Origin of the sequence: Paenibacillus cineris (assembly GCF_018333335.1) — a bacterium.
GTDB lineage: Bacteria > Bacillota > Bacilli > Paenibacillales > Paenibacillaceae > Paenibacillus_AQ > Paenibacillus_AQ favisporus.
The window spans coordinates 1,034,562-1,092,232 of the sequence record NZ_BORU01000001.1 but is presented as its reverse complement, the minus strand read 5'-3'; the positions used below and the strand labels follow the sequence as shown (position 1 = coordinate 1,092,232).

Below are 57,671 nucleotides of genomic sequence, written 5' to 3'. Positions count from 1 at the left end.
TGTTTGACACAACCAACGGCTCGCTGAACCTGTTCCTCTCCAGCCTAGGACTGAAGCATCTTGGCGAAACGAGCTGGCTTGGCACGGAAGGGCTTGTCAACTATGCGCTGGCCTCTACCGGACTGTGGCGCTTTATGGGCTACAACATGGTCATTTACATCGCTTCCCTTCAGGCCATTCCGAAGGATATTTACGAAGCGGCGAAAATCGACGGTGCCGGCTCTTTGCAGACACTGTGGAAAATTACGCTGCCGAACATGAAGCCGGTTATTCAGCTGAACCTGTTCCTGACCGTGACGGGCGCGCTCGAAGTGTTCGACCTTCCGTTTGTGCTGACCAAAGGCGGACCTGCGGGAGCGAGCCAGACCTACGTGCAGCGCGTCGTGGAAACGGCCTTCGCCTACAACAACTATGGATTGGCCTCGGCGATGAGCGTCATCTTATTGTTCTTTGTGGTCATCGTACTGGCCGTTCAGCAGCTTGTGCTCAGCAGAGGAGGAAATAAATAATGCATTCGTCCAAATTCCGGATCCAGGATCTGATTAAATACTTGACCCTGCTCATCGGAGTATTCGTCGTCCTGTTCCCTCCCTATGTCGTCATCATCAACGCATTCAAATCGAGGGATGAATTTAACAGCAGCAGCTCAATGTCGCTGCCCCATAACTTTTTGAATTTCGAAAATTTCAAGGTCGTGTTCGAGCGCGGCGGCCTGCTCAGCGGGTTCGGCAACATTCTGATCATTATCGTCGTCTCGCTCGCGCTGAACATTTTGTTCGGCACGATGGTCGCTTATGTCCTGGGCCGGTTCGATTTCAAACTGAAACCGATCGTGTTCGGGGCTTATCTTGTCGCTACCATCATCCCGAGCATCACGACACAGGTTGCCACATTCGGCATTATCAAAAGCCTCGGGCTGTACAACACGATGGGTGCCCCGATCGTCCTGTACATCGGAGCCGACGTGATCCAGATCATTCTATACCTGCAGTTCATCCGCAACATCCCTTATGACCTGGACGAAAACGCAATGGTGGAAGGCGCATCCCTGTTCAAAATTTACCGTTCGATCATTTTCCCGCTGCTGACGCCGGCTACGGCGACGCTCATTATTCTGAAAACGATCAGCATTTATAACGATATGTACATTCCATATTTATACATGCCAAAGCAGAGCCTCGGCGTCGTCACCACTGTATTGATGCGGTTCCAGGGCGTCAACACGGCCGATTGGAACCTCATCTGCGCCGCGATTCTGGTCATCCTTTTGCCTACGGTCATATTGTACTTTTTCCTGCAGCGTTATATCTTTGAAGGAGTAACCAGCGGAGCGGTTAAATAAGACAAGCATCAGGGAGTGGACTATCGGTTATGAGTACTGCAATCGGCCGCATCATACGCAGGGGATGGCTCTTTCTGGCCAATCTGTCATTGGAGAAAAAGCTGATTCTCGTATTTGTCTTTCTGTTATCGCTGCCCATCACTTATGTCAGCTACCTGTCGGCAAGGTCCACGTTCAGTTCCGTGCTGCAGAACGCCACCAACAACGCGGGACAGATGGCCGACAACGCCTCCGATACGATCGACCGGTACGTGGACGACCTGAAGCGCTACACGGCGCTTCCCCTGTATAACAAGGATGTGCAGTACTATCTCGGACAGGAACACACCGACTGGTACAAGAACGAGAGTATGGGCATGTTTCTCAGCTATCTGAGCCATACCAAAAAAGACGTCGTGGCTGTCTACCTCGTTGACCGGTACGATCATATTTTTTATGACAAGAACGGGAACATCAACGATTTGTCGGCCGAAAATCAACTTCCCGGCTGGAAGAAGCTCTTAGGCGAGGCGGGCGGAGCCCGTCCGATCCTGGAAGGCCGCCACCCGATCACGGTCAACGGCAGCAGTACGATGGATGTCATCAGCGTGCTGCGGACCATTAACTCGGCCAGCTCGCTCCAATATCTCGGCATCATCGTCCTGGATATCGATATCCGTTTGTTTCAGGGCATCGTCGAGCCAATGGATCGGGTGACCCAGGGCAGCTCGCTCATTATGGATGAGCAAGGACAGTTGGTGTACGCCAGCGGTGATGCGAATTCGGTTCAGGATCGGCTGACCGCGCTGATGACGGCGGCCAAGGGTCAGAAGGATGGCCATTTTGAATCGACGATACACGGAACCCGTTATCTGACCGTCTACTACACGTCGGATCAGACCGGATGGACGACGTCCGTCACGATTCCGCTGTCCAAAATTTTGTACAAGGTCCAGCAGAACAGCCGGGCGCTGATGGTTACGACCTTAATCCTGCTGGCGATCGCCCTGTTCGTCGCAACCTTCTTCTCTCACGCCTTGACCAAACCGCTGAAATCCATGGTTCGGCTGATGCGCAAAGTTCAGCACGGCAACCTCGACGTCTGGATTTCGCCTAAATACAATGATGAGATCGGCATGCTGGGCAGCCATTTCAACCGGATGATTCTGCGGGTCAAAGACCTGCTCACCGAAATCAAGCTGACGGAAAAACGCAAGCAGACCGCCGACATGAGGGCGCTGCAGAGCCAGATCAACCCTCATTTTATTTACAATACGCTCGAGTCCATCCGCATGCTGGCCGAGAGCAACGACGATCCGCGCGTCGCCAAGCTGACCTACCTGCTGGGAAACCAGATGAGGTATTCCATCGTCCGCAGCGGGGACCCGGTGACCATCCGGCAGGAGCTGGAGCATGTCCGCAACTATTTCGATCTGCTTGCCATCCGTTTCCCGGATAAATTCCGGCTCATCATGGATGTGCCTGAGCCCTACCTCGGCCTGTCGGTGCTCAAGCTGGTGTTCCAGCCGATTGTGGAAAATTCGGTCTTTCATGGGCTGGAGCGCAAGCCCGGACTCGGCACCATCACCATCACCGCTTCGCGCGAACAGGACCACGTCGTCTTCGTGATCGGCGATGATGGAGTCGGCATGGATGCCGATACCGTCCAGCAGCTGAACCGCAGCCTGAAGCACGGCGACGCGGGCGGTGCATTCGGCATCGGGCTGCATAATGTGGCCGAGCGGGTACGTCTGCATTACGGCGGCACCTGCGGTCTTGAAGTGGAGAGCGAGCCCGGGCACGGAACCCGGGTCATTGTGCGCATTAAGGAAGAACTCCCCGACGAAGACCAAGAGTAAACATCATTACAGCAAAGGCGGGAGAGAAATATGCTTCGAATTGTGATTGTGGACGATGAAGTTCTGATTCGCGAAGGCCTGTCGCGCATGATCGAAAAGGAAAGCGGCCTCTTCCGTGTGATCGGGCAGTTTCCGGACGGCAAGGATGTACTGGACAGCCTTCCCGGCCTGGAGGTCGATGTGGTTATTACCGATATCCGGATGCCGATTGTGGACGGTCTAGATCTGATCAAGCAGCTGAAGGCTGCCCGCCCGCACGTCCGTTCCATCCTGATGAGCGGTTTCACTGAATTTAACTATGCCAGGGAAGCGATCCGCGCTTCCGCGGTCGACTATCTGCTCAAGCCGATCAACAAAGAGCAGCTGTTTGAGCTGTTGTACCAATTGGACGAGGAACATCAGTCTTCGCTCGAGAAAGAAGCCTTGAGCCGCAAGCGGCTGCTTCATTCCTGCTTTCTGAGCGAGTCTCCCCTCCCCTATCTATCCGAGGATACCGGGCTGCCCCTGTCCTGTTATGCCACGTTCGTTCAGAAAGGCGGGTCGCTGGAAGCCGCAGCCGGGCGGATCCAGCAGCACCCGGAGCTCGTCTGTGACTGGGTCTCGGTCCAGGAGCGCATGCTCGCCTGGGTCTTTTATTTTCCGGAAGCTCCGGGGCAAGAACAATTGGACCGGATCGCCCGTCTGCTGGGCGGCGCGGAGGAACCAAGCAAAGAGGAAACGGCGGTTCATATCGGATTCAGCCGCATCCACAACGGCACTGCCGAACTCAGAGCCTCCTATGAAGAAGCCATGCGAGCCTGCGACCTGGGCTTATACTCAGATTCGGCCCTATATTATGCCGCCGGTTATGCCGGGGAAGCTTTCGGAGACATCGTCGAAGCGGAGGATGCCGTCCGCGGCATGAACTTTGCCGAGCAGCTGCAGCTCCTCCATATTCCAGCCGTGCTGGAATGCGTCCGTCAGTGCTTTGAGCGGCTGAAAGAGCAGCGTGCAGGTACCGGGACGATCGTCCGTGTCTGCAGTCTGCTGGAGGATATGGCATGCCGGGAAGTGCAGGAGTACCGGGAGATTCGGAGCAAAGAAGCCCGCGCCCGGCTGGAGACGCAGCTGCGAGCCTGCATGAGCTTCTCCGGCATGGAAGAATGCTTTGTGGAGGTGTTCAGGTCGGCGCTGGAGAAAGTGTACGGACTGCGCAGCGAGATGGGCGGTAAAGCCGTAGAGATCGTCAAGCGCTGGATCGCCGAGCATTACAGCGAGCATGCCGAGCTGAACACACTGGCGGCCATGGTGTATCTGACACCGAGCTACCTCAGCAAGCTGTTCAAACAGGAAACCGGTCTGACGCTGACCGAGTACATCACCGACGTACGACTTAAAAACGCCAAACGCCTTCTGCGGACCGAGACAAACATGAAGGTGCACCAAATCGGAGCGGAGGTTGGATATGCGGATCCCGCTTACTTCAATAAGCTGTTTAAGAAAGTGGTCGGCGTCACGCCAAATGAATATAAAAAGTGGAAATAGCCGCCAATAAACAAGTGCCCTGAATGATCAGGACGCTTGTTTGTTTTATCCGCCGTTTTTTTTCGTTCCCCATGTCACAAATCAGACCCTTACCTTGTTATATGTGCAGAACGTCATAAAGCTGAAGAATGATCATTGGATTTACCCCACCATTTTTTCAAGGGAGTGTTGTTCCATGGCGGTCAAAGCATTATTGGATCAAGCAAAGGAAGGTTTTGTTGTCAAAGCGCCTCAAGAGGTGCAGTCGCAAGTTTTTCGGCACATTCAGGAGCAGCAGGAGTCCGGCGTCGTTTTCGGTCTCACGGAAGAGGACAAAGCACCGGATTTTACGCTAACGGGTCCGCTCGGTGAACAGGTGAATTTGTATCGCGAGCTTGCGAAAGGTCCGGTCATTCTGACATTTTACCGCGGCAGCTGGTGTCCGTTCTGCAATATCCAGCTTCGGGCTTATCAACAAATGCTGCCGGATATTGTGAAACTTGGCGGCCAGCTGATCGCCGTTTCCCTGCAGAGCCCCGACAACTCGCTGTCGCATAAGGAGAAGGAAGAACTAACCTTCCAGGTGCTGAGCGATCCGAACGGACGTGTCGCAGAAAGCTACCGAATCCTGTATGAGCTGCCGGATTACCTGCAGGATGCCTACAACAATTTCGGCCTGGACCTCACCGAGTTCAACCAAACCGATCGCTGGATCCTGCCGCTTACGGCCACGTTTATTATAGATCAGGAAGGGAATATCCGCCGCGCTTATGTCAATCCGGACTTCATGAAGCGTATGGAGCCTCAGGAAATCATCGATCAGTTGATAAAAATCCAAACCACCCACGAACGATAGGCAGCATCGTGCAGCTGCGGATTTCAAGACAAAGCTGTCCCAGATGTCATGATGACAAATGGGGCGGCTTCTTCATATTGACCAGACCTAAATTTCGGCAGCCGGTGAGTTTTCACTGCCCTTTTTTTCTTGACGTAAATGTGGTTTTTTATTGAAAATGAAAGAACTGGCATGGAAACTCCGCATGCACGCCCTTGAAAAGGAGAGACACGAATGGAGGAGCTGTACGGGAAATATAAAGCACTACTGTTCACGCTGGCTTATCAGTTGACAGGGTCTGCGGCTGACGCGGAAGATGCGGTGCAAGACGTGTTCTTAAAGGCGTACGGCTTGCCCACCGAACGTTTAGAGGAGCCGAAAGCGTATTTATGCAAAATGGTCACTAATCACTGCCTCAATCTGCAAAAGACGGCGCGCAAAAAGCGGGAAATGTACGTCGGTCCGTGGCTCCCTGAGCCGATCCGGACGCCGGAAACGGATACGCTCGAGACGGCGGTCGTTCGCCGCGATCTGCTGTCTTACGCCATGCTCGTCATGCTTGAGCGGCTGACGCCGACAGAGCGGGTCGTTTTCGTGCTGCGCGAGGCGCTGGGCTTCGATTATCCGGAAATTGCCGAAATGCTCGGCAAACAAGAAGCAAATTGCCGCAAGCTGATGAGCCGGGCAAAGGGCAAGATGGGCATATCCGAAGAGGAGACGATTTCAGCCGAAGCCGCCGATATGGAATGGGTTGGCCGTTTCCTCACGTCGCTGAAGCAAGGAAACGTCGATCATGTGCTCTCCCTGCTGACTGAAGACGTCATGCTCGTCTCCGATGGAGGCGGAAAAGTAACTGCGGCCACCCGTCCAATACAGACACGCGATCAAGTCGCCCGATTCCTTGCCGCCGTGTTCGAGGGTATACAGCCCTATGATCAAGGAAATCTTCACTCCGAGATTGCCCCTCTGAATGGCGGGTCCGGCATCGTCATCCGTTCGGGGGACGATACCGTGAAAGCTGTCTTTATGCAGCTCCGGGGCGGCAAGCTGTCCAGAGTCTATATCGTACGAAACCCGGATAAGCTTACCAGGGTTTAGCCCTCGCTTCGCATGACCAGATCATGAAAGAGCGGCTAACGAAGACTTATCGCCTACATTAGCCGCTATGTTCAAATGGAAATCAGTCAAAATCGGTTGAAAAAGCGAGATCCTTTTGCTGTTCCAATTCCGCCAGCCGCTCGGTAAGAGCTTTATGAATCGTCGAATAAGCGTCGCTGCCCAGCACGATTCTTTTAGGCGCCGGATTCTGGTCTACACTGTTGATCATCGCAGCAGCCATTTTGGCAGGGTCCCCTAGCGAGGGTGCCTTGGCTTCTTCGATAATCCGCCGCGCATGGATGGCCGGGGAGGCCTCATAAGCATCTATCTTTGGTGCCAGCGCGGAGCTTTGATACCGGAAATTTGTCCTTGCACTGCCCGGCTCCACAATAGTGAAGCCTATATTAAAAGGGGCAACTTCAGCCATGACGGATTCGGCAAACCCCTCAATTCCCCATTTGCTCGCATGATACAAAGAACTGCCCGGGAAAGCGGCCTGGCCGCCTACGGTCGACAGCTGGAGGATCCGCCCATAGCCTTGTTTCCGCAAGTGTGGAAGAGCCGCACGCACCACCTGGATGGATCCGATCAGGTTCGTTTCAAGCTGATGGCGTATCTGCTCATCTGTCAACTCCTCTGCTGCGCCGAAAAGGCCGTATCCCGCGTTGTTGACCACAACGTCAATGCTGCCTAGATCATGAAAAGCGTTGTCCACAACCCGGTGTATGGCGAGTGTATCGGTGACATCCAGCTTGGAAACCCATAATAGGTCGCCGTATTTTGCTTGCAAATCATTCACAGCCTCCATATTGCGGACCGTTCCCGCAACCCGTTCCCCGCGTTTCAAAAGCTGCTCCGTCATTTGACGTCCAAAGCCGCTGCTAATGCCGGTGATCAGCCAAGTACGATCATTCATTTCGAATCCTCTCCCACTCTCTTAGTATACGCCATTAGCTTTAATAACTAACTGGTTAGTTATAAATTACACCTATCGAACGATATTGTCAAATGGAAATGACTCATAGACTGATCCCGATACTATAATGCCGTTTCTTCGACGGAAGTTATGACCCCGCCCTGTTGAACCATGCCCGTTCCGGTTAAATACTATTGTAGTCATTTTGATGGGACGACAGGAGGGAATGATTATGTACAAAGATCTTGAAGGCAACACAGCCATTATTACCGGAGCTTCTTCCGGCATCGGACGGGCAATGGCGCTGAGGTTCGGTCGGGAAAAGATGAATGTGGTCATTAACTATCGCAGCGGGGAGCAGGAAGTGAATTCGATCATCCAGGAGATTGAACAAAGCGGCGGTCAAGCGATAGGCGTGTACGGCGATGTCACTCGTGAAGAGGATGTCAAAAAGCTGGTAGCCGCCGCGCATGAGCATTTCGGCTCGCTGGACGTCATGGTCAACAACGCGGGCATCGAAAACGAAGTTCCCTCGGAGGATTTGACGCTGGAGGACTGGCGCAAGGTGCTGGACGTGAATTTGACCGGGGCTTTCCTCGGCTGCCGCGAGGCGATCGATTACATGCTGGAACACGGGATCAAGGGACGGATCATCAACGTTTCGAGCGTGCACGAGATGATTCCGTGGCCCCATTTCGTGCATTATGCCGCGAGCAAGGGCGGGATCAAGATGATGACGGAGACGCTGGCGCTGGAATTTGCGCCGAAGGGAATCCGCGTCAACAGCCTCGGTCCCGGTGCGATCGATACGCCGATCAATGCCGCCAAGTTTTCCGATCCCGCCGCCAAAGCAAGCGTTGAGGCGCTGATCCCGCTCGGGTATATCGGCAAGCCGGAGGAAATCGCGGCTGCAGCCGCCTGGCTGGCCTCCTCCGAATCCAGTTATGTTACGGGCATTACCCTGTTTGCGGATGGCGGGATGACCAAATACCCCGCTTTTCAAGGGGGACACGGTTAATTCCCGTACAACCCATTTCATGCACGGACAGGAGGAATGCGCACATGAACGAAACCTGGTGGAAAGAAGCCGCCGTGTACGAGATTTATCCCGTCAGCTTCATGGATACCAATGGAGATGGCAAAGGTGACCTTCGCGGAATCATTTCCAAGCTGGATTATTTAAAGGACCTCGGGATCGATGTCATTTGGATCTGCCCGATTTACGAGTCTCCCGGCAAAGACAACGGATATGACATCAGCGACTACTACGCGATCAATCCTGAATTCGGCACGATGGAGGATTTCGATGATTTGCTGCAAGAAGCCCATGCCAGAGGGATGAAAATCATGATGGACCTCGTGCTGAACCATACCTCCGACCAGCATCCCTGGTTTAAGGAATCGAAATCGTCGACCGACAACCCAAAGCGAAGCTTTTATATTTGGCGCAAAGGGGTCAACGGCCTGTACCCGAACAACTGGGAGTCCTATTTCAGCGGCTCGGTGTGGGAGATGGATCCGGAGACGGACGAATACTATATGCATCTGTATTCCAAGCATCAGCCGGATTTGAACTGGAGAAACGAAGAAATGGTACATGAATTGTACCAAATGATCCGGTGGTGGCTGGAAAAAGGCGTGGACGGCTTCCGCTTTGATGCCATCGCCCACATCGTAAAGGCGAAAGGACTGCCGGATGCCGACAATCCCCAGCATCTCCCTGTCGTGAGGGCGTACCAGCTATTTTCCAACCTGGAAAAAGTCCATTTTATGCTCAAAAAGCTGAACGAGGAAGTGCTGATGGACTACGATATCATGACCGTCGGCGAAACCTCGGGACTCGGCCCGGAGCAGGCTTTGGAGTATGTGGGAGACCAGCGCCATGAGCTGAACATGGTGTTTCAGTTCGAACATATGACGCTGGACTCCGCCTCAAACGGCACCGGTAAGTGGGAATCCCGAGCGTGGACGCTGCTGGAGCTCAAAAAAGTGATGAGCCGTTGGCAGACTACACTGCATAACCAGGGCTGGAATGCGAACTACCTCGGCAATCATGATCAGCCCAGAGCCGTCTCAAGGTTCGGCAATGACAAGCAGTACCGCGTCCAATCAGCAAAAATGCTGGCGACCTTCATGCTCACCCTGGAAGGGACGCCATACATTTACCAAGGCGAAGAAATCGGGATGACCAATGCAGCCTTTGACCAAATCGGCGACTACCGGGACGTGGAAACCTTGAATTACTATGAGCAGTCCCATCTTCAAGGCAAGCCGATCGACCAGACGATGCAGGCCATCCAGGCGAAGAGCCGGGATAACGCCCGCACCCCGATGCAGTGGGACGACGGACCTCAAGCCGGCTTTACGACCGGCGAACCTTGGATCAAGGTTAACCCCAATTATACGGATGTAAACGTGGCTTCGGCGATAAAGGACCCGGATTCCATTTATCATTACTACAAGCGGATGCTCTCCCTGCGTAAGACCCATAAAGCGTTGATCTACGGAGAGTACAAGCTGCTGCTTCCATTGGATCCGGATCTCTATGTTTACACCCGTACGCTGGAGCAAGATACCATCCTGGTCATCCTTAACTTTTTTGATGATACGCCGATCATGGAATGGCCGAAAACGCTGCGGGGCATGTCGCGAGACCTGCTGATCAGCAATTACGATCTGCCGCCTGACGCGGAAGGAGACCGCATTGAGCTGCGCCCCTATGAAGCCAGAGTATACCGGTTGTCCTGACCGGGGTTTGGGAACAAAAAAAGGCACCCGCTGCAAGCCTTACGGCTGCAAACGGTGCCATTTCCTTGCTTCAATGATCTTTTCTCCGTGTTCTTTATACCCGTTAATCGTTCAACAAGGCCAGGTCAAGCTGGCGCAGGCGCGCCGGATCGGCAATCATTTCGATTTCGGTGATTTTATCATTCTTTACCGTAAATACGAGTACGAACAGGATTTGATCAAGCGGACCTATCACGGCGCCTACGGAACCGTTCACGAGCGCAGGCTGGGCGCCTTGGGCACGGCCGGCGAATTGCTTGGCCGCAGCTTGCGAACCATGAACAACCGGCGCGTTTGCGGCCGGCGGAAATGCCGGATCGTTTCGTGTCACCACATCCGGATCCAGGATAGAGAGAAGTTTCTCAAAATCTCCGGCGCGCGATGCAGCAAGGAATGCATCTACCAGCTCCTGTTTGCGCCTGAGTTCTTCTGCTCTCGAAGCCGATTCATCCCCCTTCACCCGTTGACGTGCACGGCTGGCAAGCTTTCTGGCTGCCGCCTCGTTTCTCCCCAGGATGGAAGCGATATCCGCGAAAGACATGCCGAAAATATCGTGCAGCACGAACGCGATTCGTTCGGCGGGACTTAATGTTCCCAAGACCACAAGCATGGCATTCCCCACAGCGTCGGCCATCAGCGCTTCATACTCCGGGTCGCTTCCGTCACGGAAGTGGGTAACCGGCTCTGGTGCACGATCTATCGTCAGATCTTCATGCCGTGATTTACGGGCTCGGAGCATATCCAAACAGACCCGCGAGACGATCGTCGTCATCCATCCCCCGATATTTTCCACGCTGCTCATATCCGAACGGCTAAGACGTATCCATGACTCCTGTACGGCGTCATCCGCCTCATTCTGTGATCCCAGTATTCGGTAAGCCACAAACTGAAGGTGATTCCGATGCGATTCGAATTGTTCTGCAAGCCCGTTGTGATTGTTCACGCGCCCCAACCTTTCCTTTTCCTTATTACTCATATGTCGTAAGAAATCTATCGGATGTGACCGAAATCGTAAAATAAATCGCAAAAAAATATATTAACTTTAACGGTCACGTTTACCTGCCAGCGAACGACATGGGTAGTGAAGGGAATCCCGCTGCCAAATAAAAGGTCCGTCGGTATCCCGGTAAAAAACATGTACAGGAGATGAGTGTTGTGAGCACGAGTTTAATCCCTTTTATTGAAATGAACGGTCAAGCAAATGAGGCCATCGATTTTTACGTCAAAGCGCTGGAAGCCAAGATTGTCTATGCACAGCGGCTGGGCGATTTACCGGAAAATCCGGAATCCCCGCTGCCGCCGGAGAAAAAAGACTGGATATCCTTTGCGGTCTTGGTCATCGGCGAATCGCAGCTCCAACTGTCCGACCTTGTTACCGGCAGCAGCTACCAGAAGGGCTCGCCAGTGACCATCGTTGTGCAAACCGATGACAAAGATCAGGCCGCACGATACTTTGACGCCTTGAAACAGGGCGGTCAAGTGAACACGCCGCTTGAAGCCAGCTTCTTCAGTCCCGCTTACGGCAATGTGACGGATCCATTCGGCATTACATTCCGGATTCTTGCCAAAGGACAGCAGTAATCCATGGGCACAGCTCTCCCTTTTCACCAAGGTTAACCAGTTTCAGGAAGAGAGTACCGTATAACAAATCATAAAATAACGCATCGAATCCGCCTTCGATGCGTTATTCAGTCTATCAATATTGTATCCTGGAACTAAAAGCGGGCTCAATGCCCTCTTTTAGTTCGCAGGTTTTTGTTGTGATCGGTTTGCCCTGGATAGCATGAACTCCAGCGACCACTTAACAAAACAGGCTTTAGCTATATATAGCGGGAACGAATAAATAGATTTCCAATGGTCCATGTCATAAATATCAATCCAGACAAAGAAAGGCTCTGCAATGAAGGCAGCTCCTAGGGCCAGTATGACGTTGGCAACAAAGAATGACTTCCAACTTCTGAAATACTGATAGATCAACATATGAATGACAGGTAATACGGAGTAATCAATCGGGCTTAAGCGAGGAATCAGCCTGAAGACTTGATGAGGGTAAGACCATAATCCGAGCTCACTTCCAATATCATCCAGAAGAACAATAACGATGGTTATTGCAAAACCGTAAAGTAAAATATCCTTCAGTCTTGATTTATCAACCACTTTCCACCAAATGATCCACGGCACAATCAAAAGCACCAACAAAAACCACCATTGAATCGAGAACAGGTCATGGCGATAATAATACAGTCTTCTCATTTCAGTAAGTTTACGATCTACATCTTTGATTTCTTCAAAGGAAGGATATCGGTCTGACAAAAGTAATGCAGCTCCTTTTTTTGCACCATTCATCGTCCATGGATTGACCTTAAACTTCCCCAAAGTAATCCCGCTAATTCCATGTCTTCTTTAAGCCAATCGCGTTATATCTCCCAAAGAAGAATAATCTTTCGCCAATTGACAAAAAATTCGATTACACTGTATTCCATTGGAGCGTTGAAAAGTGGATAACTTTAGAGCCAAATATAGAAATCGTTATTATCATGCCTTTGTCACGACGTTCGGCACCATCCAGCTTCACCAGCGTAATCCCCTGGTCGTAGCGTTATGGTCCGTAGCTTTTCCTGGATTCGGCCACATCTTATTACACAAATTCATTTCCGGCTTTGCATTGTTTTTTTGGGAATTTTATATCAACCAAAAGACTCAGCTGAATACGGCCATTGTTTATTCTTTTAACGGAGATATCGCCCACGCAAAGGCTGTATTAAATGAAAAGTACATATATCTCTATATCCCCGTTTATTTATTTGCCATATGGGACAGTTACCGGACCACAGTCGATATCAATAAGATTCACCTGCTGGCGAAAAGGGAAAATGCCAAATACCCGAATTTTTCGATGAGCCCCTTCGAGGTCAATTATCTGGACAAGAAAAAGCCATGGATTGCGTTAGTCTGGGCAATGACAATTCCAAGTCTTGGACAACTATATATTCATCGAATCTTAGCTGCTGTTCTGACGCTTGTTATGACTATGATGATTGTCATTCAGTCCAATATGATCGAAGCGCTGCATTACGTTTTGCTGGGAGACTTCCCGAAATCTAGAGAAGTGATTGGAGTTCAGTGGTTCCTTTACTTCCCCTCGGTCTATTTCTTTACCATGTATGATTCTTACACGAATGCCGTAGAGCTGACAAAACTGTTTGATTGGGAACAAGCCGATTATTTGAAAGAAAACTATCAGCCGCAAAATTTTGTACTGCATAAGGGAGAAAAAGTCTAATGGGAATCCAATTTTTCTCTACATTTCAGCATTCACACTACGTTGAGCTGGCTATAAGCAAGCTTAAGGAAAACGATGTCGTCCAGATTTACGCTGTACCCCTGGATAATCGTTCGATGGATATGAAGTTGGTTGATACGATGCATGGTACGGACGGAACCTCGTTAATCGATATCGGGCTTATCCTAGCCATGATGGGCGGGACCATTGGGGTATCCAGAGGATTTGTTCTCCATTGGGGTCCGGTCTATTGGGGGCTAATTGGAGCGGCTGTGGGATTTGCTATTGGCTTTGTTTACGATTTGATCAAAAACCTTGTGAAACGAAAAAAGATCCGAACGGTCAAGACCACAGCCGGTGAAGTGATATTGATCGTCCAATGCAGAGCGGAGCAAGCCCCGTTTGTTGAGCAGACGCTGTGGGGGAACAGGGCACTCGGAGTTGCCAAAACACAAATGCAAACCGTTCCATCCGAGCACGTAACAACAGACTTATGATTTGTCCAAGCCCAGAAGGAAGTTGCGTGTATATTCGTAAGCGTCGGTCCATCCCATTTTGGCATAGAAGCGAAGTCCGTCCAGTCCTTTGAAGTAATAAGCGCCCTTTAATCTCTCATTGAAATCGGGGATGACGATACCCGCTTGCGCTTGATGGTTCTGATAAGCCTGTACGACGTTGTGCCCGTCCATGTGCCGGTCCAGAATGGCCAGATCCACAAGAAAGTCGCCGTAAGCGCAGTTGCAATCCAGAATTCCCGTAATCCGGCTGCCGTCAGATAAGATGTTCCACTGGTGAAAATCCCCATGTATAAAATAGCGGTACGGTTCGTTAAAGTGTGAATAAGCCGTTAACCGGCTGTAAATTTCATCGAATACCTCTTTCTCCAAACAGGAGGTATGGAATAAGGCGTACCAATTCTCCCAGAAGCTGCCCGTTTGGTCTTCCGCATAGACGGATTCCCAATAATCCTTCCAGGTTGGGAACGCACCGTCACCGCCCGCCCCGATCCAGCCGTATCCACGGGCTCCACCCAGGTCAATATGGTTCAAGCGCGTCAAAATCCGAATAAGCTCCGGAAGCCGGCGGCGCTGCTCCTCAGCCGAAAAATCCGCCAGATTGCGGCCTTCTATCTTTTCCAAAATGGAATATTCGAGATTCCCTATTTTCCCATGTCCGATGCACCGGGGGAAAGGTATGCCCTGGCTGAACAGCAGATTCGATACGTAGATTTCCGACTGGTACGCCCCCTCCAGGTCGCTGAATTTGATCACGTATCCTTGACCTTCATGGTTAAAGGAAAAAACGCGGCTTAAGTTCCCCCCTTGCATCGGCGTGATTTCTACCGCTCCATCACCCAGATGCTCGCCTATCGTTTCCTCGACCAAAGCGATGTCCACGATAGGTTTTTCGTATTCGGTCATGCCATCCGCCTCCCTTTCACTTCCATATCGTTCGATCGGTTTCCCGCGATTTCGGATTGAACCCATTATATCCCGGATTGTCTCATAGAAAAATGGGTCCGGGCAATAAAAATATGGTTTATCATGCGGCTCTTCAATGCTCCATAGAGCTCCGCCCGTACCCGTGAAAAAAATACATTTCTTTTGTGTTGACCATATACTGTTTATATAATATACTGTTTTCAAAAGTTACTGTTTATACAATAAACAATAAGGAGAGGGATTTTAAATGAGCATTTCAACCCCCGCAGCGGCCAAATTGGCCGGCCGCAAAGAATGGATCGCGCTTTGCATCCTTTGTCTCCCGCTGATGGTCGTCTCGATGGACGTGTCCGTCCTGTTCTTCGCGGCACCGGCCATTGCCGCGGATCTACTGCCGACCGCCACCCAGCAATTATGGATTTTTGACGTTTACGGCTTCATCCTCGCCGGGCTGCTGCTGACGATGGGCGCCGTCGGCGACCGGATTGGACGGCGGCGCCTGCTGATGATCGGTTCCGTCGGATTCGCCCTAAGCTCTTTGTTCGCAGCGTACGCCCAGTCGGCCGAAACGCTGATCCTGGCCCGCGGGATTCTGGGGATCGCCGGTTCGACCCTCATGCCGTCGACGCTGGCGCTCGTCCGCACGATGTTCCAGGACCCGGCACAGCGGACGAAGGCGATGGCCATCTGGAGCGCCGTCATGGCGGGCGGCGTCACCGTCGGGCCGATTATCGGCGGCCTGCTTCTCGACTCTTTCTCCTGGGGATCTGTGTTCCTCATCAATATCCCCGCCATGGTCCTGCTGCTCATCATCGCGCCGTTTTTGCTGCCGGAGTCCCGCAGCACGGCAAAAGTCAAAGTCGATGTATTCAGCTCAACTCTCGCGCTCGCCGCGATCCTTCCCGTGACTTACGGCGTGAAGACGCTGGCGGAAGACGGCTGGGCCATCCTTCCCGCTGCACTGCTTGCCGCAGGCTTGCTCATCGGCATTCTGTTCGTACGGCGCCAGTTGACCATCTCTAATCCGCTGCTCGATATCCGTGCGCTGATGGAGCGGCGGACCGGCGGTTCGATCCTCGTAAACTTTATCGCTACGTTTACGCTCATGGCCAGCTCGCTCATCAATACCCAGTTCCTCCAGTCTGTTCTTGGATACTCCCCGTTCGTCGCTTCCCTCTGGAGCGTGGCGCCTTCCGTTGTGGTCGGCGCAGCGGCACCGATTGCCGGTAAACTGTCGCAAATCTACGGAAGACCGCGCGTCATGGCCGGCGGCTTTCTCCTGTCGGCAGTCGGATTCGGCGTACTGACCCAGGTCCGCCTGGAAGGCTTCTCGCCGCTGACCGTGCTGCTCGTCGGCGCCGCCTTGGTCGCCGCGGGCATCGTATCCGTCATGACCCTCGTCACCGATTATGTCGTAGGCGTCGCTCCGGCCGACCGTGCAGGAGCCGTCGGCGGCCTCATTGAAACGTCCAACGAACTCGGAGGCGCATTCGGCATCGCGCTCCTCGGCTGCGTCCTTGCGGCCATCTACCGCCATGCGGTCACCCCGTTCCTGCCCTCAGGACTCGCGCCGGATGCGGCCCAGGCAGCAGGGCAGACCATTGCTGGCGCATCGGCCGCCGCCCTGCATTTACCGGCGGATGCTGCGGCGCAGGTCATGAAGGCTTCCCGTGAAGCGTTTATCACCGCCATGCACGCCACCTGCCTGATCTCCGCCGTCATCCTGCTCCTGGCCACCGCAGTCACGCTCGGAATGCTTCGCGAACAGAAGAAGGCCGTCCACACCGCTGCGTAAGATCAGCGCAAGTGAAATGAATAAAGGCTGCTTCCAAGGAATTATCCCTGGAAGCAGCCTTTTTTAGCGGCAGCTTTATTTGTGTATGCTGCCGCTGATTTTCCGGTTCAAATACTGTTCAATCCCGTCCAGCAACCGCTCCAGCCCGAATTCCAAATCATCGCCTACCGTATTTTCGGCCTCGTTCTCGCCCGAATAAACCCCGGACATGACGATCGGGTACAGGTTCGGATATTGTTCAGGCTTCACCAGCGTCTGAAGCGCCACCGAATAATTGATTCCGCTGAACTCCTCCTCGCTCGAACCCGCCTGAACGGCCCGGTCGATGTCGCGCTGGAGCATCCCGCAATGACGGGCATAGCCGCTCAGCAGAAGAACGATCGACATTTTCTCGAAATCGTCCAGAGGCATGTCCCGCAGCGGCCGGAGCGCCCAATCGACGATCCGTAAATTGTTAGGCGTGATCGGAATGCCGAGGATCGGAATATCCCCATACCATGGATGTTTCCGAAAAATAGCGACCGTTCCGAGTACATACTCGCGCATACTCTCCCGCCATTCATGCGGGGGACGCTCAGGAGTCAGCGGAATATCGCATGCCGCATCCTGCATGAGGATGAGCAGGTCGTCTTTGCTTGGAATATAACGATAAAGGGACATCGCCGTAAAACCGAGCGCCGACGCGATCCGGTTCATCGAAACGGCGGCGAGGCCGTCCTGGTCCGCGATTTCAATCGCCTTCGACACGATCTGGTCGATGCTCATCTCCCGCTTGGGCCCCCGCTGCGGAGGCTTCACCAGTCCCCAGCTCAGCGCTGCGCCGGCAGGAAGCATCTTCGCCGCTTCTTCCGGTGTCACTTCTTCATTACTCATCAGATCTACCCCCTAGTCGTCCTTAGCCATTATGCGCCCAAAAAAAATGTATATACCATAAACAGTATATCACATTTGACTGCATTTTAAAAAGTCACGGGAGTCATTCCCCCATACTTCTGTCCCCCGCCTTTTTCACTCACCGGGCCGATTCGTTCTTAGGCATCCCCTCCAGGAGGCTTCGGCGAAATTCGTTCGGAGTCATGCCGTATTCCTTTTTGAAGACGCGGTAAAACGAACGCAAGCTGTTGAAGCCGGAGTCAAACGCAATCTCGGTGACCGGTTCGGCGGTAGACAGCAGCAGCATGTGGGCGTAGGCCGCCCGCTGACCGTTGATATAATCGCGGAACGAGACGTGAAACTGCTCGGAGAAAATTCGCGAAATGAGGAACTTGCTGATCCCGAGTTCTTTGGAAAGCGTGTCCAAGTTGATCGCCTCCAGAAAATGAAGGTCGATATAAGCAAGGATCTTTTGGAAGAGATCCATATCTTTTGTGTAATCCACCCTTTTCAGGGACAGCAGCGGCAGCACATGCCCTAATAATACCGAAATGTACGCCTTGAGCAACCGGCTGTCGCCAGGTTCGCGATACAGCTTGTACAAGCTGGTCAGGGTGCCTGATACGACCGGATGTTTGTGGACGACCGGGTGGTCCGGAACATAATGAAGCAAATCTCCTGTGTAATCCCCCGGAAATGAAGCGTCAAAGAAGATCAGCAGGATTTGGCTGTGGTCAATGGTTTGATAGCCGTGCGGCTGATTAGGGAAAATGATCGCCATGTCCCCTTCGGAGAGGACGTACTCTTGTTGATCGATGTGGACACGAATGCCGCCGGACAGGACCATAGCAATTTCGACGTTTTTATGCAGATGCAGAGGATAGGTATTGTTGGTGGAAATGAATAAATGAAACTGCGGGTCCCTGTGCTGGTATTTGATTTTCATTGCGATCCCCCGTTTCGGTCTGATGTGAACCCTGGCAGCCAAGCTTGGTTTGTTATGAAAAAGATAATATGGATGTCTGTATCTGCACAAGCACCGGGTGCAACTTCTGGCATAAAAAAATTCGTTTTTGGCAGGTAAAAGCAGCCTAAAAGATTTAAAGTAAGAGCAGTAAGCGGCTCCATGGAGCGGAGGACACAGCATTCCGCCGGGCTTCCTGCTCCATATGCCGTTAAAGGGAGGAAGTGTGATCGAATGACAAATCGAACAGTAAGGGGTGCATTTATGTTACACGGCAAGCGGATGAAACAGAAGAACAAAGGAATGAAAAGCATGGCTGTTGTGCTGAGTATTATGGTAGCGTTTCCATTTGTGGGAATGCCGCATTCCGGTTCGGTTTCGGCCCAGTCGGCGGATGAGCAGAAGTTTGCGGGCGCATCGATTCCCGCTTTTCCGGGGGCGGAAGGCGGCGGGGCTTATACGAGCGGCGGCCGCGGGGGCGACGTTTATATCGTCACCACCCTGGAAGATTACGGCGCCAACGAAAAGGCGGTCCCGGGATCGCTTCGCTACGGGATTACGTCCACGCCGAAGGAAGGCCGCACGATTGTTTTTAACGTATCCGGTACGATCGAGCTGGAAAGCTCCCTGCTGTTCAAAAACATTAAAAACCTGACCATCGCCGGGCAAACCGCGCCAGGCAACGGCATTACCCTCGCAGGTTGGGACACCAACATCAGCAACTCGGAGAACATCATCCTCCGGTATCTCTCCTTACGGCCGGGGGCAACCAACGTGTTCAACGGCAGCGATTCGATGGATGCGCTCTGGGGCAGGGACAACAACTATTTTATTATTGACCACTGCTCCTTCAGCTGGAATACCGATGAAACGCTGTCGCTGTACAGGGGCGAAAATGGCACCGTCCAATGGTCCCTCATTTCGGAGAGCCTCACCCTGTCCGGGCATTCCAAAGGCAGACACGGCTACGGCGGCATCGCCGGCGGAGACAAAACGACGTTCCATCACAATCTGTATGCCAGCCATACTTCCCGGAATCCAAGGCTCGGCGGCGGGTATGCCGGCGCGGCGGATGCCGATCACGTGGCGGTCGTGCAGCTCTCCAACAATGTGATCTATAACTGGGGCTTTAACGGCACCTATGGCGGAGGGTTCACCTTTACGAATTATATGAACAATATCGAAATCGCTGGTCCAGGCACTCGGGATAATGTAACCGGCCGGGTCATCGATGCGGGCGAATCCAAAAAGCTTGGCGGCTTCTACATCGCCGGGAACCGGATCAACGGCAAGCTGACGGGATGGCTCGATGGATCGTCCCCATTGGTGAAAAGCTCCGGTGACGCCAGCGGAGACCAGCCGACGTCTTTTGCGTCCAAACCGTATCTCTCTGCGGACAGCACGGGTGTCAATCACGGGATGACCAATCCGGCGTTTGACGATTACGTGCAGCACGGCGTGGAAAAAGCGAACGAGCCGCTGCTGAAGGCCATTTTGCAGAAGGCGGGGGCGACCTACCCGCGGCGTGATGCCATCGACGCAAGAATCGTCGCGGAAGTGGAGCAGGGCCTCGGCAGATACATCAACACCGAAAACGAGGTTGGCGGGTATGTTTCCCCATTCGGCGTGATCGAGGAGCAGCGCGGCGCCGATTTTGATACGAATCGGAACGGAATCGACGACCAATGGGAAAAGAAAAACAACATCTGGGACATTCAAGATGCCTATAAGACGGTAACCGGCACGGGCTACACCTGGCTTGAGCTGTACCTCAACAGTCTGGCCGACATGGACCATGCAGCCGAAAATCCGGATGCCACGCTTGCGGCGCCGCTGAACAATGCGCAGTTTGCTCTGGGAGAGGACATTGAGGTCAACGTCAAAGCCTCCTCCAAATTCGGCAATAAAATCAACAATGTGGCCGTATACAACGGATCGCAGTACCTTGGTGACGCGGTGAAAAAAGGCGGCGCCTATGTGTACACCATCAAGGGACTTCAGGATGCTTCCTACAATATTTCCGCCAGAGTGACAGACACGGACGGAAATGCGACCCAAACGACCGCAGCCACGATCCATGTCAACGCGGCTCCGCGCTCGCTGGCTGATGCAGGCTGGGCATCGGCCGATATCGGCCGCCCGGATATTAAAGGAACCGGAAGTCTGACGGACGGCGTAATCACTGTTAAAGGCAACGGCAAGCTGGGAACGAGCGAAGGAAGCACCGAGCAATCGCCGGAAAACGATGCTGCGAAAGACGATTTTCATTTTGTATATAAGGAAATGACCGGAGACATGGAATTCACCGCGAAGCTGGAAGCCATCGGAGCCGTTGACAATCATGCCTTTACCGGACTGATGATCCGTGATGATTTGCAGGATAACAGCGCCACTGCAGCCCTTGGATTATCCTGGGTGAAGCTGTCCAAAGAAACAAGCTGGTCGGCTTATCTGACGGGTAGAGATCAGCAGGGCTCAGGCTTTGATCCTTTGACCGAAACATTGGACAGCGCATCCAGCGCGCAGGAAGCCGGTATTCAGCTGGTTCCCGACATTCCGTTCAAAATCGGCGGCGTCGAGCAGGGCTACTGGCTTAAGCTCGGCCGGAACGGCGACACCTTCTACGCCTACGGATCGACGGACGGCAAGGAATGGAAGCCGATCGGTCAGAGAACCATCGCGATGCAGGATTCGGTCTATGTCGGTTTTGCCGTGGACAGCAACGATGTGGCCAATGCGATCGAGCAATTAAACTTTGCCAAATTCTCGAATGTGAAACTCGAGGATCACTTTGCTCCCATAAGCAACTAAGCTTAAATCTGCGGGATGTGTGCATGTGGGCGTCCCTCTGAGATAACCCTTTTTCCGGAATGTAAAAATCGCCCGGCGGCCGTTTCCGCTCGGGCGATTCCTTTTTTTATCACAACTTAGGCTTCGATCGTTTTAATGACTTTCGCCGGGTTGCCTCCCACGATCGTGTTGTCCGGAACATCCTTGGTCACGACCGCTCCGGAAGCGATGACGACGTTGTTGCCGATCGTTACACCCGGGTTGATGACCGCCCTTCCGCCGACCCATACATTGTTGCCGATCGTTACGGGTTTGCCGTATTCCGGCCCCTTGATCCTTTCATACGGATCCACCGGGTGAGTCGCGGTATAGACGTGAACCCCGGGACCAAACAAGCAGTTGTCCCCGATCCTCACTTCGCACACATCCAGGATGGTACAGTCAAAGTTGGCGTAGAAGTGTTCACCGACGTGAATATTGTAGCCGTAGTCAAAGCGGATGTTAGGCTCCATCGCCAGGAAGTTCCCGGTTGAGCCCAGCAGCTCCTTCAGGATTTTCAGCCGCAATGCTTCATCCGTTTCGGTCGTCTGGTTATACATGCGGGTCATTTGCCGGGCATATGCCCGCTCCCGCGTCAATTCAGGGTCGGCAGCGACGTACAATTCGCCGTCCAGCATCTTTTGTTTTTCTGTTTTCATCTCAGGAGTGAAGCCCCCTCTCATCTTGATGTAAGGTTTGGTTCAGCTGCACGGGCTTGGCTGCTCTAGACAGAGAACCTGCGATCCCAATGCCGATCAGCACTGCGATCAGTGCGTGCAATAACCCGAAATGCTCTCCAAGGAACCCCAGCGCAGGCGGGCCCACCAGAAAAGCGATGTAGCCTGTGGTCGCCACGGCTCCGACTCTTGCGGCAGCGCCTTGAGGATCATCTCCCGCCGCCGATAGACCGACCGGAAAACCAAGGGAAGCTCCAAGTCCCCACAGGACAACGCCTATGGAGGCCACAACGTCATTCGGACCCCAGATCACCAGCGATAACCCCAAAATGGCCGCCACGGCGCATCCGGATAACACCGGCACCCGGCCATAACGGTCCAGAACCCATCCGCCCGTAAACCGTCCCAGCGTCATCGCCGCAACGAACAATCCGTAAATAAATGAACCTGTCAGCGAGCTCACCCCGTAGCCATCCACCATGGTGAGCGGCAGCCAGTCATTGGCGGAACCCTCGGCAAACGCCATGCCCAAAACGATGACTCCAATCAGCAAGGTGCGCCTCTCCGTCCACATCTTTAACTGCTGCTGAATCGCCGATCCTTTAGATGCTCCAGCACCCGCCGGTTCCTTCCCCGACTCCTCAGGCAGGTATCGCCAGCTATAGAGCACTGCTGCCGCCATAATTAAGGCAAGGATCGTGAAATGGACCATCACCTGAAGATGGATGGCGACCGCGGCGGCGCCGAGTGCTGCGCCCACAAGCGTCCCCACACTGAAAAAGCCGTGTAACGCCGGTAAGAGCGTCCGGTTCAACGCCTTTTCCGCGGCTGAACCCTCCACATTAAGCGCAACCTCCGCCGTACCATAGCCGCCGCCGAAAATAATCAGGCCGATAATAACTACGGGTACCGAAGCCAGCGACGTACCGATTCCCGCAACGACGAAGCCAACCACAATCAGCAAAGAGCTGATCAGGATGACAAATCGTGCGCCTTTCCGGGCTACGATCGAACCTGACGTAAGCAGACCGAACAAAGAACCGGCGGCAATCGCAAATATAATCATGCCCATCCCGGCGGTGGAGACTTGAAGCGTGTCCCGAACGTCAGGCGTGCGGGAGACCCATGACGCAAAGGATAGACCCGGCAGGGCAAACAGCAGAAACAGAATATTCCGGACCGTTCCCGGATGCGGTTTACTTTTCACAGATGTCATTGGGCTGACCCTCACCTCCGCTTCTCTACTAATTGCAGGGAATAAGCCAGGCTTTCCAACGTCATGGTCGTCAGCCCGTACATGTAGTCCTCATCCGGATGTTCCAGCAGCGCCAGCTGCGGCATATGCATCTCCGGGATATACTTCAGGCATTCCTGGCGGATCAGATGGATATCATCTGCCTGTACCAGACTTCCCGTCAGAGCGATCGTCTCCGGGTTCATGACCGCTATCAGGCTGGACACCGCATGCGCAGCCAGGGAATGGAAGGTCTCCCGGTCGTGCAGCTGCCGCAGCTGCTCCGCCTGCGAAATACCATACGGTAAAAAGGCGATCTCTCCGGCAAAGCGGGTATTCCCCCGATGAATATGTCCATCGACGATTAGCCCGGCACCCGGCAAGCTCCCTTCGAGAAACGTCGCAACCGCAATCGACTTCTCGCTGTCATATTCCTGCTTCCGGTAAAAGCCGTACACGGTCGAGTTCATGTCGTTCTCCAGAATGACCTCGATCCCGTGCTTGTCGCGAATGATCGCCTCCAGCGGGGCATGAATCAGTTCAGGTATATCGCTGACATTGATCACGCCCTGATAAACCGCACCCGGAACGCCGATCCCAACCGCCCGGATTTGCGGGTATTGGGAGATGAGCCCGTCGATCAGTTTCTCAATCGCTGCTACATCGATCCGGCCCGCTTCCTGCTGCCCCTCCTCTACCGCTTCACCGGCCAGGTTAGCAACCCTGTACGTGAGGGAGTGCACCTTCACGCCGGCCCGGATGATCACGCAGGCGATATAAGCATAGTTCACATTATATTGATACAGTCTGGCCGGACGGCCGCCGCTCGATTCCTCTCGATCCAGCTCGAGCAGTTCACCGGTCTCCAGCATTTCGTTCAGAATGCTGCCGCAGGTCGCCACGCTTAATCCGGTCATTTGTGCCACCATCGACTTGGTACCCTGCTTCATCGATTTGAGCGCTTGCCGCACGAGCTCCTGATTCATCTTTTTGACTCGCATCGTATTGTGCGTCACGGGATTCATTGCCGCTACCCTCCCCTTCCGGACTTATTAAAATACTTTTAATAAGTAATAACATAAATGATTTTGCTGTATCTGTCTACCCATTGATCCTGATCGGGTGCTAAAGCTGGATGACCTTTTACCAAGACACGGGACGCTGCAAGTAATTAACGCCATGCAAAAAAAGCCGACCGATTTTTAAAATCAGCCGGCAAATTTATTTTTAGTTCTTCGGACGCGGGGAATCGAATAAGTACGATACGAGGTTATCCACAAAAGGATCCTCCAGGGTCGAATGCCGGTTCAGAAGCCGATACCACATCGGTCCATAACACAAGTCCGCGATAAGCCCCAAGTCTGTATCCCTGGGCAATTCGCCACGCTGCTGTCCCCGCTCCAACAACCGAATCAAGGCTGCTCTGCGCGAAAAGATAAAGTTGTCACGAAAGGCTGCGGCAAATTCAGGGTTAAATTGGGCTTCCGCCATCAAACTGCATACGATTTCATCCTTTCCTTCTATCAGGGAACGGAAGGTCCGCTTTAAATATTCAAGCACATCGCTCTTGAGATGGCCTGAATCCGGCAGGCCGATCTCCGTATCCGCGTGCAGTTTCAGCGCCTCCATTACGATAAAAGGAACGCCAGGCCACCAACGGTATAACGTAGGCTTTCCTACACCAGCCTCTTTTGCGATTTTTTCCATCGTTAAGCTCGGGTACCTGCCCGATTTGAGAAGGTCAAGAGTCGCCTTCATCACGGCTTCATACGCTTTTTGGCTTCTTGGCCGACCTACAGCTGTTGTTTTGTCTTGCTCAGTATCCATGATAGCTCCCTCAAAATAATTTATTTACAGAACGTTACGTAATATATTATAATTCAAACCAGAACTTCAATCAAGCACAGTGAGGAGTCGATCCAATGGAACAATCTTTAAAAGGTCAACGTGTCATTATTATGGGTGGAACATCGGGAATGGGGCTGGCATCAGCCCGGTTGTTGGTCGAATTGGGTGCTGACGTCATCGTCACGGGGCGGGATCAGGCCAAGTTGGAGACCGCTCTTCAACTTCTGGGGTCTGGCGCTAAAGGAGAGCAGCTTAATGCAGCTTCTTACGAAGATCTGAAATCTTTTTATGAACGTCAAGGAAGCTTTGATCACCTGGTCATTGCGGTCTCGGGGGCTAAAGGTGGCGGAAACTTCCGTGAACTCTCGCTCGATGAATTGCGCAGCGGCTTCGATGCCAAGTTTTGGCCGCAAGTGACGTCTGCCCAGCTCAGCCTGAATACGTTGAGCGGCAGCGGCTCGATCACCTTCCTCACTGCGATTTCGGCCCGTTCCCATGCGCCAGGCAATGCCGGACTCGCTGCGATTAACGCCGCCCTGGAGTCTATGGTTCCCATATTGGCACAAGAGCTGGCACCTGTACGCGTTAACGCTATATCTCCTGGTGTCGTGGATACGCCTTGGTGGAATTGGCTGCCGAAAGATCAAAAAAACGCCGCGTATGAATTTTACAAAGAGCAGGCCCCGGTTAACAGAATAGGCCAGCCGGAGGATATTGCCAAAGCGGTCCGTTACTTAATCGATAACACGTTTGTGACCGGAACCGTGCTGGAGGTGGACGGCGGGCTGCGACTTCGGTAGCACCGATGCATCCGACAACGTCCTCATCATGGAATCATGAGTATTTCTTGTGACGCTGAACAGGCTGCCGTTATGAAGCGGCAGCCTGAGTGCTAACTTTCGATGCACAAACATAAATGATTTTTGATCATTTAAAAGAACTCGTCGATTAATGACATTCCATTCGTGATCCGCATCTGACTATCCTGCAAAAAGTCGCGGGTCCAATCGTCCGGTTCACGTAAATCCCAGCTCCGGTGCATACCGACGAATACAATGATTTCACGCAGTCTAAGGAAGAGCGGCAGAAGGTCTTTCCAGCCATCAGGCATAGTACGCCCATCCGCGGTATAGCCACGCACGAAATGTTTGATAAAAAGTTCATACTGCGCCTTCCGTTCGGATTTCGAATCTTCACCAAAAACATACAGCAAGTAATATAGCTGAACGGCGATGTCTTCGACATACCAGCTGTACTGGCATTCGTCGAAGTCGAAAAGTGTGATTCCTCCAGCTTCATCCACCATAAAATTCCCGACATTCATATCCCCGTGGATCAAACCAAATTGATCCTCTGCAGATGGCAGGACAGCCAGCTGTGCTTTAAGCTCATCCAGGGCCTGAAGAATCGGTTGATGCTCTGAGGGCAGCACATTTTTGGCCTGCAAGAGGTATTCATTAGACTTCCAAGTATGTCTTCTGAGCGTTGGATTATAACGCTTCGACAGTTCGTGCAGATGTCCGGTGATGCGTCCGCATTGTTCATAAAGCAATGCATTTCCTAAGCACTCCGGATATCCAATCTTGCGACCAACCGCGTGCCTGAATGACGTTACATAGAAATCAATCATATTTCCATGCACCTGTTCAATGTCTTTCCCGTCAACTGAAGATACCGGTTCTGAAACAGAAAGTCCATTCGCTGAAAGATAACGAATCCATTCGATCTCAGCCGCAAGTCCTTTCCATGTGCGAAGCGTGCTCGGGGTGAAACGGAGGATATATTTTGAATCGCCCTTCATGTAGGAATAAATAAAGTTCTGAAAGCCGCCGATGAAAGTCAGCTCCTTTGGGCTGACGCCAAACCGGGCGGCACCTTCTGCGGCATGCTCGTTCAGGAACATTAATTTTATTTGGGGGTCCATGAGATCTCCTTGTGAATATAAAGTTTCATAAGATATTAGGAAACACGCTGGAACTTTGCCTTAAAGGTTATTACGCCTCAAACTGTAAGGTGAATACGAGTGCCCACTCCGTTCGGCTTAACGACTCCGTTGAAAGATCCGATGTACGCATGGTATTGGAGCTTGTGGCTTGCATGCCAAACACATGCACGGCCTGATCGGCCGTAAACGAACGCGGCTCCGCATCCTGGATCAATCCTCGGGCCGTCAGCTTTTTGTCCCAAGGGATGTGAAATGTGGCTAAGTCTGTTCCCGAGCGATTAACAATGCCTACCTTAATGGTTGCGGACTCGTCCTTCTCCCCAATGGATACCATATCCGTGGATATGATCACTTCTATTTCGTTATTCTTCTGCTCATCCGGACTGTAAAACACATCCCCTATCCAGCCTATAGAATCTACTCTCTGACCGTCCTTCCAAATGTCTATGTCCAAATTAGCGATCGGCTTGCTTCCTTCATATTTCAGCTTAAATGCACCGGACATCGCCCCGAGGAACGGCTGAAACTTGGCTGCCTCCCCCTTGAACAAATCAACAGGCACCAGCTCTATTTTGGCAGGACTTGCTTCCCCTTCCGGTGCGGTTGTCTCTTTACTCTCTGCAGTACATCCCGTTAAGACGAAAAAGATGATCAATATGCATGCTTTTAAGCGCATGTTACCTCCCCAAAGATGTTCCCATAATTCCAAATTGTACCATATAGTGCGTTATAAAATGAGGTTATCCGCGCGGTTAGCGAAAAAAAGCAGCCGATCGTTGGGATCCGCTGCTTTGATTTGCTTCATAGTTTTGGGTGGGTTATCTTTTACACCGTTCCGAAGGTAATTTTCATACCCGCTGCATAGGTGGCCGCTGTTGATGAGGTAAAGAACTCCGACATTGCATTTTCACATTCATATTGTCGGATGGCCTCTTCTATTGACATTCCTCTCTTTAACAGGCTATCAATAAATGCTGAACGCTCCCCCGGGCTACTGAACTGCATAGCTTCATAAATATCGGTACCTATCTTCGCTGTGGGATCATAAATGTTTACTTTATCGCTCATCCGGCATTGGACATTACGTAATCCCAACCGATTGAAATATAAAGGCAGCTTGATTCCGATGTTTCCGTCCTTACCGGTGCGTTTCAAGTCTCGCTCAAACAACTCCTGCAACTGCCCTAATGGAATCACCGTGGACTGATCCATGCCATCCAAGTGGAAACCTGCACTATTTCCGATCCAGTGAGGCTCGAATGCAGCAACTTTTCCTTCGGGTTTGACAGAAGCTTTCATTCTTTTCAGCGTGCAAAGCGGGTCGTTCATATGCAGCAGCACCGCGTGGCATACGGCAAGATCAAATTCCTCATCAAAGCATACCGAGTTAAAATCCGCGGCAATGAACTCCGACCGGTATGGTAGATTTCGAAAGAGCTCTCTTGCGTGCTCTATCAGCTTAACACCGGCATCGACACCGACATATTCCGAACCGGCTGGCAGCAGAGGCAGCAATCGGAGCCCCAAGTGCCCAAACCCGCATCCAAAATCTACGATTCGAACGGGATCATCAATGTTCCATACGCGATGAATCAAAAAATCAATATAATCATCGTTATAATACAAGGCAGTAGACCTTTTTAAATACTCGATTTGACCATCCCAATAATATGGCTCCATGAAGGATCTCCCTTAACGTATTTGCGCCGCGGTCGCTAATATAACATACAATCTACCCAAAAAAAGAAATAGACTTATCTTCAATTTTTTTATAAACTATTATGTATCTATGGCTTTTTTAGTAAACCCATTAATGCATGGAACCGGCACACTTTGTGCCGGTTTTTTTATTACTTCTACACTGTTCCATCTGCACATCTATTTTCCGCCTATGCCTCATAACGTCCACGATTTTGACGCCGGTCCGTACAGATCATACATCGAAACCGGGATGCCAAGCTGCTTCATATAGGTAAACATTTGGCCGCGGTGGTGATAGATATGCGTCGTAATCTCGATCAACCATTTGATCTGAACAGAAGGCTGGTGCTTGGCAAAAAAAGGGGCGGTCGATTTGTGCAGCAGGTCTGCCTCATCCAAGTTGTTCATGTAGTCTTTTAACGCTGAGACTCCGCGATGCATAACCTCTGACAGGGCGGCTGCGTCCTTTACATGCATAACGGACATGACCAGACTTCTAACCTGCTCCATGGGTTGTTCCTGCAAAATGGCCAGTTCTTGCTCGGGGACCTGAACAAGATGGCGGGCAAGCTCGATTAAGCTCCGCATGTTCTCGCGAGGACGATATTCCCAGTGCTCCTCCTCAATCATGGAGAGCAGCGAGGCGATTGTCGTGAGCGCCAGCTCCATCTCTTCAAACAGCAAATCCTTGATGCGGGATACTTCCGGATTCATGTCTCTCATCCTTTCTTCGGGGCAAAGAATCATTACGAGCATGAATATAACACCTAAATAAGTCAGAACTTGGCTTATTTTATGTGATAATAAGGATAAAAAATATGTGGCGAGGGATGAGCGTGTATTGATCAAATCACAGCGCCTGATTCAATTAATGATGGTGATTAACGCCAAAAGGTCGTTTACGGTCAGGGAGCTTGCCGACGAGTTCGGCTTGTCTCCGCGGACGATTACCCGGGATTTGCAGGAACTGAGCGAGGTAGGGTTTCCGATCTATTCCGTGCAGGGGCGCGGCGGCGGTTACCGGCTGCTTCAAGAAAGGATGCTTCCGCCGATTGCCTTTTCAGAGAACGAAGCGGTCGCCGTATTTTTTGCCTGCCAATCCCTGCAGTACTTTGGTTCCGTTCCCTTTGACGAGAGTGCGGCTTCGGCGATTCACAAGTTTTATCACTACTTGCCTGCCGATGCGAAGGAGCAGATCGACCGGCTGCGAAATCGGGTCGTCATCTGGAATCCATATCGGACGATGTCCGCCGACTTCCTTCAGACCCTGCTGCAAGCGATCATGAACGACAGCGTCGTGACTATTGCGTATAAATCCGGCGATGGCATCACGCAAAGAGATATTCAGCCCATCGGTCTCTATGCGAGCGAGGGATACTGGTATTGTCCGGCCTATTGCTTCCTCCGCCAGACCTACCGGCTTTTCCGCGCAGACCGAATCAGCTTCGCGAGTGTGAACGACGGCTTTCCTGACCGGAAGGATCTGGGTGGCCGATCGGTATTTGATTGGATCACACCGGACTTGTCCCGCTTCGATCAGCAGTGCGACTTGTTGGTCGAATTAACAGAAGAAGGCGTACGTTCGCTTGAAACCAACGTCTGGTTCAGTGCTCACATAGAACTCCATGAAGATGGAAGAGGTACTTTACGCATGCGGATCCCCGTTCAGAAAATCGAATTTTTCACGGATTTGATTTGGCCCTTAGGGGGAGAAGCAAAAATCGTGGAGCCTATCGAGGCTGTAGCTTATATCCGGCGAAAAATAGAAACGATCACAAAATGCTATTTTGATCCCATGAGTTAAAAAGAAGGTATCCGTTCGCACTGACCGAATACCTTCTTTTCCTGATGAAGTCGGGACACTTCATTCATCTGTCGACGGTTGCACCCATGACGGCTGCTTTTACATAGGGTTGGCCCTGCAATGCTTTCAGGCTCTCAGCCATTCCCGTTACGACAACGCCAAACAGGCGCACGTCGCTTGTTTCCGGTTGTTCCTTATCCTTGCGTAAATAATCATAAATCCGCTTAAATTCCTGCTTATATTTTCGATTGTGATGCACTCCATATTCCAGGGCGTCAAGAAAGTTCTTTTCTGAAATATCATCACTATCTGGATGAATTCCAAAACCGTATACGCTGCTCGCCCAGTCAGGAAACGGATCAACAACGGATCCATCAGGCATTTTAGCGGCCGTATAGGGCTTCATATCCGAGTAAGTATCTACCCAATACCACACGGGATGGACACCTGGCGGAAGCATCGCCTTGATCTGCTCTACCGAATAATTTTTATCAAAAGAAATGCCCATTTCAACCCGCTTCCGTCCATCCATGTCCTTCAGCTGCGGAAGCTCGTTAAGGTAGTTCGCGTATTTTACGCTCGGAAGATAGAACAGCATCTCTCTTTCTCCGTTATAACGGTTATAGGGGCGTGAATAATGAAATCCTTTGGCCTCCATTTCTGGGTCCATAAGCGACAGGTCAGAATAGTCGCCGAAAAAGCGGGAAAAACTTCCCCATGAGCTAAAATCGTAGTTTTCCTCCCCCCAGATGACCGGGACTCCCTCTACAACCTTATATGTCCGATATTCAAGCGTACCATGGAGAAAGCCGTAGTTAATCTGGAAACCTAATATATACTGATTCGGACCACTGATCGCTTTAAGCATCTCAATGTCACGCATTGCATGTTTTTCGCTTCTGTACTGAAGCTGTAAATTCGTAAACCACCCTCCCGCAAGGATAAATATCGTAACTGCCAATGATATGATTGCGTTCCTAAGTATCGTTCTGCGGCGTGCCTTCTTGACGAGAGCCGACAGCTTCGCCCCATCCTCAAAGCTGGATTCGTTATCGTTCATCGTATAGTCCTCCATATTTTTTCTGAAATAGTTTGCGTGCCCGATATAGGTACGTCTTCACCTTCTCCTCACGAATGGCTATGAGTTCAGAGATTTCTTTATAGCTAAAACCCAGTTCGTATTTTAAAATAAGCAGCTGTTTATAGATCGGAGCCAGCTCTTCCATCACCTTTTCGATCTCTTCTCTCCGTTCCTTTCGCAGCAGGATTTCCTCTGGAATTTCACTGCCTTCCACATTCGCCTCTTCCATCGAAATCTCGATTCGTTTGCGTTTTCGGAGCAAATCGTAATATCGATTGAGTGCGACCCGGTACAGCCACGCCGAAAACTTATCAGGCCCAATGGAATCAATATACAAGAGACCTTTATATACCGCGTCCTGGACGATATCCTCGGCGTCAGCCCTGCTTGCCCCCAGGCGAATCAGGTACCGCTGAATCTGTTTCATTTTATCCTGCATCAGCCGCAGCATCTGCTCGTTATCCACTTTCAACCTCCCTCCAAGCAGTACAACGTTTGGATAGGTGCATATGTATACAAGTGCGGCAAAAAAGATATCTCGTCTCGTAGAATCGGACCTATCGGTGGATCGCAACAGCCATGAATTAAACAAAAAAAACAGCCGATCTTATCGATCAGCCGCCAGACTACTTATTTGTTTGTAAAATTGAACACCTTTGCCGCCCCGATCTCAGCCCGCAGTTCCTTGTCCTCTTCCGTGAACCTGTTGTTCGTATAACGCGCGAGGGTTTTTCTCCAAAAATGAATGGTCCTTGAATTCCTCTCTGTCGGGGTCGTGTAGATCAGCCATTTTCCCTGGAATTGGTTGAAGATTTGGGCTATGGCCTCCTCGGCAACACCCTGACCCCGGAAAGGCTGCAGTATAAAATATTCGTTCACCAAAAGGTTGCTGTCATCCTCCACATAAGGAGGTGTGGCAATCAATGCGAATCCTGCGGGCACTTCGTCGACCCGAATCAAGAAAGGAAAAAGGCACTCCTCTTTTTCCCACCAAATATCAAACTCGGGCATTTGCTGCTGAAGCGTTTGAATAGCATCGCTGTCTTCAAAGACGCCATACCGATTGGGAAGCACGTTACGGATCCCTGCTAAATCGTGAAGATACAGGGGGTAAAGATTATAGATGATTGATTGCGTATCACGCCTGCTTAATTCAACCGTTATTTCCGCCATGTTGGATCCTCCTCAAAGAGCCTTTTATCTTTTACCGAAAAGTATATCGGCTGGCGCTTTGAAACAATAGGCAGAGAATACACATAACCATTTAGGATACAAAAAGGGCTCGCGCTGGTTTGATCACACGCAAGCCCCTGGCATTATTTTTTCTGGTATACGATCTTTCGGATCGTTTCTACCGCGAGGCAATAGGACTGGGAGAGCTGCTCCACAGCGATTCCTTTACGGAACGATTGCCTGATCTCTAGATTGCGTTTCCGCAGATAGTCCCGCTGTCCCGAAAGCTGGCCCCATTTTTTGCGGCCATCCTCGCGAGAAGGAATATAGATCGTCCTGCCTTGGACGTATTTTTGAATTTCCTGAAGCAGCTGTTCAGGTAAAATGTCGCTCGCAGATACATATTTCATTGGCTTCGCCCTTTCATCCAAGTGAGTTGCAGATGGTAAGGTAGCAAAGCCTGCATGACAAACATCCTGCTAATGAATTGAAAATGATGCGGTTAATAGATCAGGCTCCATGCAAAACAACCGCCGCTGTTTGTCATATAGACTCTGCATGGAGCAAAGATGTAAACTTTGCATCGGGTAAGCTTTTGGATTCAGTAGCTCCTGAACCGGCATCATCGCGATATTCCTCTCTTTCGGTTATTCATCTGCCTAGTAGTTTCCACATAGGGTTTGAGGATTCCTTTTTATCATTAGAAAGAGAGACTCCACTTTCAATCCCACAAAATCGTATCCGTCGTTATATAGGCCGCACCCGCCTCCTCAAACGGCCGCGAAATCTCCCGCTCGTTTACGGTCCAGATCGACACGTCAACTCCGGCCTTGCTGCAGTTTCGCACGTCATCCGGCGTCGCCGAACGATAGTCGTAATCCAGAAAAGCAGGCTGCAGCCGGCCGATGAGCTCAAGGTCTGCTTCGCTTGGCGGCTTCGCCGATAGAAAGCCGAGCGGCACCGCCGGATCGATGGCACGCACCTTCAACAGATCGTTGGCATTGAAGCAGATGAAGCTCATTTGTCCCATCATGCCGGAGCCGCGGACCAGCTCAACGAGCCTTTCCAGATCGCGATCCTGGTGGTATTCCTCAATCTCGACGAATGCATGCATGCCGTATTTGACGCATACGGACAATACTTCCTCCAGTGCCGGGATTTGCAGGCCGGAATAATCGCTGATCCCGTTTCCGGAGGTGATGCTCAGCCCGCGGATCTCGGCAAACGAGAAATCCTTCGTCCTCCCTGTTCCGTTCGTCATCCGGTCGACAGTACGGTCATGATGGACAATCCAGCGGCCGTCCGTCGTGCAGTACGTATCGCATTCGATGCCCCAGAATCCCGATCGGCCCGCCAGTTCAAAAGCCGCGACGGTATTCTCAGGCGCCTGCATACTAAGCCCCCGATGGGCTACATACTTCGGTTGCTGATTCACCTGTCTTCACCCCATGATCCGAATTTTTGTTGCTGTCCTCATCCTTTAATCGAACCGAGCATAACCCCTTTGTTAAAGTATTTTTGCAAAAAGGGGAATATGATCAGCAGCGGCAGCGCCGTTAACATGATGGCTGCCATTTTGGCTGCAGGCGTATATTTATACAATACAGTGGACGCGTTGGAGATGGTAGGGTCATCCTCAACGAGCATTTGCCTCAGAAAGACCTGCAGCGGCATAAGCTTCGCATCGTTTAAATATATAATAGCGGAAAAATACGTATTCCAGTTGCTCACCAGATAAAACAACGTAAAGGTCGCAATGACCGGCATAGACAACGGCACGATGATTGATAGAAACAGGCGCCACTCTCCGCTCCCGTCGATCCGGGCCGACTCCTCCAACTCAAGCGGCATGGACTGAAAAAAGCTTCTCATCACAATGACGTTGAACGCGGCAATCGCCGAGCTAAGCCAGATCGCCCAGAAACTGTCCAATAGATGGAGCGATCGAACGACCAAATAGGTTGGAATCATGCCTCCTGAGAACAGCATCGTGAAAAATACAATAAAATTCATTGTACTGCGCAGCTTTAACCATCGCTTGGACAGCCCGTAGGCCATAAGGGAGGTCAGCACGATATTCAGTGCCGTCCCTCCCAAGCTGATGATCACTGCATTGCGGAATGCTAGGGTAAAGCCCGGATGGGCCAGCAAATACAAATAACCGTCCAAGGTAAACTGCTTCGGAATGACGAAGAATCCCCGCGTTAAATACTCGTACTCCGTCGAGAACGAAACCGCAAGCACGTAGAACAATGGAAAAATCGCGATCGCGGCCGCCAGGAAAAGGATGAAATAAACAAGACACGTGAAGAACAGATCGGGCCCTTTTGCCTGCCGCATTTAAAATACCCCCTCCTGGCCGAATCTCTTGGCGAGCCGGTTCACACCCCATACCAGCACCAAACCGACCACGGATTTAAATAAACCGACGGCCGTCGAGTAGCTGTAATCGCCTTCGATCAGACCCTTTTTGTATATAAAAGTCTCAAACACCTCGGACACCTCTTGGTTCATCGGGTTCTGCAGCAGGAAAATATGCTCGAAGCCGAGGTCCATCATGTGCCCGAACCGTAAAATAAACATGACGACAATGACGCCCCGCAAGCCGGGCAGCGTAATATGCCACACCTGGCGCCACCGGTTCGCGCCGTCCATCTTAGCCGCTTCATACAGCGTAGGGTCGATGCCCGACAGGGCGGCCAGGAAAATAATCGCTCCCCACCCGGCCCCCTGCCAAATGTTCTGTAACAGCCACACCCACCGGAAGTAGCGGGGATCCGTCATCAGTTCAATCGGGCCCAGCCCCCAGTCCTCCAATAGCTGATTGATGCCTCCGGAGCCGGTGGCGAAGAGCACGATCGTAATACCGACGATCACGACCCACGATATAAAGTTGGGTGCATACAGAATGGTTTGGACCGCCGCCTTCATTCGTCTGGCTCTCAATTCATTCAACAGCAGAGCGACGAGGATCGGGGCCGGGAAAAAGAACAGCACATCCAGCAAATTGAGCAGCAGCGTGTTTTTGAGAAGCAGCAGGAAGTCGCCTTCAGCAAATAATCTGCGGAAATAATGAAGACCTACCCATTCGCTCCCCATTATTCCCTTGAAGGGACTATACTTCATAAAGGCGATCGAGATCCCGAACATCGGGATATATTTAAAAATGATAAAATAGAGCAGACCCGGCAGGATCATGAGATAAATGGGAAATGCCCTCTTCCAGTACGCTTTCATGTCTTCAACCTCCAACTCGCTGTATAGCCAGCCTGGAAATAAAAGGCCCCAGGCGGCCGCAGCCGCCCGGGACCTTCAGGCGAACGTTATGGATTCGCCGTGTATGCGGCATTCACTTCCTCGATAATCTGGTCTCCGCCGCTGCTCTTCCATTCTTTGATCGCTTCATCGATGCTCTCCACCGGCTTTTTGCCTGCGATAATTTCAATGACGGTTTTGTGGAAGCTTTCGTCGAGTGCCGTTCCTTTCTCCAAGTACGTATTGGACGAGAACAGATAGGCGTCGGACGCGTTCTTATATGGATACTTGCCAGCGTTATCAATGGATTGCTCCATCTCTTTAGCCCATGTGGGATCGCTCCACTTGTAGGTGTTGAATGTATTGGAATTGTTCCGCAATACCCAGTTCCACAAGAGACTTTGCCGCCCCTCGCCTTCGGCCTTCAACTCATCGGTCATTTCATAGGCTCCGCTGCTGTCTTTCTTGTAATGGATATTTTCAATCCCGTTCTTCAAGATGTCTTCCCCTTCCGGCGATACCCACCAATCAAACAACTGCAGGATGCGATCCCGCTTCTCGGCATCCACGTCCTTGCTCAGGACGACTTTGATCGTTCCGCTCGTTGGCGTCGATGTTCCCCGCATCCCGTCCTTGCCCATCGGCGGCGCCAGCTCCACAAATTTGGCTCCAGGAGCAATCGTCTGCAGCTGCTGATTGGTTTGCTGGCTGAACTGGTAATGCATGTCGGCAAAGCCCACTTTGCCCTGCGCGTATTTCTCGTTAAAATTCGTGTTCGTAACAAAGTCTTTGTCGAGCACGCCTTCTTTATATGCACGGCTCATAAAGGTCAGGAACGCCTTCCATTCGTCCGATTGGACCTGCATCGGAATCAGCTTACCGTTCTCCTCCTTCCAGCCATTCGCGAGCCCAAATGGCGCGAACAGCTCCGGCATGCCCAGCAGGCTTGCATTGCCCAGCGCCGAGAATCCAAACGTATCGTTCTTCCCGTTGCCGTCCGGATCCTGAGTCGTGAAAGCTTTGGCCATATCATAAAATTGGTCGATGGTGAATGTATCAGGAGTTGGTACGGGAATTCCCAGCTTATCCAGCCAGTCCTTGCGGACGTAAATGGTATTCTGGGCTGTGGCATAGATCGGAATGCCGAAGATTTGGTCCTTCGGGTTCAGCAGCGCCCATTCTTCCGGTTTTGCGATGCTTTGCAAATGAGGATATTGGGCTAACTGAGGCTTTAAGTCCTGAAATACGCCCTCCTCCACCCATTTCAAATACTGGCTTGGACTATCGATCCGCATCACGTCGGGCAGTTTGCCGGATGCCGCAATCACGTTCAGCTTTTCGTAAAAATTCGCATTCGGCACCCATTGAATTTGAAGGTCCACATTGAATTTGTCATCGATGTACTTGATGATCGGATGATTGTTGTCCGGCCAGCCCCCTCCTTTCCATGACGCAATCATCATGTCAATTTTGATTTTTTTGGGCTTGTCCTTGTCTCCGTTCGTTCCAGATGCGGTCCCCGTATCCTCCGATCCCGCGGATGAACATCCAACGGCCGCTAAAAATACGAGACTCATAACCAGGATGATTGAGAGCATTCGTTTCACTTCAGGTGACCTCCATTACCCATTTGATTTTGTCCTCTTCCATTTCAATATATCTTGCTGACAGGGGTCACTTTTTCACAAAATGATGATCTTTTTATCCAAATTTCCGATCATGGATTTATCTTTTTTGGGAATTTCAGCGTGACGACGCTTCCTTTACCCGGTATTGACTGTACGCGGACGCCGTAAGCTGAACCGTATTTCAGCACCATTCGGGCATGAACGTTAATGATTCCAACCGATTCCTCCTGAGCGAACGGCTCTGACTGCTGCTCTACCAGCTTCATTCGATGCATGATCCGCTCCAGGTCTTCCTCGGGGAATCCATTTCCGTTATCGGTGACGTCAATGACGAGGTCGCCCGCTCTCTCATAGGCTTCCACCGTAATTTGGGCATGGCCGTTTTTGGGTTCCACCGCGTACTTCACGCTGTTCTCCACGATCGGCTGCAGCGACAGCTTGATCATGCGGCAGTCCATGCAGGACTCAGGCACCGATATACTGCTGTGAAAATGATCAAAGCGAATATGAATGATATCCAGATAATTGTGCAGATTCTGCAGTTCATCCCGCAGCAGCACTTCCGATCCGGGCATTTTCGAGGTATACCGGTAAACGCCCGCCAGGCGGGTCGCCATTTTTTCAATGGTCGGCACCTTCTCGATAAAAGCGATGCTCTTGATAATTTCCAGCGTATTGTACAGCAAATGGGGATTGATCTGGTTCTGAAGCGCCTGAATATGCGCATCCCTTTGCCGCAGCTGCAGCTTCATCTCATTGATCTCCAGACGATGGACGGTGTGGATGAGCTCATTCAGCCTGGACGTCATCTGATTAAAGCTCCCGTTCAGCTGCTGTATTTCGTCCCTGCCGGGAACCACGATCGCACTGACCTTGGTATCGCCGGTCTCCACGCGCTTCATCAGATTCCGCAGGTGAAGAATGGGCTGGACCACTTGGCCGACCATCCTGGGGATAAAGAACAGCGATAACACAATGATGCCCGTCATCACCCACAACGTAGCTTTGCGGGCGAAGTCCAGGCCGCTGGCCATCTCGTGCATAGGCACGGAGGCGACAATATTCCAGCCGGTCACTTCCGAGCGATTGCCGGACATCAGAATTTTTTCCCCGTTTCGTTCGATGACGGCATCCTGCTTACCAAGAGGAAGGACGCCCAGAGCGGTGTCCTCCACGTGCCGGCCCGCCAAACTCACGTCCGGGTGATACACGATTTCGCCGCTCGAATCGACGATAAAAAAATACCCTGTATTCCCGAGCCTCGTCTGTCCAAGAATATCCTGAACTTCCGTAATCGATAAAGCGATATTCAGATTGCCGATGAGCTTAAGCGAATTCGGATCAAATACAGGAACGATGAGCGTAATATAAGGGTATGCGGGCACAACCGCATCTTCATTTCGGTAATAGGAGGGAACGATTTTTAATTGATCGGACAAGGGGCCCACCATCCAAGGCGAGGATTCAATCATCGGATGGCTCAGGGAGTGATCTTTCGAATAAATCAGCCGGCCGTCCAGCGAACGGAGAACGATGCCCAGGACGTTGGAGTAGTTGATCGCGATATATTTCGACATGATGCCTTCGACCAGCGCTTCCTGTTCCCGGTTGAAATTCTCGCCGCTGATGAGCCATTTCTGAAGGAGACCGCTCTCCGGATTGTCGCCAAGCAGCGAATTCGAGGGCAATGGACCAGCAATCGAAGCGTAGGTCGATTGGGCCATTTGCGTAAAATACCGGTCCAGCTGATGATTAATTCTTGCGGTTGAGTCCTGGGCAATCGTGTAGAAATCATCCTTGGCTGATTCCGTGTAGTAGTAGGATGTGAAGCCCGCCATCAGTGCAATGGACACAAAACTCACCGACAGCACCAGCCCGAGGATCTTCGTCTTGAACGAAAATCGGTAATGCCAATGGCCCCATTTCATGATCCCATCCTCTTTCTGTATTCGAGGGGCGCCACCCCGGCAAGTGCCTTGAATACCCGCGTAAAATAGGGCGTAGACGAGTAGCCGACGATTTCCGCAATTTCGGATACGGCGTATGAGGTCGTTCGGAGCAGCTTTTTGGCCTCATCAACGCGCAAACGGTTGACGTAGCTGACAAGCGAGCTGCCCGTATGCTTTTTGAACAGTGCGCTGAAATGGGAGACGCTGAAATTCGTCAGGTTCGCCATGTCCGTGAGCGATAAGTTCGTTTTATAATTGGCGTCGATATACCGGCACGACTCGGCAATGGCCGCGGGTATGCTCGTTTTCGGTGTTCCCGGGTATCCAAGGTACCACTTTTCCAGCAGTGTCATGTAATATTTCAGGGTGGACGCATCATCGCCTGACTGATATTTTGGCACGTCCGTAAAGTCCAGGCCGAATTCATTCATCAGGTTCTTCAGCTTGTGCTCCATCATATTCAGCAGCCCGACCCGGGCATTTCTGTTCAGCAGATGCAGCCTTAAGATGGACTCGATGAATTGGCGCTGCTTTTGCATCACCGCATCGACCGCCAAGCCCTGGCTGTTATCCAGTAAAGACTGAAACTTGACGATGTAATCGTTCAGGTCCTTTAGCGACTCCAGCTTCTCCTTCGATCGGTTTAATGCCTCGGTCAGCGTTTCAAATTCTACCGGCTTCAGCAAATAGTCCGATACGCCATACGTCATCGCCTTCTGGGCATATTGAAAATTGTCGTATCCGCTAATAATGACCGATACGAGCGGAATGCGATGCTCAGCTATTCTTTTGATCAGAGATAACCCGTCCAGTTCAGGCATCATAATATCGGTGATCACGAGCATGGGCCATACTTCTTGAATCATGCTCCACGCTTCTTCCCCGTTGCTGCATTCTCCGACGACCTCGAATTCCTCCCCGGCCGTCTTCACCATCTGGACGATTCCTTTTAATACCCACGGTTCATTTTCGGCGATCAGAACGGTGTACATTTTGCGCTAAACCTCCATTGTTGGCCATTATGCAGGATGCTTGGGATGTCCTTTCTGACATCTTTAAAAAAAACCATTCGTGAACGAATGGTTTTTTCCTGCTACATGACGGCCGGGTAATTACATCCGTTCCATGATAAAATATCCGGTATATCCTAAAAAAAGGTAAGGAGGCAGGAAGCTGCAATGGATGTAAGGCTATCAGAACGAATCATCGAAAAATGGGCATCGGCGAACGCCGGTGCGATCGGTCTAGAACCTAATCATATCCAGGCTTCATACATCTATAATCCGGGAGGCTTCGGCAATTTGTCGCTCCGCTTGTCGGATGGCCGCACTCGGCTTCATGTTAAGCTGGCTCCGCCCGATCGGAGCGAACGGCTGCAGCAGTGGGCGGGCGTCAGCGGTTATCTTGCCGAACACTACGCCGCACCCAAGCTGGTCCACAGGATTGAAAGCGAGATCGTAGAAGGGTATCCGTACGGCCTTGTGTTCGAATATATCGAGGATGCGGTCCCGCTGGCGGAAGCGGCGAATTCGGAGGCTATTCTGACGGGCGTCATCGAAACCGCCTCCAGGCTGCATCGCGACGGCATTCTCCGCGGAATGCTGCCTGAAGCGGAAGCCCGCACTTATGCGGATGCATTTGAAGACGAGTACATATCCAGGTTTACGGAAGACTTGGAAGGAATCCGCGGATCCCGGGAGCTGCTGCGGGACTTCGTATCGGATGAGACCATTTTGTGGTTTGGAGAAGAGATCGAAAGGCTGAGGGAAGCCGTCCGGCAGACCCCGGCATTTGGACTCCCTGCGCGCGATGTGGTTCATAACGATCTGAACGGAAACAACGTGCTGATACGCAAAGACGGCTTTTCGATCATCGACTGGGACGATCTTTCCGCCCAGGGAGATGCGGCGATGGACTATTCGGTTATGTTATGGCCGCTAAGGCATGGCCCATCATGGCCGGTTTGGAGGGAAAAGGTGTTGGCCACGGCAGGAGATACGGTTGCCCAGCGGCTTGAGCTGTATTTTCGGGCAAAACTGCTGGACGACGTCATTGACGTACTGGCTGATTACGTCGAGTCGGAGGAGGTCCCGGAACATCGGGAAGAGGCCCAGCGCAAGGCCAAAGCGGTCCATCTCCGCTCGTATCCGCAGTATCTCGCCCAGTATGGATCTGCATAAGCAGGCAGCGTTAGAGGTGGAAACAAATTGCTGTTCTTGAATAAGGAGAACACATCATAAAACTCTTTCCACCCGCCTTGATAGACGGGTAGGAAAGAGTTTTTTCACGATGTACAAACTGCGTTTATTTCCGGGCAACCAGCCGCATCAGCATGTCGGCCTTCGGAATTTGATACACCTTGCTTCCATTCGAATTGATGACCATCACACCGGAGAGGACGGATAAATAACAAACGATGAGCTCACGCGGATCTCCTTCCGCCAATTCCCCTGCCTGCTGGCCCTCTTCGAATAACGGAAGCAGCATATCCACATACGTATCCATAGAATATTGCTGTTGGAGCTGCTTGACTTGTTCAGGCACCCCGTCGGACGTGGCTGCCTGGTGAATCAGCATGAAGTATGGAGTGCCGTCTTCATTGAGGATTTCCGCCGTTAACGCCCTGATTCTCTCGAGCGGCGTTCCCGGCATGTCATAGACACTGCGCAGCGCCGCTTCCGATTCGGCCATTGCCTCCTGAACGAGCGACGTGAACAATTCGTCTTTGGATTTAAAATAATGGTACAGCAGCCCGTTGCTGATGCCTGCCGTCTCCGCGATCATACTCATCTTTGCGCTGAGGATGCCTTTGCGGGCAAACACCTGAAGCGCTGCCGCCTTGATTTGTTCTTTTCGTTCATCGCGAATTTGATGCAACTGCTCTTCGTTTAATGGTGCCAATGTCAAGTACCCCTTTGCCGGAAGCTACCGTTTTTTCTACCAGTATATCAAATCCATCTTGGCTATTGCTATGGTCTGACCAGCTCGAACGGCGATTCCGGAAACCGCGGAAGCACTTCTTCAAGAATCGTTTCAACCGGCTGGCTGTTGTCCGCTGTAAGACTGGAGAGCAGTTCCCTACCTTCTTCCGACTCGGTTAACACTTGGACAGCTGTTTCAGGGTTGAAAATGTTTCGTGGGGATACCGCTAACGTATTGACCGCCCAATAGAGTCCATACAACTTCCAATCGGGTTTGCTGACCGCATATCTCAGGAACAGCTCCATATATTCCCGGCTGAAGGCGTTCCTCTTGCTCGAATCCGTCCCCTGGTATTCGACACCCTCCCACCGGAGATCGGCCGTACAGTTCAGCCAGAACGCCGGCTCGATGGCCTCCTTGATTCGGTGAAGCACGCCGCGCTCCCAGTCCGGCCGTTCCTCAGCGCGCTGTTCCCGCAGACACGCCTCCAGGATTTCGACAGAGATGGCAGCCACGGTCATGCCCTGGCCGAAGATCGGGTCATAGATGCAGTAAGCATCTCCCAGGACCAGCAAGCCTTGTGGCCACTTCGGCATCTGTTCGAATCGATGGCAGTACAATTCCGGAACGCGGAAAGGTCTGGGTGACGCCATCGGTTCGAAATCGCGGACGAGTTCTGCGATTTTCGGGCTCGGAAGCTGCTCCAGGGCGCTCTCGAATTCGGCGGCATCCGTCGGAGGGTAATTCCCGCCCGGACGGGCGAGCAGCACTTCTGCCGTATCGTTTTCGATAAAAGAGAAGACACTCGTATACGTACCGCTCGCCGGCTGCCCTTGAATGTTGATGACATCCCATTCATCGATCAAATGAGTCAGATGCGGCGGTACTTTATAGCGGCGGGTGCTGTATCCGAGCGAAACTTTCAACAGATCCGGCTTGGGAACCTCGTAGCCCAGGTCCGTAAGCCAGCCCGACAGCTTTGAAGATCGCCCGCTCGTATCAATAACCAGGTCGGCCGTCAGGGCTTTCTCCTGGCCGGACTGCTCACGGTCTCTGGCTTGCACCCCCGTTACCTCGGATCCGTCAGGGCTCGTTAACAATCCCGTCACCTGGTGTTTCGTCAGAAATTTCACGTTGGAAATGGCTGCCGTCCGCTGCCGGATGACCCACTCCAGAATCGCTCTGCTGAATTTAAGATCATCCCGGTCGTACTTCATTTCCAGGGTGCCGTACTGGTTCATGAAATACGCGTTTTTGTTCAGTGAAGATGGGCAGCCGTTCGCGATCATATCCTGCTCATAACCAGGAAAGAGGCGTTCGATGACCGCTTTCCCCCGCGCCGTAAAGCGATGCGGATGGAATGCCTGAGGCGTTCCCGGCCGGACGTCCGGCCCTGTCGGATAGGCATCATTTTCGACGATCAGTACCTCTTTGAAATGTTCCGAGAGCACGCGTGCGGTCATGAGTCCCGCCATACCTCCACCGATGACGATGGCTTTGTTTGTGTTCGCCTTGGTAACCATAAATTGATTCCTCCCTAGTTTAGATTGACTTGTTCAGTCGATAATATTCCAAAAAAATATGAAGTTCCGTAATTTAGATTGACTCAGTCAGTCAATGTCATTATGCGATGATTAACAGTTATTGTCAACCCCTTTTTTCATGCATCAGCATTTGCCTGTTCAGACACTTTCGAGCACAACAAAACGGCGGCCGACGAAGACTTGAAGAATCGCAGTCTATCCCTGCGGCAGCCGTTGTTTAACCATGCTTTCCGTTACATTCCAATATGAACGTGAAACCTTTCATGTTGGATCACTCCTGCGGCAGTCTCGGCCGGATCCTTTTGATTCGTATCGACAAGATAATCCGCATTGACTGCTGCAGACTTCAGTTTATTTAGCAAAAACAGCGAACGGTCCAGTAAATGTATATCCCCTCTCTTATGGAGACGCTCCTTTATCGTTTCTTCGTCTGCATGCAGTACCGCATATTTGAGCTGTACGTTTAAATCGGCGATCTGCCGGCAGAACCACTCGAATTCATCTTCGACGACAAAGTCGATCACGACGTGAAAACCGCTTTGGATAAAGTTTCTGCTGACCGAAAGGATATTCATCCAGGCCAAGCTCAGACGTTCCTCCCATGTCGGGGCAGGCTCCGTCATCTGCATGTGGAGTAAATCGTCGCCCTCGATCAGCACACAGCGTTCCACGAGCCGAGCCAGTTCTTTCGACGTTGTCGATTTTCCGGCCCCGAGCGGACCGGAGATCAGATAGATTTGCTTCGTATCACCGTCCATATGTAAACATCCTCCTCTCACTTTACAAAAGCCATCAGCTGCGTCTAACCTGTCCAATCGAATGCGTTCAGACTTCTGTAATATGCCAGAGAACGCCGGCGGGATCCAACAGATGGATGGCCCGTCTGCCGTATGGCTGGATTTCAGGAGGCTTGGCTTTCACGCCGTATTTTCCGATGACACCGGATTGTTGAAGATGGCTCCACCACGCATCCAAATCCTGAACGCATAGCTCCAGCATATAGTTCATTTGCAATTCAGCGTTCTGATAGTTCTGTAAATGGAATTCCGTTTCGTCCATCCGGAAAATCGTAAGCTCATCGCTGGTGAAGATTTTTTCAAATCCCAAATCCTCATAGAACTGCACAGCAAGCGGGTAATCCTCACCAGACGGAACAAAAGGCCTTAGCTTGAACGCTTTCATCGTGATCATCTCCTTAACAAGAGTTATTAAAAACGCCCCACGGCATCATTATAACAGCCGCAGAGCGTAATCCAATGAGTATTATATTTTTATACTGATTATATGCCTAACTCAGCCAGCGATGCCGGTCCAAATGGATCATCGAGCGTGTCACCCGAGCTCAATAGCCAGGCAGTGGGCATTATTGGTCGGCCTATGCTCCGGGAGGGAAACCACCAGAGCTCCGTAAGGCTGTTCGAACGGAACATCGCCCACACCCAGCAGCCGCACGGACTTTACTTTGTCAGCCGGGGTCAACGTACGAATGACGGCCAGACGATCCTCCGGCCAGCGCATTTGGAAGGCGTAGAGAATATTCCCCTTCTGCGTAAATCGGTAATCTGCCGCTGTCCATTCCACTTTGTTTTCGGTGAAATGGTCAATGACCACCTGTGAAGGGCCTTCGCCTGACACGCGGAACGGGCGGGTGCCAAATATTCCTTCGCCGCAGACTTGAATCCACTCGGCCATCTCTCTGAGGATATGCGTGCACTCATCGTCGATTGTACCATCCGGCTTCTGCGGAATATTCAAGAGAAGATTGCCGTTTTTAGAAACGATATCGACCAGGATTTCGATGACATGCCCCGGCTTTTTATACACAGACCTCACATTATAGAACCAGTCCCCTACGCATGTGTCGGTCTGCCACGGCTCAGGCTTAATGTCAGGCTCTTGGCTGCGCTCGATATCCAGCACGCCTATCGTGTATATTTCCTTGCGCCGATCCTTCTGGTTATAGACCGCACGGTTCACGCCGCCATGAATCGCCGCGCTCGTATTATACAAGTGTGCGACAGCGCGTAGTCCAGCCTCGTAAGCGGGATCATCCAGGGACAGCTCCGGCTTTTCCCAGTAGCCTGGTGTGAACGGCAGCCCGCCGTCCGAATACAGCAGATCCGGCTGATACTTATCAATGATTTCCTTCATCACGGAAAACCAGTGACGATGCCACCATGGATTGGATGTATACCAAGGCGCAATCGAATCAGCCTGTATCCTGCCTTGATGGTGTTCCTTATTGGGCAGGTACAAATCCTCATTCGCCGGATCGTTCCCATCGTAAGGAATGCCGGCATATGGCCCCTCCTTATCGCTGCCTTTATTCCAATGGAACCAGCTGAATGTGGCGCCGAGATGCTCCGTTAGGCCAAAAGGCAGCCCACGCCGTGCGGCGGCATCCTTCCACAGAGCGACAATATCTTTTTTGGGTCCCATATTGACCGAGTTCCAGCGATGGATGCTAGAATCATAATTGAAGAAGTTATCATGGTGCATCGCCTGCGCCACGAAATATTTGGCCCCGGCTGCCGTGTATAAGTCCATTAAGGCATCCGGGTCAAACGCCTCCGCTTTCCACAGCTGCACAAGATCTTTATAGCCAAATTTCGATGGATGCCCGTAGTGACGGATATGGTATCGGTATTGTTCCGAACCTTCGATGTAGATGTTCCGTGCATACCAGTCTCCGTACATCGGTACGGACTGGGCGCCCCAGTGCGACCAGATCCCGAACTTGGCGTCCCGGAACCACTCCGGACATTCGAATTGGCGGAGGGACTCAAAGGTAGGTTGGTAGGGGCCTGCGGCGATTTCGTTCCAGTTCATCGGTATTGCCTCCTTTGCTCGAATCAGGAATTGATTTTATCCTAGCAATCCTCATGCCATGAATGAATACAGAATCCTAACCTTCTGTTGGATAAAATTATCTACTCTATTTAGAACGGGGAATATATATATGGGCAACCAATCACTAGCAAGGCTGTATATGGAAAATCTGGACGTACGGGTCACATCGATGGGTTATAACCAGGTATGGACGGATTGGCGGGAGCTCGACTACACGCCGGACTTTAACAAGTTTTATTTGATCTGTGACGGGGAGGGATGGCTGAAAATCGGCGATTCGGAATTTAGACCAAAACCCGGACAATGGTTTCTTATGCCTCATGGGGTTAAGCAGTCCTATTCTTACACTTCGGGCCCCAGATACACGAAATATTGGTGCCATTTTACGGCTCGGATTGGAGACCGCAATCTCTTTGACCTGATTCAAACCCCACTGTATGTGGACACAAAAAATGACAGCGAAGCGATCCGGCTGTTCCGCGAATTGCTCGACAGCGATGCTGCGGCTTCCATTAGCGGTCCGCTGCTTGTGAAATCAGCCATGCTAAGATTGGTTTCTTATTATATTGAGCATGCCGTTTCCTCCGAGGTCAGCCTCCATCGTTCGACGGAGCCCGAACCTCTCGAACAGGTGATTTCGTATATTCAGAGCAGCTACCGTCACAACCTGACCATTACGGACTTGGCCGAAAAGGCTCATTTGCATCCCAACTATTTCATCCGTGTATTTAAACGCCAGTTCGGGATTTCCCCGATCCAATACATCAAGAAAAGAAGGCTGGAGGAAGCAAAACTGCTGCTTGTGACGACGAACCTCCCGTTATCTGAAATCGGCGACCGGATCGGAATATCCGATATCTCCTACTTATCCAGAATTTTCAAGGAATCGACCGGCTTCTCGCCGACCGCATACCGGATGACCTTCAATTCCCATCAAACGGTATCGCCTTAATTAAAAGCTGGTGCAGCTGCCGTTAACATGAAAAAAATGGTGCTTGTACAAGCACCATTCCAATGAGAAACATGTCTTCCCTAAAGAGTCAAGCCCACGGTCTTCAGCACTTCCGAATAAGACGGTTTGGGCTGATGCTTCGCATCAAATAAGAATGGCCAATTTTTTCGGCCCCGTACAGGGAAATGGTCCAGCCAGGTATAATCATCGGCAGCGCCCCAAAAAGTGACGGAAGTGATATATTCGCTGTATTCCTGGAATAACCGGAAAAATTGACCGTAACGTTCCGCTTGAAGAGCCAGCATCTCTTCCGTCGGAGCTGTGAGGTCGGTCCGCCGGTCATCGAACGCAAACATCGAAACGTCCAGCTCCGTAATATGCAGCTTCACGCCCAAACTGGCGTATTTCTCGATCGCCACGCGGATATTATCCAGCGACGGGTGATACAGACTCCAGTGCGCCTGAAGCCCGATGCCATGGATCGGAACTCCCTGCTCGAGGAGCGATTTGACGAGCGTGTAGATTTTCTCGCTTTTCACCGGATCGGCCTCGTTGTAATCGTTGTAGAACAGCAGCGCCTCCGGATCGGCTTCATGGGCGTACTCAAACGCCTTGGCGATGAAATCCTCGCCGATGATATCGAGCCACTTCGAAGGCCGCAGCAGTTCGCTGCCGCTGTCGGATACCGCTTCGTTCACCACGTCCCAAGCATAGAGTTCCCCCCGGTAACGGGATACGACCGTGTTGATATGAGATTTCATGCGGGCCAGCAGCGTCACCCGATCCGTTTGGCTGCCGTCTTCATTTTCAAACACCCATGTCGGTGTCTGATTGTGCCATACCAGCGTATGGCCCCTTACTCCCATGCCGTTGGCTTTAGCCAGGGCCACCAAACGGTCTGCCGCCTCAAACGTATACCGGTCCTCCGCAGGATGCAACCTCTCGAATTTCATTTCATTTTCGGCAGTCACGCTGTTGAAATGCTCAATAAGCAAATCACGCTGCGAGTCCAACGTTACCGGATTGACGGCGGCACCGATCAAAAACTGTTCTTTAAACGCTTCGCGCAACCTCATCATACCTATCCCCTCCTAGAGATGTTCTACTTGCCAATGCTTCATGAAAGACGCCTTCATCCCAAAGTGTAAGCCTCTTCATGATCACGCAACAACCTGCCGTTGACCGTGTCCTCATCCGGCAAAGTATGGTTGTCTTTGACCACACCTTGCGACTTTCAAAATAACATCCAGCGCAAACGAGGACATTCCCAGAGGAACATCCCCTTTGCAAAAGGAGCGAACGGAAGTCTGGTTACTTCAGGACCTGGTATTGAAAATCGGAAAAATCCGCCGTCCCTCCGACCTCCCGGGTGGAGAACAAAAACAGACCTATGCGGCATCCCATAAAATGGTCCAGCTTGTATACCATCTTGTGTGTAATCCCGAGCTGCCTCCAATCCGCGTCATCCCGGTAATAAAACATACACTCATCCGCATTGTTCACGAAATTGCCGATCGTCTTGAGTGTGACGACGTTTCCGGAAACGGGAATTCTGGCGAGTTCCGTCCCGGGCTCTTCGTCGACAAGTTTGCCGAATATGGAGCGGTCTTCGGCCTCTCTGGCCAGCATCACCAGGTAGGAGCGGCCGGCCTCCTTGGTCAAGGCGATCAAGCCGTACGTACCCATCAAAAAGCATAAGCCAGCATAATCGCCATCCTTCAGCCCGCTGCCGTCCAGCGTGACCGTCACTTCGCATGCCGGTCCCATGGCGCGCTGCGTCAGCGTATTGACCGCGAACGTCAAATTGGGGCTGATCTTGCCGGATGTGACCCGGTAGACTCCCGGTTTGTCCGTTACGGACCATAATGCATCGTCAGGCGTATGATTCCACTGCCAAACATCCTTCAGGCGTACTTTACCGTCTTCGTCCGGCGTGTAATCAAAGTCGTCGCTTCCAACCAAAGGCTGGTAGGTATACCCCGGTCTTGTGCTTGGCAGCTCGATCATTGGGGGTGCTGCTTTGGCGAATACCGGAAAACCGTTCTCAAAACGCAGCGGAACAAGCACCGGAATCCGGCCGACGGCGCCGTGATCCTGAAACAGCACAGCCACCCATTTCCCGTCCGGCGTATCCACGATGCCGCCCTGCGCTACGCCTGAATTGAAATACCCCATATCGTCATTAAAAACCTCTCCGCCCGTAAATTCGCCCTCCAGGGAATCCGCTGCAAAGCAGGCCTGCGTTCGGCGCCCTGAAGCCTTCGAAATATGGATAAGGAAAGCATAATACCTGCCGTCGATCTTATAAAAGTGGGCACCTTCGTACCCGAGATGGTACGGCTCGCTTTCTTTCACGATAACGCGGTTCAGCCCGCCGGGTTTGGGACCGGAAAGATCCTCCTTCAATTCGAGCAGGTGAATCTCGGCATTCCCGTAAATCAGATACGTCCGGCCATCATCGTCAAACAGCAGGGAGCAGTCGTGATAAAAACCCTCGATGTATTGCTTCGTCCATGGACCGGTTACGCTATCTGCCGTGTACAGGTAAGTCCGGCGGGTATCGTTCGCCACGAAGATGACGTAGAATTTTCCCTTGTGGTAACGAAAAGATGGCGCCCACATGCCCTGGCCGTAAATATGTTGGCCATCTTCGAGCCGCTGTGCGGGCGTATTGTCCAGTACGTCGTACACATGTGAAGCCACCTCCCACTGAATCAGGTCGTATGATCGAAGAATGACGCAGCCCGGCATCATGTGCATCGTCGTGCTCACCATATAGTAGGTATCCTCTACCCGGATCACGTCAAGATCCGGATAATCGGCCCATATAATCGGATTTGGATACATGTTCTCTCTGCCCCTTCCTAATCGCGTTGTACAATGATTTCGATCGACACCTCGGCCAAAGCCGGATTCAAATCCCTTTCTTCCGTTAAATCAAGCACCGGATATCCGTCCATACCGAAATGAACGCGGCGGATTCCGGAGCCTCTTGGCCCCTCTACTCCAGGTCGGGCATGATATACGTTCCAAGTGACGCCATCGTCATCGGTAATATAAGAATTGTGGCCCGGACCGTATTCGCCCGGGACGCTTCTCGACGTCAGCAGCGGATAATTGCCCTTCGTCCAGCTGCCGGGATCCAGCAGGTCCGCATTCGCGTCGGCGGTCAGCAGGCCTACACAATAAGTAGCGTCTACCGCCGCGCTCGAGAAGGTTAGAAAAATCCTGCCGCCCCGGATCAAAGCAAACGGCCCTTCATCGACAAAGGTATGGTTATTGGCCCAGCCAAAGTCCGGCTTGGTCAGCAGCACCGGATCGCTCGTCAGCCTCCACGGCTCCTTCGGATCCAATTTCGCGATATAAACCCAGGCGCCAAGATCTACAGGCAAGAACTGCCGCTCCGACCAAGCAGCGTAACATTCCCCGTTCACCTGGATGACGGTCATGTCCAGGGAGATCACCTTGCCCGCCTCGCATAACTCGGTACCGTCTTTCCTGACGACGCGCCGGGGCATCGACCAATCAGCGGCGCAAGTGGGGTCCCCACCCTCGCGCAGCTTCATCACGTGGCACTCTTCATAGAAAAATTCGCCTGTCGTTGCCGCATGAAAAATGTACAGCCCGTCCTCGATAATATGGAACTCGGGCGCCCATAACAGCCCTTTAATGTGATCATAGGTTTGTGTATCCAAAATTAAAGACTCGCCGGCATGAACCAGACCGGATATCGTCTCTGCTTCCCGGATATACAAGGTTCGGTTGCCGTCGGCGTCGTTGGTCGCAATGAAATAATACTTGCCGTTCCATTTCGCGATGCAGGGATCCGCCCGGTTCGACGCGATCGGAAACGCATAATGCTCCTGACGAACCCTTCCCTTCACCCGATAGGTTCCCGCCTGATCCCAGCAAACCGCTGCCGTATCCCAGTCCACGGCTTTGGGGGCCGTGGTGCCGTCACTGTATACCGCGGTCGCTTTGAGCGATTTCAAATCCTCGGCCGATGCCGCCTTGATGCCATCCGGAATTTCAATAGCGACATTCTCGGGGACCGTAAGCCGGCATATGAGGCGTTGTGCCGTTTCCCGCGGAACGCGGATCACGTTACGGGGCTGGACGCCTTCAATGTCGGCTGATACGGCTTCCAGAGTAAACGCCTCCACTTTTTCCGGAGTCCCGGCGCCAGCCAAATCATAAAGGTCCTGAATCTTATTTTGGTAGCTGCCGCCCTTCCCGTCGCTCCAGCGGATGACGTATGCCTGGTTTGATTCATCGTACTCGCAAGCAACATCATGGGCGTAAGCATCGCTCTTCAAATCAACAAGCCCAATTTCTTGATACTGCAGCAAATCGTCGGAAGTAAAGAACAGCACCGCCCCTCGGCTCTCTTCATCCTGCTGTCCATCCGCCTCCGTCCGTACGGCAACGACACCGAATTTTCCGTCGGCCATGTGGAAGAGGTACGGATTTTTCAGGCTTTTGGCACGGAGCGTCCCGTTTTCATGATTCGTGGCCTTGGCGAACAGGACGCCTGAATTATGGTTCAAGGCTTGGAAGTCCCTGTCGTTCTCGCTATAGGCAAGATGCATGCTGTACGCCAGCCTAGGTGCATAGATGATGTCCTCCTGCGGAGTTCGGGTATAGCATAGTACTTTGATATATTCGCTTTTCAATATCATGGCATGGTCCTCACCTTTATTGATCATTTCAAATACGGATTTGCTGACGGAGTAACGCCATTTCTGATTATTCTATTGACTTTATATTGCGTTTACTATGAAATTATAAATTAGGACATCTCAGCAATGAATGATCTATGCTGACAGAAATTTGATCTATTCTAAGATTGGAGATCGTGATGACGACATCCATTTACTATGTCGGATATGATGCCGCCCATCCTGGTGACTTTATTTATGACATTCCGGATGGACATGATTTTTGGCTGCTGATTCTTACGCAAACGCCGGCCGAGTTCTGGGTTCAAGGAGAAATCCGGGAGTACCCGGCAAACTGTGCCGTTCTCTTTCCCCCTAGGCAAAAGATTATGTACCGCGCCTGTTCAGGCCAATTTGTGAATGACTGGGTCCGTTTCGAGACGGACGAATCCTACGTTTTGGAAACAACACTTCCGCGGGGCGTTCCGATTCCGGTGCCGGATCCCGGATACTGCCGCCAGCTGTTTCAGCTTCTGGCCACCGAAAATTTTTTCAGCTGCGATTACCGGGAGCTCTCGATCGACTACCTGTTTCGGATCTTGTTCAACAAGCTGCTCGAAGCTTTTCAATCCAAGGAAAATTCGCCGCATTACCAGAAACTGCTGAATCTGCGCAAGGCGATCCATAACCGTCCCGGTGCTGAATGGAGCGTCCGTTCCATGGCCGATGACGTTCATTTGAGCCCTGGGTACCTGCAAACGCTGTATAAGGCGACTTTCGGGATTTCCTGCATGGACGACGTTATCCAGTGCAGAATCCGCCTCGCCAAGGAAAGGCTGATCCACGGATCGCTCCGAATCGCTGATATCAGCGAGCTGTGCGGTTACAAAAATGTCGAGCATTTCTCCAGACAATTCCGGCGTATCGTGGGCTGCACGCCTCGTGAGTACCGGCAGTCGGTTGATTTACGGCTATGAGATTAAATCAAGCAGCTTTCTATCGGTTTCCAATAGAAACCTTCTCCTTATAGATAACTAAAATAGAGCAGCAGCATGCGGTCCCGCATGCTGCTTTTTCGTTAATACCATAATCCAACCTTACCCGACGATGCCGGTCCGTTCGATGCTTTCCACAAAGTAACGCTGCACGAACAAATAAATAATGATCAGCGGCAGGATCGCCAGCAAGATGCCGGTATCCTGGACCATGCTCATATAGAAAGGATCCTTGTTGGTCGCCACCCCGCCCTCGAGCATGATGGAAAGGTTGTGCGGCAGCGACGCCAGTTGGGTGGACATCACTGTGCCCGACGTTAAATACGTTGTCGTAAAGAAGCTGTCATTCCACTGCCATACGAACGAAAACAACAGCACGGTAACGATGGCCGGAACGGCATTCGGGAGCATGATGCGCATAAAAGTTTTGCTTACGCCCGCCCCATCGATATAAGCCGCCTCCTCCACTTCTTTCGGGATCCCCCGGAAAAACTGCCTGAAAATAAAAATGTAGAGTCCCGCCTTCAGCGAGTTTGCGGTGACTGAGGTTAGAAAGAAAGGCCAGTACGAATCCAGCAGGTTCACCGACTTCCCGGTCAGCAGCGGGATCAGCCCCATGAGGCTGAAATCCTTCAAATTCATGTAGATCGGTATCAGAATAGTCGTTGGCGGCACCAGAATGGTCAGAATGACGCCTCCAAAGAGCAAATTGCTGCCTTTGAATTTAAGCCGCGCGAAAGCGTAGCCTGCAAACGCGCAGGACACGGCCGTCAGGATCGTCGTCATGGCCGATAACGTAAACGTATTGAACAGCGTGTGCCAATAATCCATGATCGAGATGGCTTTTTTGAAATTGTCCAGCGAATAATGCTCCGGGATAAAGACGACGATTGGCGAATACAGATCGCTCTTGTCCTTGATGGCCGTTGAAATCTTTTGAAGAATGGGGTACAGAATGACAAACGACAGTCCCGCCATCAGAACCAGCCGCACGACGGTCCACAGCCAGCGCTTCCAGCTTTCGAGCGACAACAAACGGGCGATGATCAACGCTGCTCACGCTCCTTCTATTCTTGATAGAAAATTCTTTTGGAAATGAAAAACGTAATGATTAGCAAAATAACCATGATCGCCAGGAAGTAAATCCAGGCCATCGCTGAGCTGAGTCCGAAATTGAAATTCGTAAATCCCGTTTCCCTGATCAGCGTCGTCATTTCGCTCCGGGAGAACGAGTCGATCACCGTATAAATCACGTTGACCAGGATGAGCGGACTGACCATGGGCAGCGTGATTTTCCAAAACGCTTCGTAACCGGTCGCTCCCTCGATCTTGGATGCCTCATACAGCTGGGGGGATACCGACTGGATCCCTGCCAGGAAGATCAGAATTTGCACGCCCGACTGGCTGACGATCTGGTAGATGCGATCCACGGCGCTGGTCAGGTACGCGACGATGTTATCGCTGACACCGGAATTGACCATGATCCGCGTCAGCTCGCTGGTCCCCAGGCCGCTCACGGCACCGCCGGCGTTCTGCTCATTGATGGCCTGAACGAGGCTGGATGTCTCCAAATTCGCAATGACTCCGGACGCCAGGATGACCGGAAGGAAAAAGATCGATCTGGCAATGGCTCTGCCGACAAACCTTTGGTTCAGCAGTACAGCCAAAAACAGGCTGAAGATCACAATGAGCGGCACGTTGATGACCATGTTTACGATCGAGGTCGTCAGCGTACGGTTAAAGCTCGTATTGACCGAAAGGGCTTCCACGTAATTGGAGATGCCGATAAAGCTGATGTTCATGCCGTTAGCATTGGCTTCGATGGAGCTGAAGCTGTACCTTAATGAGGAAATTAAGGGTATCAGAAAAAAGAGAAGGAATCCGAGCAGCCACGGCAAAACGTAGATAAAGCCCCAAAGCGCCTTCTGTTCGGCGTACGTCCGCCGCTTCGCACCGATTTTCATGATCGACTTCAAGATTGCACACCACCCGTCAAATAGCTCTCGGCTTTCACCGTTTGGCCGTCCACCGTCACATCTGTACGGTTATAGTTCACAATGACGTATACGCCGTTCCCGTACACGGTCTTGAACACGCCTTCGCCAAGCTTCTCATGGCCCGTGATCGGCTCATTCCGGACGTTCTTCAGCACATCGTTCACCTCGCGGTACATTTCGGCGGCCTGGTCGATCCACTGCTTGTAATGGACGGCATACAACTCGTTATAATCCGTATCCTTTACTTTGTCATTCGGTTCATGAATCCATTCGAAGTACACGCCCGCTCCGTATTCGAGGCATCTCAGGATATACTGCCGTTCATCCGTATAGGTTGACAGGTTAAACGGGCTTCCCGTGTAGTCGACGGCCCCCCGAATGACCATTTGATAGAATGGGATCTCTTCGTCCTCGATCTTGAATCGGCTGCCGGACATCGGCGCGTTCGTAATATCCGACAAGAATGGAAGCGCATAAGCGTTGCCGCCGTCTGCCATGACCTTCAAATTTTGCTGCGAGATACTGCCCAGCGCCTGAACCGATAGTTTCTCGGACTGCGTGCGATCCAGCTGATTGTGCTTGCGGTAATCGCTGTTGAGCTGATCGGCGAGATCCCGGAGTGAAATGCCGCCTGTCTGATACCCCTTCAAGCCCTCCAGCACCGACTTGGTATAGGGAACAGTAAGCCGAGGTGATACAACATAAGAAGGCGGCTTATCCCGGTCCCTTCGATTGAGTGCCTGATCAAGCGGATAAAGAGCAGCAGGAACGCCTCTCAGCGTTCTCGCAGCATTCGCGTTCTCGTTGAATCCCTTTCCTGTATTCGCGGTCAAAACGGCTACATCAGGAAAGAAAGAAACCCCTTGATCCCTCGTGAACGACAGGAAGCTCCGCAATCCATTGCTGCCGCCGACCGCTTTGTCGACCGAAATGTGATCCGGAACCTCATGATCCATCCCGCCATTGAACCAGCCCGAAAGTTTCAGTTTGATGTTGGAGATGTCGCGGCTCTTCATCTGGTTGATAATATCCTCCGACTGTTCGAACGTCGTGAGAGGCTCGATCGTCCGGTAAGGAATGCCGGCGAAATGCTTTTCTTTGGCGATGCCGCCGACCAGCTGCAGGTAGAACGGCGTATCTGTCGTACCTGCGGTAGCCTCATCTGGCTTAGGGAGACCTCCATGCTGCTCCAAATAACGCTGGTAGTAGCGGGCCAAGCCTTGGTAAGAAGCCTCCTCTTTGTTCAGGAACGCGTACCGGACCGTAAAGTCCGTTTTCATCGCCTGTTCCTGGAACCTGGGTAGCGTACGCTCCTGGCCGTTCGCTTGCAGTGTCACTTCTCCTTTGTTCATGACATTGAAGCTGGGATATACATAGTTATAGCTGTTCAGCTTTCCGCTAATATCGGCATGAATGGCCGCGGCCGATGCGCCTTCCTCGATGATGCCGAGGATCGCGCCGCTTTCCCGGATGATGCCGAACACCGGCAGCCGGACGGCCTGCTCGGTCTTGGCATCCTCGGTCGTCTTCATCGTCAGGTCTTCCCCGTACACCGGCTGCTGGTAAGCGGGATACTGCTTCTTCCCGTTGTTGAAGTGGATGAGCGCACCGGATCCGTCCGGCACGAAGATCGCCCCCTTCTCCTTGGAACTGCCGGCGCCAAAAAAGCTGAGAAAGGAAATATTCCCGATCGGATATGCGCTCGGATATTGAATACCGGATGAAGGGATTTTGGCGACTAGGCTGCCGCCGTCCAGAGCATATTCGATCGATGCAAGGAATATCCGAGGTTCCGGCTTCTCCTGTGTAAAATGCAGCTCCTCCATGTCCTTCATGAGGTCCTCTTCCGTATATCCGGCATCGTCAAATGCCTTGAAGGCCCGATCGAGCTGCAGTCCATTTAAGGCGCTGTCGTTACGGACATACACCTTTTTATCCGGATCTTCTTTATAG

Annotated in this window: 53 protein-coding genes (2 of these 53 cut by a window edge); 18 read left to right on the top strand and 35 right to left on the bottom strand. The window is 51.8% G+C overall.

The window, feature by feature from the left end:
* The 6 genes from KI379_RS05440 to sigJ all read left to right on the top strand — a co-directional run.
* A protein-coding gene (locus KI379_RS05440) for a carbohydrate ABC transporter permease (protein WP_076169143.1) crosses the window boundary here: on the top strand, positions 1-509 show its 3' portion. It extends 385 nt beyond the left edge of the window; the window shows 509 of its 894 coding nt (coding positions 386-894); its start codon lies off the left edge, out of view; the stop codon is at positions 507-509.
* Entirely contained in the window at positions 509-1,342 is an 834-nt protein-coding gene (locus KI379_RS05435; RefSeq protein WP_076169145.1) for a carbohydrate ABC transporter permease, read from the top strand. Before KI379_RS05440 ends, KI379_RS05435 begins: the two co-directional genes overlap by 1 nt.
* Before the next feature lie 29 nt (positions 1,343-1,371).
* The gene (locus KI379_RS05430; protein ID WP_212982989.1) at positions 1,372-3,180 is read left to right on the top strand and encodes a cache domain-containing sensor histidine kinase; all 1,809 of its coding nucleotides are present in this window, start codon (positions 1,372-1,374) and stop codon (positions 3,178-3,180) included.
* A 30-nt stretch (positions 3,181-3,210) separates the two neighbouring features.
* On the top strand, positions 3,211-4,704 hold the full coding sequence (locus KI379_RS05425) for a response regulator (protein ID WP_212982988.1): 1,494 nt from the start codon (positions 3,211-3,213) through the stop codon (positions 4,702-4,704).
* A gap of 175 nt (positions 4,705-4,879) precedes the next feature.
* Positions 4,880-5,539 (top strand): peroxiredoxin-like family protein, encoded by a 660-nt coding sequence (locus KI379_RS05420; RefSeq protein ID WP_212982987.1) that lies wholly within the window; start codon positions 4,880-4,882, stop codon positions 5,537-5,539.
* Positions 5,540-5,752: 213 nt separating this feature from the next.
* Positions 5,753-6,616 (top strand): RNA polymerase sigma factor SigJ, encoded by an 864-nt coding sequence (gene sigJ / locus KI379_RS05415; protein WP_212982986.1) that lies wholly within the window; start codon positions 5,753-5,755, stop codon positions 6,614-6,616.
* 82 nt (positions 6,617-6,698) lie between these two features.
* Here sigJ and KI379_RS05410 read toward each other — a convergent pair whose 3' ends face one another.
* Positions 6,699-7,532, bottom strand: a complete 834-nt coding sequence (locus KI379_RS05410) for an SDR family oxidoreductase (protein WP_089546228.1) — start codon at positions 7,530-7,532, stop codon at positions 6,699-6,701.
* 232 nt (positions 7,533-7,764) lie between these two features.
* Here KI379_RS05410 and KI379_RS05405 point away from each other — a divergent pair, with 232 nt between their 5' ends.
* Positions 7,765-8,550, top strand: a complete 786-nt coding sequence (locus KI379_RS05405; RefSeq protein ID WP_089546227.1) for a glucose-1-dehydrogenase — start codon at positions 7,765-7,767, stop codon at positions 8,548-8,550.
* Positions 8,551-8,594: 44 nt separating this feature from the next.
* Positions 8,595-10,280, top strand: a complete 1,686-nt coding sequence (locus KI379_RS05400; protein WP_089546226.1) for a glycoside hydrolase family 13 protein — start codon at positions 8,595-8,597, stop codon at positions 10,278-10,280.
* A 103-nt stretch (positions 10,281-10,383) separates the two neighbouring features.
* Here KI379_RS05400 and KI379_RS05395 read toward each other — a convergent pair whose 3' ends face one another.
* Positions 10,384-11,262 carry a sigma-70 family RNA polymerase sigma factor gene (locus KI379_RS05395; RefSeq protein ID WP_089550092.1) on the bottom strand — a complete coding sequence of 293 codons (879 nt, stop codon included), beginning with the start codon at positions 11,260-11,262 and terminating at the stop codon, positions 10,384-10,386.
* Between the two features lie 212 nt (positions 11,263-11,474).
* On the opposite strand from KI379_RS05395, the gene KI379_RS05390 reads away from it, so the two are divergent.
* Positions 11,475-11,900: a VOC family protein gene (locus KI379_RS05390; RefSeq protein ID WP_089546225.1), complete on the top strand. Its 426-nt coding sequence runs from the start codon at positions 11,475-11,477 to the stop codon at positions 11,898-11,900.
* Between the two features lie 159 nt (positions 11,901-12,059).
* Here the strand turns inward: KI379_RS05390 and KI379_RS05385 are convergent, their stop codons facing one another.
* Positions 12,060-12,695 (bottom strand): CBO0543 family protein, encoded by a 636-nt coding sequence (locus tag KI379_RS05385; protein WP_143811823.1) that lies wholly within the window; start codon positions 12,693-12,695, stop codon positions 12,060-12,062.
* A 121-nt stretch (positions 12,696-12,816) separates the two neighbouring features.
* Between KI379_RS05385 and KI379_RS05380 the strand changes: the two genes are divergently transcribed.
* Together KI379_RS05380 and KI379_RS05375 are read left to right on the top strand one after the other, a co-directional pair.
* Complete coding sequence (locus KI379_RS05380) at positions 12,817-13,602, top strand: hypothetical protein (protein WP_076169153.1); 786 nt, start codon at positions 12,817-12,819, stop codon at positions 13,600-13,602.
* Positions 13,602-14,099, top strand: a complete 498-nt coding sequence (locus KI379_RS05375) for a YqgE/AlgH family protein (RefSeq protein WP_244879198.1) — start codon at positions 13,602-13,604, stop codon at positions 14,097-14,099. Before KI379_RS05380 ends, KI379_RS05375 begins: the two co-directional genes overlap by 1 nt.
* Here the strand turns inward: KI379_RS05375 and KI379_RS05370 are convergent.
* Entirely contained in the window at positions 14,094-15,023 is a 930-nt protein-coding gene (locus tag KI379_RS05370; RefSeq protein WP_212982985.1) for a phosphotransferase family protein, read from the bottom strand. The genes KI379_RS05375 and KI379_RS05370 overlap by 6 nt on opposite strands.
* A gap of 268 nt (positions 15,024-15,291) precedes the next feature.
* Here KI379_RS05370 and KI379_RS05365 point away from each other — a divergent pair, with 268 nt between their 5' ends.
* Positions 15,292-16,839 (top strand): MFS transporter, encoded by a 1,548-nt coding sequence (locus KI379_RS05365; protein ID WP_212982984.1) that lies wholly within the window; start codon positions 15,292-15,294, stop codon positions 16,837-16,839.
* Between the two features lie 75 nt (positions 16,840-16,914).
* On the opposite strand, the gene KI379_RS05360 is transcribed toward KI379_RS05365, so the two are convergent.
* Both KI379_RS05360 and KI379_RS05355 read right to left on the bottom strand, forming a co-directional pair.
* A complete protein-coding gene (locus tag KI379_RS05360; protein WP_076169156.1) occupies positions 16,915-17,712 on the bottom strand; it encodes a TetR/AcrR family transcriptional regulator in 798 nt (265 codons plus the stop codon).
* 139 nt (positions 17,713-17,851) lie between these two features.
* Positions 17,852-18,658 carry an AraC family transcriptional regulator gene (locus tag KI379_RS05355; protein WP_212982983.1) on the bottom strand — a complete coding sequence of 269 codons (807 nt, stop codon included), beginning with the start codon at positions 18,656-18,658 and terminating at the stop codon, positions 17,852-17,854.
* Positions 18,659-18,910: 252 nt separating this feature from the next.
* Between KI379_RS05355 and KI379_RS05350 the strand changes: the two genes are divergently transcribed.
* Positions 18,911-21,487, top strand: a complete 2,577-nt coding sequence (locus KI379_RS05350) for an Ig-like domain-containing protein (protein ID WP_212982982.1) — start codon at positions 18,911-18,913, stop codon at positions 21,485-21,487.
* A 116-nt stretch (positions 21,488-21,603) separates the two neighbouring features.
* On the opposite strand, the gene KI379_RS05345 is transcribed toward KI379_RS05350, so the two are convergent.
* The 4 genes from KI379_RS05345 to KI379_RS05330 all read right to left on the bottom strand — a co-directional run bounded on the left by KI379_RS05345 (position 21,604) and on the right by KI379_RS05330 (position 25,243).
* A complete protein-coding gene (locus tag KI379_RS05345) occupies positions 21,604-22,164 on the bottom strand; it encodes a sugar O-acetyltransferase (RefSeq protein ID WP_212982981.1) in 561 nt (186 codons plus the stop codon).
* A gap of 1 nt (position 22,165) precedes the next feature.
* The gene (locus tag KI379_RS05340; protein ID WP_212982980.1) at positions 22,166-23,398 is read right to left on the bottom strand and encodes an MFS transporter; all 1,233 of its coding nucleotides are present in this window, start codon (positions 23,396-23,398) and stop codon (positions 22,166-22,168) included.
* An 11-nt stretch (positions 23,399-23,409) separates the two neighbouring features.
* Positions 23,410-24,441: an ROK family protein gene (locus KI379_RS05335; RefSeq protein WP_076169160.1), complete on the bottom strand. Its 1,032-nt coding sequence runs from the start codon at positions 24,439-24,441 to the stop codon at positions 23,410-23,412.
* 202 nt (positions 24,442-24,643) lie between these two features.
* Positions 24,644-25,243, bottom strand: a complete 600-nt coding sequence (locus KI379_RS05330) for a TetR/AcrR family transcriptional regulator (protein WP_212982979.1) — start codon at positions 25,241-25,243, stop codon at positions 24,644-24,646.
* Between the two features lie 95 nt (positions 25,244-25,338).
* On the opposite strand from KI379_RS05330, the gene KI379_RS05325 reads away from it, so the two are divergent.
* Complete coding sequence (locus KI379_RS05325; RefSeq protein WP_212982978.1) at positions 25,339-26,064, top strand: SDR family oxidoreductase; 726 nt, start codon at positions 25,339-25,341, stop codon at positions 26,062-26,064.
* Positions 26,065-26,195: 131 nt separating this feature from the next.
* Here the strand turns inward: KI379_RS05325 and KI379_RS05320 are convergent, their stop codons facing one another.
* The 4 genes from KI379_RS05320 to KI379_RS05305 form a co-directional block, all read right to left on the bottom strand.
* On the bottom strand, positions 26,196-27,188 hold the full coding sequence (locus KI379_RS05320; protein ID WP_076169163.1) for a phosphotransferase enzyme family protein: 993 nt from the start codon (positions 27,186-27,188) through the stop codon (positions 26,196-26,198).
* Positions 27,189-27,258: 70 nt separating this feature from the next.
* Positions 27,259-27,885: a hypothetical protein gene (locus tag KI379_RS05315; RefSeq protein WP_076169164.1), complete on the bottom strand. Its 627-nt coding sequence runs from the start codon at positions 27,883-27,885 to the stop codon at positions 27,259-27,261.
* 149 nt (positions 27,886-28,034) lie between these two features.
* The gene (locus tag KI379_RS05310) at positions 28,035-28,889 is read right to left on the bottom strand and encodes a methyltransferase domain-containing protein (RefSeq protein ID WP_212982977.1); all 855 of its coding nucleotides are present in this window, start codon (positions 28,887-28,889) and stop codon (positions 28,035-28,037) included.
* Between the two features lie 216 nt (positions 28,890-29,105).
* A complete protein-coding gene (locus KI379_RS05305; protein ID WP_212982976.1) occupies positions 29,106-29,624 on the bottom strand; it encodes a DinB family protein in 519 nt (172 codons plus the stop codon).
* 127 nt (positions 29,625-29,751) lie between these two features.
* Between KI379_RS05305 and KI379_RS05300 the strand changes: the two genes are divergently transcribed.
* The gene (locus KI379_RS05300; RefSeq protein ID WP_212982975.1) at positions 29,752-30,714 is read left to right on the top strand and encodes a helix-turn-helix transcriptional regulator; all 963 of its coding nucleotides are present in this window, start codon (positions 29,752-29,754) and stop codon (positions 30,712-30,714) included.
* Between the two features lie 64 nt (positions 30,715-30,778).
* Here KI379_RS05300 and KI379_RS05295 read toward each other — a convergent pair whose 3' ends face one another.
* The 10 genes from KI379_RS05295 to KI379_RS05250 form a co-directional block, all read right to left on the bottom strand.
* Positions 30,779-31,774, bottom strand: a complete 996-nt coding sequence (locus tag KI379_RS05295) for an anti-sigma factor (RefSeq protein WP_212982974.1) — start codon at positions 31,772-31,774, stop codon at positions 30,779-30,781.
* Entirely contained in the window at positions 31,764-32,261 is a 498-nt protein-coding gene (locus tag KI379_RS05290) for an RNA polymerase sigma factor (RefSeq protein WP_212982973.1), read from the bottom strand. The genes KI379_RS05295 and KI379_RS05290 overlap by 11 nt, the downstream gene beginning before the upstream one ends.
* Before the next feature lie 164 nt (positions 32,262-32,425).
* Positions 32,426-32,968 (bottom strand): GNAT family N-acetyltransferase, encoded by a 543-nt coding sequence (locus tag KI379_RS05285; RefSeq protein ID WP_212982972.1) that lies wholly within the window; start codon positions 32,966-32,968, stop codon positions 32,426-32,428.
* A 143-nt stretch (positions 32,969-33,111) separates the two neighbouring features.
* The gene (locus KI379_RS05280) at positions 33,112-33,378 is read right to left on the bottom strand and encodes a CD3324 family protein (RefSeq protein WP_212982971.1); all 267 of its coding nucleotides are present in this window, start codon (positions 33,376-33,378) and stop codon (positions 33,112-33,114) included.
* A 311-nt stretch (positions 33,379-33,689) separates the two neighbouring features.
* Positions 33,690-34,403 carry a glycerophosphodiester phosphodiesterase family protein gene (locus KI379_RS05275; protein WP_212982970.1) on the bottom strand — a complete coding sequence of 238 codons (714 nt, stop codon included), beginning with the start codon at positions 34,401-34,403 and terminating at the stop codon, positions 33,690-33,692.
* Between the two features lie 38 nt (positions 34,404-34,441).
* Entirely contained in the window at positions 34,442-35,308 is an 867-nt protein-coding gene (locus KI379_RS05270; protein WP_116232528.1) for a carbohydrate ABC transporter permease, read from the bottom strand.
* A complete protein-coding gene (locus KI379_RS05265; protein WP_116232527.1) occupies positions 35,309-36,205 on the bottom strand; it encodes an ABC transporter permease in 897 nt (298 codons plus the stop codon).
* Between the two features lie 86 nt (positions 36,206-36,291).
* Complete coding sequence (locus tag KI379_RS05260) at positions 36,292-37,821, bottom strand: extracellular solute-binding protein (RefSeq protein WP_244879345.1); 1,530 nt, start codon at positions 37,819-37,821, stop codon at positions 36,292-36,294.
* Positions 37,822-37,940: 119 nt separating this feature from the next.
* Positions 37,941-39,779, bottom strand: a complete 1,839-nt coding sequence (locus KI379_RS05255; RefSeq protein ID WP_212982968.1) for a cache domain-containing sensor histidine kinase — start codon at positions 39,777-39,779, stop codon at positions 37,941-37,943.
* Complete coding sequence (locus KI379_RS05250) at positions 39,776-40,792, bottom strand: response regulator transcription factor (RefSeq protein WP_089546193.1); 1,017 nt, start codon at positions 40,790-40,792, stop codon at positions 39,776-39,778. The genes KI379_RS05255 and KI379_RS05250 overlap by 4 nt, the downstream gene beginning before the upstream one ends.
* Before the next feature lie 186 nt (positions 40,793-40,978).
* Here KI379_RS05250 and KI379_RS05245 point away from each other — a divergent pair, with 186 nt between their 5' ends.
* Entirely contained in the window at positions 40,979-41,980 is a 1,002-nt protein-coding gene (locus tag KI379_RS05245; RefSeq protein WP_212982967.1) for an aminoglycoside phosphotransferase family protein, read from the top strand.
* A gap of 124 nt (positions 41,981-42,104) precedes the next feature.
* Here the strand turns inward: KI379_RS05245 and KI379_RS05240 are convergent, their stop codons facing one another.
* The 5 genes from KI379_RS05240 to KI379_RS05220 all read right to left on the bottom strand — a co-directional run bounded on the left by KI379_RS05240 (position 42,105) and on the right by KI379_RS05220 (position 47,095).
* A complete protein-coding gene (locus KI379_RS05240; protein WP_089546190.1) occupies positions 42,105-42,701 on the bottom strand; it encodes a TetR/AcrR family transcriptional regulator in 597 nt (198 codons plus the stop codon).
* 68 nt (positions 42,702-42,769) lie between these two features.
* Positions 42,770-44,245 carry an FAD-dependent oxidoreductase gene (locus tag KI379_RS05235; RefSeq protein ID WP_212982966.1) on the bottom strand — a complete coding sequence of 492 codons (1,476 nt, stop codon included), beginning with the start codon at positions 44,243-44,245 and terminating at the stop codon, positions 42,770-42,772.
* A 254-nt stretch (positions 44,246-44,499) separates the two neighbouring features.
* On the bottom strand, positions 44,500-45,024 hold the full coding sequence (locus tag KI379_RS05230) for an AAA family ATPase (RefSeq protein ID WP_212982965.1): 525 nt from the start codon (positions 45,022-45,024) through the stop codon (positions 44,500-44,502).
* A gap of 67 nt (positions 45,025-45,091) precedes the next feature.
* The gene (locus KI379_RS05225) at positions 45,092-45,448 is read right to left on the bottom strand and encodes a VOC family protein (RefSeq protein ID WP_212982964.1); all 357 of its coding nucleotides are present in this window, start codon (positions 45,446-45,448) and stop codon (positions 45,092-45,094) included.
* Between the two features lie 150 nt (positions 45,449-45,598).
* Positions 45,599-47,095 carry an alpha-L-fucosidase gene (locus tag KI379_RS05220; protein ID WP_212982963.1) on the bottom strand — a complete coding sequence of 499 codons (1,497 nt, stop codon included), beginning with the start codon at positions 47,093-47,095 and terminating at the stop codon, positions 45,599-45,601.
* Positions 47,096-47,225: 130 nt separating this feature from the next.
* Between KI379_RS05220 and KI379_RS05215 the strand changes: the two genes are divergently transcribed.
* Positions 47,226-48,068, top strand: a complete 843-nt coding sequence (locus tag KI379_RS05215) for an AraC family transcriptional regulator (RefSeq protein ID WP_179231880.1) — start codon at positions 47,226-47,228, stop codon at positions 48,066-48,068.
* Between the two features lie 80 nt (positions 48,069-48,148).
* Here the strand turns inward: KI379_RS05215 and KI379_RS05210 are convergent, their stop codons facing one another.
* From KI379_RS05210 to KI379_RS05200, 3 genes are all read right to left on the bottom strand, one after another.
* A complete protein-coding gene (locus KI379_RS05210; RefSeq protein WP_212982962.1) occupies positions 48,149-49,147 on the bottom strand; it encodes an endo-1,4-beta-xylanase in 999 nt (332 codons plus the stop codon).
* Between the two features lie 232 nt (positions 49,148-49,379).
* Complete coding sequence (locus tag KI379_RS05205) at positions 49,380-50,915, bottom strand: glycoside hydrolase family 43 protein (protein ID WP_212982961.1); 1,536 nt, start codon at positions 50,913-50,915, stop codon at positions 49,380-49,382.
* 17 nt (positions 50,916-50,932) lie between these two features.
* Positions 50,933-52,747 carry a family 43 glycosylhydrolase gene (locus tag KI379_RS05200; RefSeq protein WP_212982960.1) on the bottom strand — a complete coding sequence of 605 codons (1,815 nt, stop codon included), beginning with the start codon at positions 52,745-52,747 and terminating at the stop codon, positions 50,933-50,935.
* Between the two features lie 179 nt (positions 52,748-52,926).
* Here KI379_RS05200 and KI379_RS05195 point away from each other — a divergent pair, with 179 nt between their 5' ends.
* On the top strand, positions 52,927-53,703 hold the full coding sequence (locus tag KI379_RS05195; protein ID WP_212982959.1) for a helix-turn-helix transcriptional regulator: 777 nt from the start codon (positions 52,927-52,929) through the stop codon (positions 53,701-53,703).
* 120 nt (positions 53,704-53,823) lie between these two features.
* On the opposite strand, the gene KI379_RS05190 is transcribed toward KI379_RS05195, so the two are convergent.
* The 3 genes in view from KI379_RS05190 to KI379_RS05180 are tightly spaced (at most 17 nt apart) and all read right to left on the bottom strand, a layout consistent with a single transcriptional unit that may run on beyond the window.
* Positions 53,824-54,771, bottom strand: coding sequence for a carbohydrate ABC transporter permease (locus tag KI379_RS05190; RefSeq protein WP_212982958.1), 948 nt, complete (start codon positions 54,769-54,771; stop codon positions 53,824-53,826).
* Between the two features lie 17 nt (positions 54,772-54,788).
* Positions 54,789-55,697: a carbohydrate ABC transporter permease gene (locus tag KI379_RS05185; RefSeq protein ID WP_212982957.1), complete on the bottom strand. Its 909-nt coding sequence runs from the start codon at positions 55,695-55,697 to the stop codon at positions 54,789-54,791.
* Positions 55,694-57,671, bottom strand: the 3' portion of a protein-coding gene (locus KI379_RS05180; protein ID WP_212982956.1) for a DUF5696 domain-containing protein. It continues 578 nt past the right edge of the window; the window shows 1,978 of its 2,556 coding nt (coding positions 579-2,556); its start codon lies beyond the right edge, outside the window; it ends in the stop codon at positions 55,694-55,696. The genes KI379_RS05185 and KI379_RS05180 overlap by 4 nt, the downstream gene beginning before the upstream one ends.

Coding starts and splice junctions, on each gene's coding strand:
- KI379_RS05435 (WP_076169145.1), top strand. CDS start 509: ATGCATTCGTCCAAATTCCGGATCCAGGATCTGATTAAATACTTGACC.
- KI379_RS05430 (WP_212982989.1), top strand. CDS start 1,372: ATGAGTACTGCAATCGGCCGCATCATACGCAGGGGATGGCTCTTTCTG.
- KI379_RS05425 (WP_212982988.1), top strand. CDS start 3,211: ATGCTTCGAATTGTGATTGTGGACGATGAAGTTCTGATTCGCGAAGGC.
- KI379_RS05420 (WP_212982987.1), top strand. CDS start 4,880: ATGGCGGTCAAAGCATTATTGGATCAAGCAAAGGAAGGTTTTGTTGTC.
- sigJ (WP_212982986.1), top strand. CDS start 5,753: ATGGAGGAGCTGTACGGGAAATATAAAGCACTACTGTTCACGCTGGCT.
- KI379_RS05410 (WP_089546228.1), bottom strand. CDS start 7,532: ATGAATGATCGTACTTGGCTGATCACCGGCATTAGCAGCGGCTTTGGA.
- KI379_RS05405 (WP_089546227.1), top strand. CDS start 7,765: ATGTACAAAGATCTTGAAGGCAACACAGCCATTATTACCGGAGCTTCT.
- KI379_RS05400 (WP_089546226.1), top strand. CDS start 8,595: ATGAACGAAACCTGGTGGAAAGAAGCCGCCGTGTACGAGATTTATCCC.
- KI379_RS05375 (WP_244879198.1), top strand. CDS start 13,602: ATGGGAATCCAATTTTTCTCTACATTTCAGCATTCACACTACGTTGAG.
- KI379_RS05370 (WP_212982985.1), bottom strand. CDS start 15,023: ATGACCGAATACGAAAAACCTATCGTGGACATCGCTTTGGTCGAGGAA.
- KI379_RS05365 (WP_212982984.1), top strand. CDS start 15,292: ATGAGCATTTCAACCCCCGCAGCGGCCAAATTGGCCGGCCGCAAAGAA.
- KI379_RS05360 (WP_076169156.1), bottom strand. CDS start 17,712: ATGAGTAATGAAGAAGTGACACCGGAAGAAGCGGCGAAGATGCTTCCT.
- KI379_RS05355 (WP_212982983.1), bottom strand. CDS start 18,658: ATGAAAATCAAATACCAGCACAGGGACCCGCAGTTTCATTTATTCATT.
- KI379_RS05350 (WP_212982982.1), top strand. CDS start 18,911: ATGACAAATCGAACAGTAAGGGGTGCATTTATGTTACACGGCAAGCGG.
- KI379_RS05345 (WP_212982981.1), bottom strand. CDS start 22,164: ATGAAAACAGAAAAACAAAAGATGCTGGACGGCGAATTGTACGTCGCT.
- KI379_RS05340 (WP_212982980.1), bottom strand. CDS start 23,398: ATGACATCTGTGAAAAGTAAACCGCATCCGGGAACGGTCCGGAATATT.
- KI379_RS05335 (WP_076169160.1), bottom strand. CDS start 24,441: ATGAATCCCGTGACGCACAATACGATGCGAGTCAAAAAGATGAATCAG.
- KI379_RS05330 (WP_212982979.1), bottom strand. CDS start 25,243: ATGGATACTGAGCAAGACAAAACAACAGCTGTAGGTCGGCCAAGAAGC.
- KI379_RS05325 (WP_212982978.1), top strand. CDS start 25,339: ATGGAACAATCTTTAAAAGGTCAACGTGTCATTATTATGGGTGGAACA.
- KI379_RS05320 (WP_076169163.1), bottom strand. CDS start 27,188: ATGGACCCCCAAATAAAATTAATGTTCCTGAACGAGCATGCCGCAGAA.
- KI379_RS05315 (WP_076169164.1), bottom strand. CDS start 27,885: ATGCGCTTAAAAGCATGCATATTGATCATCTTTTTCGTCTTAACGGGA.
- KI379_RS05310 (WP_212982977.1), bottom strand. CDS start 28,889: ATGGAGCCATATTATTGGGATGGTCAAATCGAGTATTTAAAAAGGTCT.
- KI379_RS05305 (WP_212982976.1), bottom strand. CDS start 29,624: ATGAATCCGGAAGTATCCCGCATCAAGGATTTGCTGTTTGAAGAGATG.
- KI379_RS05295 (WP_212982974.1), bottom strand. CDS start 31,774: ATGAACGATAACGAATCCAGCTTTGAGGATGGGGCGAAGCTGTCGGCT.
- KI379_RS05285 (WP_212982972.1), bottom strand. CDS start 32,968: ATGGCGGAAATAACGGTTGAATTAAGCAGGCGTGATACGCAATCAATC.
- KI379_RS05280 (WP_212982971.1), bottom strand. CDS start 33,378: ATGAAATATGTATCTGCGAGCGACATTTTACCTGAACAGCTGCTTCAG.
- KI379_RS05270 (WP_116232528.1), bottom strand. CDS start 35,308: ATGCGGCAGGCAAAAGGGCCCGATCTGTTCTTCACGTGTCTTGTTTAT.
- KI379_RS05265 (WP_116232527.1), bottom strand. CDS start 36,205: ATGAAAGCGTACTGGAAGAGGGCATTTCCCATTTATCTCATGATCCTG.
- KI379_RS05260 (WP_244879345.1), bottom strand. CDS start 37,821: ATGCTCTCAATCATCCTGGTTATGAGTCTCGTATTTTTAGCGGCCGTT.
- KI379_RS05255 (WP_212982968.1), bottom strand. CDS start 39,779: ATGAAATGGGGCCATTGGCATTACCGATTTTCGTTCAAGACGAAGATC.
- KI379_RS05250 (WP_089546193.1), bottom strand. CDS start 40,792: ATGTACACCGTTCTGATCGCCGAAAATGAACCGTGGGTATTAAAAGGA.
- KI379_RS05245 (WP_212982967.1), top strand. CDS start 40,979: ATGGATGTAAGGCTATCAGAACGAATCATCGAAAAATGGGCATCGGCG.
- KI379_RS05235 (WP_212982966.1), bottom strand. CDS start 44,245: ATGGTTACCAAGGCGAACACAAACAAAGCCATCGTCATCGGTGGAGGT.
- KI379_RS05230 (WP_212982965.1), bottom strand. CDS start 45,024: ATGGACGGTGATACGAAGCAAATCTATCTGATCTCCGGTCCGCTCGGG.
- KI379_RS05225 (WP_212982964.1), bottom strand. CDS start 45,448: ATGAAAGCGTTCAAGCTAAGGCCTTTTGTTCCGTCTGGTGAGGATTAC.
- KI379_RS05220 (WP_212982963.1), bottom strand. CDS start 47,095: ATGAACTGGAACGAAATCGCCGCAGGCCCCTACCAACCTACCTTTGAG.
- KI379_RS05215 (WP_179231880.1), top strand. CDS start 47,226: ATGGGCAACCAATCACTAGCAAGGCTGTATATGGAAAATCTGGACGTA.
- KI379_RS05210 (WP_212982962.1), bottom strand. CDS start 49,147: ATGATGAGGTTGCGCGAAGCGTTTAAAGAACAGTTTTTGATCGGTGCC.
- KI379_RS05205 (WP_212982961.1), bottom strand. CDS start 50,915: ATGTATCCAAATCCGATTATATGGGCCGATTATCCGGATCTTGACGTG.
- KI379_RS05200 (WP_212982960.1), bottom strand. CDS start 52,747: ATGATATTGAAAAGCGAATATATCAAAGTACTATGCTATACCCGAACT.
- KI379_RS05195 (WP_212982959.1), top strand. CDS start 52,927: ATGACGACATCCATTTACTATGTCGGATATGATGCCGCCCATCCTGGT.